The 57,292-nt window shown below is 63.0% G+C and carries 49 protein-coding genes and 1 pseudogene (1 of these 50 only partly in view); 23 read left to right on the forward strand and 27 right to left on the reverse strand.

Translation table 11 applies throughout. The features are described 5' to 3' along the window. Positions 1-110 precede the first annotated feature (110 nt). Entirely contained in the window at positions 111-2,081 is a 1,971-nt protein-coding gene (gene prpR, locus R2N16_RS18670; protein WP_316667365.1) for a propionate catabolism operon regulatory protein PrpR, read from the forward strand. A 71-nt stretch (positions 2,082-2,152) separates the two neighbouring features. On the opposite strand, the gene R2N16_RS18675 is transcribed toward prpR, so the two are convergent. From R2N16_RS18675 to R2N16_RS18685, 3 genes are all read right to left on the reverse strand, one after another. Further along, positions 2,153-2,467, reverse strand: a complete 315-nt coding sequence (locus tag R2N16_RS18675) for an AzlD domain-containing protein (protein WP_316667367.1) — start codon at positions 2,465-2,467, stop codon at positions 2,153-2,155. A gap of 14 nt (positions 2,468-2,481) precedes the next feature. Beyond that, on the reverse strand, positions 2,482-3,114 hold the full coding sequence (locus R2N16_RS18680) for an AzlC family ABC transporter permease (protein ID WP_316667369.1): 633 nt from the start codon (positions 3,112-3,114) through the stop codon (positions 2,482-2,484). A gap of 64 nt (positions 3,115-3,178) precedes the next feature. Further along, positions 3,179-3,727, reverse strand: coding sequence for a DUF2000 family protein (locus R2N16_RS18685; protein ID WP_316667371.1), 549 nt, complete (start codon positions 3,725-3,727; stop codon positions 3,179-3,181). A gap of 634 nt (positions 3,728-4,361) precedes the next feature. Between R2N16_RS18685 and R2N16_RS25535 the strand changes: the two are divergent. From R2N16_RS25535 to R2N16_RS18700, 3 genes and pseudogenes are all read left to right on the forward strand, one after another. Next, positions 4,362-4,457 (forward strand): annotated as a pseudogene (locus tag R2N16_RS25535) (helix-turn-helix domain-containing protein); the annotation flags it as partial. A gap of 78 nt (positions 4,458-4,535) precedes the next feature. Next, positions 4,536-5,270 carry an HD-GYP domain-containing protein gene (locus R2N16_RS18695; protein WP_316667373.1) on the forward strand — a complete coding sequence of 245 codons (735 nt, stop codon included), beginning with the start codon at positions 4,536-4,538 and terminating at the stop codon, positions 5,268-5,270. Positions 5,271-5,509: 239 nt separating this feature from the next. Further along, a complete protein-coding gene (locus R2N16_RS18700; RefSeq protein ID WP_316667374.1) occupies positions 5,510-6,856 on the forward strand; it encodes a GGDEF domain-containing protein in 1,347 nt (448 codons plus the stop codon). A 24-nt stretch (positions 6,857-6,880) separates the two neighbouring features. Here the strand turns inward: R2N16_RS18700 and R2N16_RS18705 are convergent, their stop codons facing one another. Beyond that, entirely contained in the window at positions 6,881-7,450 is a 570-nt protein-coding gene (locus R2N16_RS18705) for a cysteine hydrolase family protein (RefSeq protein ID WP_316667377.1), read from the reverse strand. A gap of 168 nt (positions 7,451-7,618) precedes the next feature. Here R2N16_RS18705 and R2N16_RS18710 point away from each other — a divergent pair, with 168 nt between their 5' ends. The 5 genes from R2N16_RS18710 (at position 7,619) to R2N16_RS18730 (ending at position 17,621) form a co-directional block, all read left to right on the forward strand. Next, entirely contained in the window at positions 7,619-8,929 is a 1,311-nt protein-coding gene (locus R2N16_RS18710) for a chloride channel protein (RefSeq protein ID WP_316667379.1), read from the forward strand. A gap of 890 nt (positions 8,930-9,819) precedes the next feature. Continuing rightward, positions 9,820-14,829: a YadA-like family protein gene (locus R2N16_RS18715; protein ID WP_316667381.1), complete on the forward strand. Its 5,010-nt coding sequence runs from the start codon at positions 9,820-9,822 to the stop codon at positions 14,827-14,829. 52 nt (positions 14,830-14,881) lie between these two features. After that, a complete protein-coding gene (locus R2N16_RS18720) occupies positions 14,882-15,271 on the forward strand; it encodes an outer membrane protein assembly factor BamE (RefSeq protein ID WP_316667383.1) in 390 nt (129 codons plus the stop codon). A gap of 27 nt (positions 15,272-15,298) precedes the next feature. Further along, positions 15,299-15,772, forward strand: coding sequence for a DUF4019 domain-containing protein (locus R2N16_RS18725; RefSeq protein ID WP_316667385.1), 474 nt, complete (start codon positions 15,299-15,301; stop codon positions 15,770-15,772). Positions 15,773-15,812: 40 nt separating this feature from the next. Next, positions 15,813-17,621 carry a hypothetical protein gene (locus R2N16_RS18730; RefSeq protein WP_316667387.1) on the forward strand — a complete coding sequence of 603 codons (1,809 nt, stop codon included), beginning with the start codon at positions 15,813-15,815 and terminating at the stop codon, positions 17,619-17,621. Positions 17,622-17,659: 38 nt separating this feature from the next. Here R2N16_RS18730 and R2N16_RS18735 read toward each other — a convergent pair whose 3' ends face one another. After that, complete coding sequence (locus tag R2N16_RS18735) at positions 17,660-18,139, reverse strand: VOC family protein (RefSeq protein WP_316667388.1); 480 nt, start codon at positions 18,137-18,139, stop codon at positions 17,660-17,662. Between the two features lie 323 nt (positions 18,140-18,462). On the opposite strand from R2N16_RS18735, the gene R2N16_RS18740 reads away from it, so the two are divergent. After that, positions 18,463-18,774 (forward strand): helix-turn-helix domain-containing protein, encoded by a 312-nt coding sequence (locus tag R2N16_RS18740; protein ID WP_316667390.1) that lies wholly within the window; start codon positions 18,463-18,465, stop codon positions 18,772-18,774. Positions 18,775-18,836: 62 nt separating this feature from the next. Here the strand turns inward: R2N16_RS18740 and R2N16_RS18745 are convergent, their stop codons facing one another. From R2N16_RS18745 to R2N16_RS18760, 4 genes are all read right to left on the reverse strand, one after another. After that, positions 18,837-19,622: a DUF2242 domain-containing protein gene (locus R2N16_RS18745; protein ID WP_316667392.1), complete on the reverse strand. Its 786-nt coding sequence runs from the start codon at positions 19,620-19,622 to the stop codon at positions 18,837-18,839. Positions 19,623-19,784: 162 nt separating this feature from the next. Further along, positions 19,785-21,200 carry a surface-adhesin E family protein gene (locus R2N16_RS18750; protein WP_316667394.1) on the reverse strand — a complete coding sequence of 472 codons (1,416 nt, stop codon included), beginning with the start codon at positions 21,198-21,200 and terminating at the stop codon, positions 19,785-19,787. Positions 21,201-21,751: 551 nt separating this feature from the next. After that, on the reverse strand, positions 21,752-22,492 hold the full coding sequence (locus R2N16_RS18755; protein ID WP_316667396.1) for a metallophosphoesterase family protein: 741 nt from the start codon (positions 22,490-22,492) through the stop codon (positions 21,752-21,754). Continuing rightward, positions 22,489-22,641: a hypothetical protein gene (locus R2N16_RS18760; protein ID WP_316667397.1), complete on the reverse strand. Its 153-nt coding sequence runs from the start codon at positions 22,639-22,641 to the stop codon at positions 22,489-22,491. Before R2N16_RS18760 ends, R2N16_RS18755 begins: the two co-directional genes overlap by 4 nt. Before the next feature lie 335 nt (positions 22,642-22,976). Here R2N16_RS18760 and R2N16_RS18765 point away from each other — a divergent pair, with 335 nt between their 5' ends. From R2N16_RS18765 to R2N16_RS18775, 3 genes are all read left to right on the forward strand, one after another. Continuing rightward, positions 22,977-23,948, forward strand: coding sequence for a restriction endonuclease (locus tag R2N16_RS18765; protein ID WP_316667399.1), 972 nt, complete (start codon positions 22,977-22,979; stop codon positions 23,946-23,948). 48 nt (positions 23,949-23,996) lie between these two features. After that, positions 23,997-27,197, forward strand: a complete 3,201-nt coding sequence (locus R2N16_RS18770; RefSeq protein ID WP_316667401.1) for a TrlF family AAA-like ATPase — start codon at positions 23,997-23,999, stop codon at positions 27,195-27,197. Between the two features lie 462 nt (positions 27,198-27,659). Further along, positions 27,660-27,938: a hypothetical protein gene (locus R2N16_RS18775; RefSeq protein ID WP_316667403.1), complete on the forward strand. Its 279-nt coding sequence runs from the start codon at positions 27,660-27,662 to the stop codon at positions 27,936-27,938. 651 nt (positions 27,939-28,589) lie between these two features. Here R2N16_RS18775 and R2N16_RS18780 read toward each other — a convergent pair. From R2N16_RS18780 to R2N16_RS18790, 3 genes are all read right to left on the reverse strand, one after another. Next, positions 28,590-29,258 (reverse strand): hypothetical protein, encoded by a 669-nt coding sequence (locus tag R2N16_RS18780; RefSeq protein ID WP_316667405.1) that lies wholly within the window; start codon positions 29,256-29,258, stop codon positions 28,590-28,592. Positions 29,259-29,342: 84 nt separating this feature from the next. Next, positions 29,343-30,110 (reverse strand): glycoside hydrolase family 25 protein, encoded by a 768-nt coding sequence (locus R2N16_RS18785; protein ID WP_316667407.1) that lies wholly within the window; start codon positions 30,108-30,110, stop codon positions 29,343-29,345. Positions 30,111-30,459: 349 nt separating this feature from the next. Further along, a complete protein-coding gene (locus R2N16_RS18790) occupies positions 30,460-30,855 on the reverse strand; it encodes a helix-turn-helix domain-containing protein (protein ID WP_316667409.1) in 396 nt (131 codons plus the stop codon). Between the two features lie 328 nt (positions 30,856-31,183). Between R2N16_RS18790 and R2N16_RS18795 the strand changes: the two genes are divergently transcribed. After that, positions 31,184-32,251: a helix-turn-helix domain-containing protein gene (locus R2N16_RS18795; protein ID WP_316667411.1), complete on the forward strand. Its 1,068-nt coding sequence runs from the start codon at positions 31,184-31,186 to the stop codon at positions 32,249-32,251. A gap of 199 nt (positions 32,252-32,450) precedes the next feature. Here the strand turns inward: R2N16_RS18795 and R2N16_RS18800 are convergent, their stop codons facing one another. Together R2N16_RS18800 and R2N16_RS18805 are read right to left on the reverse strand one after the other, a co-directional pair. Further along, on the reverse strand, positions 32,451-33,134 hold the full coding sequence (locus R2N16_RS18800; RefSeq protein WP_316667413.1) for an AvrPphF family type III effector: 684 nt from the start codon (positions 33,132-33,134) through the stop codon (positions 32,451-32,453). Between the two features lie 252 nt (positions 33,135-33,386). Next, positions 33,387-34,457 carry an FUSC family protein gene (locus R2N16_RS18805; RefSeq protein ID WP_316667415.1) on the reverse strand — a complete coding sequence of 357 codons (1,071 nt, stop codon included), beginning with the start codon at positions 34,455-34,457 and terminating at the stop codon, positions 33,387-33,389. A gap of 287 nt (positions 34,458-34,744) precedes the next feature. Between R2N16_RS18805 and R2N16_RS18810 the strand changes: the two genes are divergently transcribed. Then, the gene (locus R2N16_RS18810; protein ID WP_316667417.1) at positions 34,745-36,916 is read left to right on the forward strand and encodes a PTS sugar transporter subunit IIC/EAL domain-containing protein; all 2,172 of its coding nucleotides are present in this window, start codon (positions 34,745-34,747) and stop codon (positions 36,914-36,916) included. 17 nt (positions 36,917-36,933) lie between these two features. On the opposite strand, the gene R2N16_RS18815 is transcribed toward R2N16_RS18810, so the two are convergent. The 7 genes from R2N16_RS18815 to R2N16_RS18845 all read right to left on the reverse strand — a co-directional run bounded on the left by R2N16_RS18815 (position 36,934) and on the right by R2N16_RS18845 (position 43,445). Then, positions 36,934-37,563, reverse strand: a complete 630-nt coding sequence (locus R2N16_RS18815) for a hypothetical protein (RefSeq protein ID WP_316667419.1) — start codon at positions 37,561-37,563, stop codon at positions 36,934-36,936. 121 nt (positions 37,564-37,684) lie between these two features. Beyond that, on the reverse strand, positions 37,685-38,257 hold the full coding sequence (locus R2N16_RS18820; protein ID WP_316667421.1) for a hypothetical protein: 573 nt from the start codon (positions 38,255-38,257) through the stop codon (positions 37,685-37,687). Positions 38,258-38,509: 252 nt separating this feature from the next. Next, positions 38,510-39,337 carry a hypothetical protein gene (locus R2N16_RS18825; protein ID WP_316667423.1) on the reverse strand — a complete coding sequence of 276 codons (828 nt, stop codon included), beginning with the start codon at positions 39,335-39,337 and terminating at the stop codon, positions 38,510-38,512. A 134-nt stretch (positions 39,338-39,471) separates the two neighbouring features. Then, a complete protein-coding gene (locus R2N16_RS18830) occupies positions 39,472-39,933 on the reverse strand; it encodes an MEKHLA domain-containing protein (protein WP_316667425.1) in 462 nt (153 codons plus the stop codon). Positions 39,934-39,975: 42 nt separating this feature from the next. Then, positions 39,976-41,541, reverse strand: a complete 1,566-nt coding sequence (locus R2N16_RS18835) for a methyl-accepting chemotaxis protein (protein WP_316667427.1) — start codon at positions 41,539-41,541, stop codon at positions 39,976-39,978. A gap of 263 nt (positions 41,542-41,804) precedes the next feature. Beyond that, positions 41,805-42,956: an ABC transporter substrate-binding protein gene (locus R2N16_RS18840; protein WP_316667429.1), complete on the reverse strand. Its 1,152-nt coding sequence runs from the start codon at positions 42,954-42,956 to the stop codon at positions 41,805-41,807. A 138-nt stretch (positions 42,957-43,094) separates the two neighbouring features. Then, entirely contained in the window at positions 43,095-43,445 is a 351-nt protein-coding gene (locus R2N16_RS18845) for a hypothetical protein (protein ID WP_316667431.1), read from the reverse strand. Positions 43,446-43,994: 549 nt separating this feature from the next. Between R2N16_RS18845 and R2N16_RS18850 the strand changes: the two genes are divergently transcribed. The 3 genes from R2N16_RS18850 to R2N16_RS18860 all read left to right on the forward strand — a co-directional run bounded on the left by R2N16_RS18850 (position 43,995) and on the right by R2N16_RS18860 (position 47,166). Next, positions 43,995-45,254 (forward strand): glycosyl hydrolase family 28 protein, encoded by a 1,260-nt coding sequence (locus R2N16_RS18850; protein ID WP_316667433.1) that lies wholly within the window; start codon positions 43,995-43,997, stop codon positions 45,252-45,254. A 62-nt stretch (positions 45,255-45,316) separates the two neighbouring features. Continuing rightward, positions 45,317-46,078 (forward strand): hypothetical protein, encoded by a 762-nt coding sequence (locus tag R2N16_RS18855; protein ID WP_316667435.1) that lies wholly within the window; start codon positions 45,317-45,319, stop codon positions 46,076-46,078. A 170-nt stretch (positions 46,079-46,248) separates the two neighbouring features. Continuing rightward, a complete protein-coding gene (locus tag R2N16_RS18860; protein ID WP_316667437.1) occupies positions 46,249-47,166 on the forward strand; it encodes a DMT family transporter in 918 nt (305 codons plus the stop codon). A 16-nt stretch (positions 47,167-47,182) separates the two neighbouring features. Here the strand turns inward: R2N16_RS18860 and R2N16_RS18865 are convergent, their stop codons facing one another. Beyond that, entirely contained in the window at positions 47,183-48,091 is a 909-nt protein-coding gene (locus R2N16_RS18865; protein WP_316667439.1) for an MASE4 domain-containing protein, read from the reverse strand. Between the two features lie 305 nt (positions 48,092-48,396). On the opposite strand from R2N16_RS18865, the gene R2N16_RS18870 reads away from it, so the two are divergent. Then, the gene (locus tag R2N16_RS18870) at positions 48,397-49,221 is read left to right on the forward strand and encodes an enoyl-CoA hydratase (protein ID WP_316667441.1); all 825 of its coding nucleotides are present in this window, start codon (positions 48,397-48,399) and stop codon (positions 49,219-49,221) included. A 44-nt stretch (positions 49,222-49,265) separates the two neighbouring features. Here the strand turns inward: R2N16_RS18870 and R2N16_RS18875 are convergent, their stop codons facing one another. The 3 genes from R2N16_RS18875 to R2N16_RS18885 all read right to left on the reverse strand — a co-directional run bounded on the left by R2N16_RS18875 (position 49,266) and on the right by R2N16_RS18885 (position 52,303). Next, a complete protein-coding gene (locus R2N16_RS18875; protein ID WP_316667443.1) occupies positions 49,266-49,820 on the reverse strand; it encodes a thioredoxin family protein in 555 nt (184 codons plus the stop codon). 74 nt (positions 49,821-49,894) lie between these two features. Then, positions 49,895-50,311 carry an organic hydroperoxide resistance protein gene (locus R2N16_RS18880; RefSeq protein WP_316667445.1) on the reverse strand — a complete coding sequence of 139 codons (417 nt, stop codon included), beginning with the start codon at positions 50,309-50,311 and terminating at the stop codon, positions 49,895-49,897. Between the two features lie 222 nt (positions 50,312-50,533). Continuing rightward, on the reverse strand, positions 50,534-52,303 hold the full coding sequence (locus R2N16_RS18885) for a cytochrome c biogenesis protein DipZ (protein WP_316667447.1): 1,770 nt from the start codon (positions 52,301-52,303) through the stop codon (positions 50,534-50,536). Positions 52,304-52,510: 207 nt separating this feature from the next. Here R2N16_RS18885 and R2N16_RS18890 point away from each other — a divergent pair, with 207 nt between their 5' ends. From R2N16_RS18890 to R2N16_RS18900, 3 genes are all read left to right on the forward strand, one after another. After that, on the forward strand, positions 52,511-53,254 hold the full coding sequence (locus R2N16_RS18890; RefSeq protein WP_316667449.1) for a response regulator: 744 nt from the start codon (positions 52,511-52,513) through the stop codon (positions 53,252-53,254). Further along, positions 53,251-54,573: a sensor histidine kinase gene (locus tag R2N16_RS18895; RefSeq protein WP_316667451.1), complete on the forward strand. Its 1,323-nt coding sequence runs from the start codon at positions 53,251-53,253 to the stop codon at positions 54,571-54,573. Before R2N16_RS18890 ends, R2N16_RS18895 begins: the two co-directional genes overlap by 4 nt. A gap of 90 nt (positions 54,574-54,663) precedes the next feature. Then, positions 54,664-55,146 carry a winged helix-turn-helix transcriptional regulator gene (locus R2N16_RS18900; protein WP_316667453.1) on the forward strand — a complete coding sequence of 161 codons (483 nt, stop codon included), beginning with the start codon at positions 54,664-54,666 and terminating at the stop codon, positions 55,144-55,146. A 162-nt stretch (positions 55,147-55,308) separates the two neighbouring features. Here the strand turns inward: R2N16_RS18900 and R2N16_RS18905 are convergent, their stop codons facing one another. Together R2N16_RS18905 and R2N16_RS18910 are read right to left on the reverse strand one after the other, a co-directional pair. Beyond that, on the reverse strand, positions 55,309-55,467 hold the full coding sequence (locus R2N16_RS18905) for a hypothetical protein (RefSeq protein WP_316667455.1): 159 nt from the start codon (positions 55,465-55,467) through the stop codon (positions 55,309-55,311). A gap of 133 nt (positions 55,468-55,600) precedes the next feature. Then, positions 55,601-56,536 (reverse strand): GlxA family transcriptional regulator, encoded by a 936-nt coding sequence (locus tag R2N16_RS18910; protein ID WP_316667457.1) that lies wholly within the window; start codon positions 56,534-56,536, stop codon positions 55,601-55,603. A gap of 100 nt (positions 56,537-56,636) precedes the next feature. Here R2N16_RS18910 and R2N16_RS18915 point away from each other — a divergent pair, with 100 nt between their 5' ends. Next, positions 56,637-57,292 carry the 5' portion of a DJ-1/PfpI family protein gene (locus R2N16_RS18915; protein ID WP_316667459.1) on the forward strand. Its footprint extends 31 nt past the window's final position, so the window shows 656 of its 687 coding nt (coding positions 1-656); its start codon is at positions 56,637-56,639; its stop codon lies off the right edge, out of view.

Raw genomic sequence — 57,292 nt, forward strand, 5'->3', positions numbered from 1 at the left:
GTGACGTTGCCGCCCGGGTGCGCCTTATTTCATAATTGAAATCTGCAATTTCAATATGGAAACCCGCGGCGCATAATAGCCAGACCGCTGTTCTTGCGCCGCGCCGCACCATGAATCCCACTGCATCCGAACTGACCGAGCGCCCCCGCATCTGGGCCTGCGGCATCAGCCGCCTGAGCGATCTCTTCCTCGACATTGCCGCCGAGTACAACGACCGCGCCGAGCTGCGCGTCATCACACGCGGCTTTGAAGATATCGTGCGCGAGATCGAGGCCGCCGGTGCCGACGTGGGTAACCCCAGGCCCGACGTGGTGGTTGCGGGCGGGTCCAACGGCGCATATCTGAAGCCGCGCCTGTCGCTGCCGGTGGTGGTCATCAACCCGACGGGTTTTGACGTGATGCACGCGCTGGCCCGCGCCCGGCGTGATGCGGAATCGGTAGCGCTCGTCACCCACGGTGACACGCCGGAGGAGGTGCGCCGCTTTGTCGCCGCCTATGGCATGGACGTGGTGTTCGCCTCGTACACCTCGCGCCAAGGCGCGGAAAGCTGCGTGCTCGACCTGCGCGACCGCGGCGTGGGTGTGGTGGTCGGCCCCGGCCTGGTGACGGACCTGGCGACGCAGGCGGGCATGAATGCCGTGTTCCTGTACTCGCGTGATTCTGTGCGTGCCGCTTTCGACACCGCGCTGGAAGTCGTGCAGGCCACGCGCCGTGAAACGCTGCGCCGCCAGCGGCTGGACAACCTCCTGCAGCATCTGCGTGACGGTGTGGTCGCGCTGGATGCGCAAGGCCGGGTGGAAGCCATCAACACGCGGCTGGCCACTGCGTTGGGCATCGAGGCCAAGCAGGCCATCGGGCATCCGCTGCTCAGCATCGCGCCCAACCTTCTGGGCCTGCTGCCCGATGCCGACGGCGATACGCTGGGCACCGTGCGGGGCGTGAACTACGTCATCCACCGTGGCCCGCTGACGAGCACCGGCGCGGGCGCCGCAGAAGGCACCGTGTTCACCTTCCAGGAATCCCGCGCGGTGGAGCGGCTGGACCGCACCCTGCGCTCACGCCAGCGCCCGCAGCAGTTCAGCGCGCGCTACCGCCTGGAAGACCTGGTGGGTGAATCCTTGCCCATGGAGCGCGTGCGCACGCTGGTACGCCGCTATGCCAAATCCGACGCCACCGTGCTCGTGCTGGGTGAGTCCGGCACGGGCAAAGAGATGGTCGCGCAGGGCATGCATCAGCTCAGCGCGCGGCGCGACTTTCCGTTTGTCGCAATCAACTGCGGCGCGTTTCCCGAGGCGCTGCTGGAGAGCGAGCTGTTCGGCTACGAAGAGGGCGCTTTCACCGGTGCGCGCAAGGGCGGCAAGACCGGGCTGATTGAAGCCGCGCACCGTGGCACGCTGTTCCTCGATGAAATTGGAGAGATGCCGCTGCCGCTGCAAAGCCGCCTGCTGCGCGTGCTGCAGGAGCGCGAAGTGGTGCGTCTGGGTTCCACCGAGCCCACGCGCGTCGACATCCGCGTGGTGGCCGCCACGCACCGCGCGCTGACCGACGCGGTGGAAGCCGGCACCTTCCGCGCGGATCTGTACTACCGCCTCAACATCCTCAGCATTGCGCTGCCCCCGCTGCGCGAACGGCCCGACGACGTGATGCCCCTGGCCGCTGAACTGCTCGTGCAGGCCGCGCGCCGCGAACCGCGCCTGCTGCTGCGCATTGCCGATACCGAAGAGGCCACCCGCGTGCTGGCCGGCATTGCCGAGCCGCTACGGCGCTACGCCTGGGCCGGCAACGTGCGCGAACTGCAGAGCGTGGTCGAGCGGATTGCGGTGGAACTGGCTTACACCGAAGACGCCAGCGCCATCACGCAAGACGTGCTGCGGCTGATTGCACCGGAAGTGTTTGCCCACGGCACGCCCAGCAAACCGGCGGTATTGACGCTGCGCGAGCGCAGCCGGGGCGTGGAAGCGGCGGAAATACGCGCAGCGCTGGCCGCGCATGGCGGCGATCGCGATGCCGCGTGTGCGGCGCTCGGCATCAGCAAGACGACGCTGTGGCGGCGGTTGCAGGGGGCGGCATCGGTGCGGTAAGTCACTCGTTCCCGCGCCGCTCACCGGCACCGCCGCGACACGCCGGTCAACGTGGCGCCCCATGCAGACTGTCAAAGCAGGGAGCCAAGCAACGTCAGCCCGCCGATCCCGGCGACAACGCTAAGCAGCGCGTTTCGCCACATCAGATAGGTCAAGGCAACACCACAGAGCGCGATCAACTCGAGGCCGAGTTGGCTCGGCATCCCGCTACGTCCAAGCGCGTTTGCAACAAGCACGACCATCACGCAGAGCGGCAATTCCTGATTGAGTTGCGTAACTGTCCGGCTGCGTAGCACCGCGCGGTTGATCATCAACGGCGATGCCCTGAGAAGGATCGTCAGCGCGCTCATGATGCCGACACCGATCCATTGTTCAATGCTGCTCATTCCGTCTCGCTCCTTCAGGACGCTTCCAAAGCGTTACCGCGGACAAGTGCGCGCGCCAGCAACGTCGCCAGTCCGAATCCAAGGGCCGTGATCAACAGATAGTCCGTCGCCAGCCGCGTCGCTGCAAAGTAAGCCAGTACGCCGATCAGTGCCGGGGCCAGCCTTCTTTGCGATAGGTACTGTTCGATAGCGAGAATGGTGAACAGCGATGGCAGCGCAAAGTCCAGGTTGGGAATCCAATCCACAACCTGTTGTCCGAGCAGCACCCCAAGCACGGTTCCCGCGATCCAATAGCCGTGATGGATCAACGTCACTGCCAACGCGAACTGCTGCCGTTTATCTGCGGGAAGGGTGGTGAGAACGGAGTAGTTTTCGTCCGTCAGCGCTGCGACGATATAGGCCCGGCGCCAGCGCTGCGCAGGCAGGTGCTCAATCAACGGGATGGCGTAGAGGACATGGCGCAGGTTGATCAGCAGCGTTGTCATGGCGAATGTGCCGAGCCCCGTGGCGACGCCCAACAACGGCACCGCCGCAAACTGGAGTGCGCCGGCAAAGACAAAGACGCTCATTGCAACCACGACGGCGGGTGACAATCCCGCTTGCATGGCCAGTACGCCAAAAGCAAATCCGGTGGGCAAATAGCCCATCCCCACTGGGGTGGTCAGCCGGAGAAGAACGGCCGCGTCAGACGCCTTCGTGGCCGAGGGCCCTTCATTCCGTCGGTGCGACACGGGAGGTCTCCGATTCTTTGTACAGGGAGAACGACTTGATGAGCGGGCGAATCGCTTCTTCACGGCCAAATAGCGCTACGCAGATCAGCTTGTTCTGCTCGGGAGTGGCAGCCAGGGTTGCTGCCTGCTGATCCTCAGCGCTGGCGCCGATCATGGAGTCGATGAAGACGTTGTGCGGGATGTCCGTACCCCGCAGGGCGCACATCAACTTTTCGAGGGCGGATGAGCGTTTCGCTCGCAGCACGATGGCAGGAAACTCGCTGATGCGGCTTTCCGACGAAAAGGCCGGGCTGGGATAGGCCAACAGGTTCCATGCATCCCGATTGTTTGATCCAACGAGCCCCAGCACGGCGTGTGCGACGGCGTTGATGATCGTGGGGCCTGGAAACTCCGAGTTCACGACGATCACGGTCTTACTTGCGTTGTCTGCGTATGCCATCTTATTCAGCTGCGACGAGAAGTTGTTGATCAGCGGCTGTAGCCAGTGCTTTGCCTGTCGAGCTTGAACGGGTGGGCTGTGCGTATTCAAGCCAGCGGAACTGATGTTCGATCATGTTCGAGATGCCCCACAATTCCCGCTTGGCAAAGCTGGGCCGGACTCGTTCTTATATTCGCTGCCATTTTGTGCAAAAACGATTGAGGGAATTAACCCGGCGTAGATTTTATTGAGTGAGATGTGGGCAAAAAGACTATTGTGAAGCGTGATGAAGGTGAGTGGCCTGCAATTTGCGCAAAATTCCAACTAAGGCGATCCAACGTAGAAAGACAGGAGACCACCCGGCGGAGGCATCATTGCAATATCCACTGCCTTTGGAACGGAATATATTTTTTCTGATTCATCGAGTGGTTTCCCGGTGAGCCATGTGAGAATTGGTTGCAATAAACTCGGAAGCCTGTTCATTGATTCGCGAACGCCTTCTTGGAACATTCGGTCCCCCTCTATTAATGGCGTGATTCGATGTGGGAATCTGAGGGCGTGATAATAGTGCCTTGCCGGGAAAGCAGATTTTTGTTTGCAAAAATTCAATTATTTTATTGCTTGTTTTGCAGCGCTATTGGTTTTTCATGGTCCGATTATTTCGTCGCTGCGGCTATCCTGCTAAGCAGCAATAAGCGAGCAAGCGGATTGCTGCGGAGCCCATCGACATCCGCGACACGGTGACGCGAGCCATGCCGCCCACGATGGCGATCGCGATGCCGCGTGTGCGGCGCTCGGCATCAGCAAGACGACGCTGTGGCGGCGGTTGCAGATGGGGTAGATCAAAAATGACCGGCGTGGGTGGTTGCGGTCGACTGGCGCGATGACTATCGTGCAATCCTCCATCGAGCCTCACTGCGTGTCGACCGGCACGCTACCAAGAAGGTCAACACCAATGGCACAACAAAGCCGCCCCCATATCATTCTCGCCAGCCTGACGCTTGCAGGCGGGGCACGCTATCCGTCTGCCCTCGGCCACCTCATCCGCACGGCTGCTGTTGCGGCCTATCTGGCAAACGTTTTTGAGCTGGACGACGCCGAGCAGCGGCGCATCTACCTCGTGGCGCCCGTGCATGACGTCGGCAAGCTGGGCATTCCGGATGACGTCTTGCTCAAGCCCGCTTCGCTGACCGACGCGGAGCACGAGATCATGCAGCGGCACTCGGACATCGGTGCCGACCTGCTTGCGGGGACGCCCGACCCGACCCTGCAAATGGCAGCAAGCGTGGCGCGCCATCATCACGAGCATTTTGACGGCAGCGGGTATCCGGCCGGCCTTGCAGGTGAAGACGTCCCGCTGGCCGCACGCGTCGTGGCTGTCGCCGATGCGTTCGACGCCATGCTGGAGCCGCGCGTTTACCGTGCAGGGATGCCAGAAGATGACGCACTCGAGGCGCTTGCAGGCCAGAGCGGCCGGTACTTTGATCCCGCGCTGGTGGAATGCTTCCTGAAGAACGTGTCGGGGGTACGGCGTATTCGTGCCGCTGCCGAAAGCCTCGTGCAACAGTACGGCGACGTGTCGAGTGTCATCCGGTTCTACGGAGCGCGAGGCCAATCCCCTGCATTCCTGAGGTATATCCAGACGCTTGGATGACGGTGCGCGGCGGCGCAGCGCATGCATGCAGGCGACGCGTGCTGGACCGACGAAACACCTGGCGGGACCATCCTCCCAAACGGGATCACGCTCTTCGCGCGGATGCTTGCCGCGACACCCAATTTGGCGCGCGTCCACCCTGCTGCGCAATGCCCACACAACCCTTTGGACGGCTTTCCGGTCGGGCCGGAACCGTGGAAAATCGCGCTCCAACCCCGCTCGCCAACCTGTAGTTCGGAATGACAGAAAACAATCCCTCAGAGACCGCTCGGCACGCCCTCAAGCTGCTGGCCTCTCGCAGGTTGGCGCCCACGCCAGACAACTTCGCCTCCATCTACTACGAAATCGCCGGCAGCAAGCCAAATGGCGACGCCCAGGACGACGAACGGATGGCCCTGGTGCGGGAGTTGTGCGAGCAGCTCGCGCGCACGGTCGAATGCTGCCTGCCGGTGCTGGGCGAAGACGATGCCAGCATCGGCCCTGCGGCCTGGGCGCTGATCCGGGCTTGCCGCTCCGATTTCGAAAGCCTGGCCAATCTGAACGCCAAGCTCTCGACCTTCAACCACCGGCTGTCGCTCGCGGCGGAAGACCAGGGCGAGATCCGCCAGGCGCTGCTGGGCCTGCTGCAACTTGTGTTTGAGAACATCGCCGAGCTGTCATTGGACGACCGCTGGCTGCGCGGCCAGATCGAGGCCCTGATGAAGGCCAGCGAAGCCCCCGTGAGCCTGCGCCGCCTGGATGATCTGCGGCGTCGCCTCATGGAGGTGATCCAGAAGCAAAGCTCGCTGAAGACGAAGTCGATCGAAGCCCAGGAAGAGATGAAGCGGCTGCTTGCCGTCTTCATGGAGCGCCTGTCCGCCGCAGCTGAAACCTCGGGCGAGCATCACCGCCAGATGGAAGCCTGCGCCAAGAAGATCGAATCGGCCAACAGCATCGCCGAGATCGCGCCGGCCATTCAGGACGCGTTGTCGGCCACCCGCTGGATGTCGCTGGAATCGGCCCGCAACCGCGACGTGCTGTCGGCGATGAAGGTCAAAGCCGAAGAAGCCGCCGCCGAGGTGGCGCAACTGCGTAAGGCGCTCGACATGGCATCGGCGTCGGCGCGCCACGATCTGCTGACCGGCGCGCTCAACCGCAAGGGTCTGGAAGAAGCGCTGGAGCGCGAGGTGGCCCGTGCCGCGCGCCAGAACACCGCCCTGTCGATCGCGTTCCTGGACATCGACGACTTCAAGTCGATCAACGACACCCATGGCCACAGCTTTGGCGACGATGCGCTGTCGCACCTGGCCCAGGTGGCGCGCGAATCGATGCGCCCGCAAGACACGCTCGCCCGCTTTGGCGGCGAAGAATTCGTCATCCTGATGCCGGACACGCCCCTGGAAGAGGGCGTGCAGACCATCGTCCGCCTGCAGCGCGCGCTCACGCAGCGCTTCTTTGCGGCGGGCGACACCCGCTTGTTCATCACTTTCTCTGCCGGCGTGGCGGAAGTCGGCAAGGATGAACCGCCCATGGCGGCCGTGCATCGCGCCGACCGTGGCATGTATCAGGCCAAGCGCGCCGGCAAGAACAAGGTGGTCAGCGCCTGAAGCGTGCTGACAACCTTCTCGCGATTACCCCAGCAGCGATAACGCATCGGCCAGCGACAGCACCGTCGTGCGCGATTCAAACGCCGTGGCAAAAAGATGGTCGTGCACGACCTGGTCCGGGTCGTAGCAGCAGTCCTTCACGGTGAACAGGCGGTAGTCCGCATCGCTCGCGTGCGCAATGGATGACAGCATCACGCCCGTTGACGCCACACCCACCATGATCAAGGTATCGATGCCCTTGGCCGAGAGCCGCACCTGCAGATCGGTGCCGTAGAACACGCTGGCGCGGTGCGCGACGATGATCGATTCATCGGGCTGCCGGCCGAGTTCCGACGAGATGCGGTCTTCAACGAACAGCCCCAGTTGCTTGACGCCTTGCCCGTTCTTGTTCAGCGGGCTGACTTCCGGATAGCCGGGGCTGAAATGGAACTTCGCAAAATAGACGCTGACGCCCTTGGCCCGCGCAGCGTCGCACAGCTTGCGGGTGTTGGAGAGCAGCGTGGGCGCGACCGACGGAAACAACGCCATGATGTCGGTCTGGTAGTGCATGACCAACAACGCCGTCTGCTTGGGAACAAGCGCGAATGTCGACATAGGGCTACACGATCCGGAAGGGAGGGCGGTCGACTCTATCACGCGCATCTGTGTGAATGAATCGCCCCGGAAGACGCAGCACGCCATCAAGGCAGCACCCCGAAGCCGCCGCGTGTCGGGCCCTATAATCTCCGCTCCTCTGGTCCACGGCCCCACGCCCCAGCCTCCATGTTTTCTCCTCTCCACATCGCAGATCGATCAGCGCGTCGGGCCAGGAGGCTCTGGGCGAACTACGGCATCTTCTGGCTCGGTGCCGTTCTCGTGGGGCTGGTATCCGTCGCCTATGCAAAGCTCATCGATGTTGGTTTCGAGCTTTTTCGCAACATGGCCTCGCATGCGTTCTGGCTGCCGATCATCATCACGCCGGTGGGTGCGGCGCTTGCCATCTGGCTCACGCGCCGGTTCTTTCGCGGTGCCGAGGGCAGCGGCATTCCGCAGGTCATTGCGACGCTGGAGGACGGGCGACTGTCCAGCTCGCTGCTTTCGCTGCGCATCATGGTTGGCAAGATCGTGGTCTCGTTCCTGGGCATCCTCTGCGGCTTCACGATCGGCCGGGAGGGGCCGACGGTGCAGATTGGCGCATCGCTCATGTATGCCATGCGGCGGGGCTATCGTCGGAGCAGCAAGCACATCGAGCGACAACTCGCACTCGCAGGCGCCGCCGCCGGGCTTGCTGCCGCGTTCAACACGCCGCTGGCCGGCGTGGTGTTTGCCATTGAAGAACTGACGCGCAGTTTCGTGGCGCGCAACAGCGGCACGCTTATCACCGCCATCATTTTTTCCGGCGTGGTCGCGCTGGGCTTGCAAGGCAACTATCTGTACTTCGGGCGTATCCAGGCCATCGGGCAGTTTCATCTGGCGCTGGTGCCTGTGGTGATCGCCGCGAGTGTCATCTCGGGTGTGGCGGGCGGCGTGTTCTGCTGGCTGCTGCTCAACATACCCCGCTGGATGCCCGCGCGGCTGGTTGATCTTCGGCAAGCGCAGCCAGTGTGGTTTGCCTTCCTGTGCGGTATCGCCATTGCACTGATCGGGCTGGCTTCAGGCGGCATCACGTTCGGCAGCGGTTATGCAGAAGCGCGGGGCCTGCTGGAGACCCATCAAGCGCTCTCGCCGTTCTATGCGGTGCTCAAGTTTTGCGCGCTGATTGCGTCGTACCTGTCTGGCATTCCGGGCGGCATTTTTGCGCCGTCGCTGGCCATTGGCGCTGGGCTCGGCAACATCATGTCGCTTGCGACATCGGCGATACCGCTGCCCAGCCTTGCCGCACTCTGCATGGTGGGCTATCTGGCGGCGGTCACGCAGTCGCCCATCACATCGTTTGTGATCGTGATGGAGATGATTGACGGCCACGAGATGGTCTTGCCGCTCATGGCTGTGGCGTTGTTGTCCAGCCAGGTGTCCAAGGCGCTCACGCCGTCCTTCTATCACACGCTTGCGCATCGGTTTCGTGCAGCGGTGCCGCGCCCGGCGGCGCAGTGAGCGCGTTTGTTTAACGGCACAAGCGCACACTGACGGCGGAACGCTCGTCCCAATATCCCAATTCGTGCTCAATTAAAGAGCAGCACGCCTCGGCATGGGGCGCGCCGCACTTTTTTTGGTCTTTGCGCAAAAATTTTCTTTGAAATGTCATCGCTGATATTAACCCCTGTGGGGGCATGGATTTATTAATCGATAGCTGGCGAATATTTCTTTTCGTTAACATTCGTCCGCGGCAGGTATGTCTAAATCAATTGGTGCACCAAAACGCGCATCATCAGCGGCTTCAATTGTAAAAACATCGAACTTCGTAGTACTAAATATCTAGACACAATATCCAAGTTCGACTATTTTTCTCCAGACTTTAAAGTTTTTCCCTCTGCGCTTATCTCAGCCCCTACACATCTAGACGGGTGTGTGTACGAGTTAGCGCTCCTTCGTCAATAAGAAAGCCGCATCTACCGGGGGTACGGTAGCCATGAGCAGGACGCGCTACACGGTCAGGGCAAACGTTTGGGCAATCACAAGGTACCGGCGACGTGTCGATCCACGCCCAGCCCGCACAATTCATGTCGCTATCAAGTGGCCTTTCGATCCGCCCTGAATTCCCGCGCCCTTCGCGGCGCAAAGCCGTCGACCGCTGAACATTAGGCTCGGCAGGCCAGCATCCAAATCACGTTGTATTGAACGCTCCCAATCGGAGCGGAGAGTTGCTGCGTCCTCTTAAAGCCGTGTGGTCATCGGCCATTGCATTCTGGCAGTTCCAATCAATCGGGAACCCGCTGTCTTTGCGGGCGCCATGGGCGCGTTCGTCCTTATGGTTTGCGCCGCGCTATGGATAACCCATTTTTCCTGTTTTTTCTTAAGCTCACGGCGAGCGCGATGGAATCAATATGAACAAATCATATAAAACGATTTGGAATGAGGCGCTGGGCGCTTGGGTGGCCGCATCGGAACTCGATCGGGCGAAAGGGAAGGGCGGCACGGTCGTGCGGCGCGCTTGCGTGAACACGGCCGGCGGTGCGGTGACCTTGGTTGCGGCCGCTGTGGCGCTCTTGGGCTCCGTTGTCCCTGGGCAGGCATATGCGCAGGTGAACTGCTCTACGGCACCGTACAACTTCTACAGCGGCAGTTCGACGTGCGTCGGTTTCATGTCGACAGCGACGCAAGGCGGGTCCACGGCGGTCGGCTATGGCGCCAACAGCACAGGGCTTAACGCAGTGGCAGTCGGCTTTCAATCCATTGCCTCCGGGATCAATTCCATCAATGTGGGTGCGCGCACGGCGCCGGGTACGGGTGCGACTGCCCAGTCGGCGATCGGTATCGGAACGGACGTCACTGCCAGCGGCACGGGGGGCATTGGTATCGGCGTCCAAAGTGCCGCCAGCGGCAACGTGTCGACTGCCGTCGGCTCACAGGCCAAGGCAACGGGGGACAACACCGTTGCAATGGGCGCAAGCTCCAGCGCGTCTGCGTCAGGCGCGGTAGCCGTGGGCAGCGGGGCCGTCGGTACGCAAGTCAATGGGTTAGCCGTGGGCTCGGGAGCGGCGGCCACGGGCGCCAATGCCATGTATTTGGGCGCGCGCACCGCTGCGGGCACCGGTTCGAGCGGGACGGCGTCCATTGCGCTTGGCACCGACGTCACCTCCAACGCCGACTACGCCACCGCCATTGGTTTTAAGACGGTGGGCAGTGGAGTCGCGGCCGTTTCGATGGGTTATCTCGCCACCTCCTCCGGCACGCATGGGGTTGCAGTCGGCTTTCAGTCGGTTGCCACCGGCCTCAATGCTGTATATCTGGGTGCGCGGTCCGTTGCCGGCACGGGCGCGACCGCTGATGGGGCAGTCGCGCTCGGTACGGATGTGACAGCTTCCGGCCCGTCTTCGCTGGCGGCGGGAACCCTTGCGTCTGCCACGGCCCTGAATGGCGTGGCATTGGGGGCCGGAGCCGCTGCAAGCGGCACGACTGCTCTTGCCATGATGAATGGCGCCAACGCCAGTGGCGCACAGTCCATTGCGATTGGCGCGACGGCCAAAGCTTCAGCCGTAGACGCCATCTCCATCGGCAACGCTTCGCAGGCGCTCGCTGCGTCCACGATTGCATTGGGCGACACCAACACGGTGGCCGCCGCCGCTGGCACCGGCTCAATTGCCGGCGGCCACAACTCGCGCGTGAGCGCCGGCACGGGCGCCGTCGCGCTGGGTGAAGGCCAGACCGCAAGCGGCAACGGCGCGGTTGCCATCGGCGATCCGAACACCGCCACCGGCAATGGCGCGGTGGCCATGGGCGCCAACAACACGGCAAACGGTGATGGCGCGGTCGCCATCGGCAATAGCAACAACGCGCAGGGCACGGGCTCGCTGGCAATGGGCAATACCTCGTCTGCGGCGGCCGCTGGCGCCGTCGCGCTGGGGTCTTCGGCCACCGCCACCAACGCCAATGACGTTGCACTGGGCTCCGGCTCGGTAACGGCCGCGGCCAACCCGACCGCGAGTGCAGTCATCGCCGGCACCACGCGCAGCTTCGCGGGTACGAACCCGACCAGCGTCGTGAGCGTGGGCGCGCTCGGCGCAGAACGTCAGATCACCAACGTGGCCGCAGGGCGCCTGAGCAATTCGAGCACCGATGCTGTCAACGGCTCGCAGCTCTTTGCAACGAACCAAGCCATCGATGGTGTCTCGACCACGGTCAACAACATCCAGAACGGCGCGGGCATCAAGTACTTCCACGCCAACTCCACGGCGGCAGACAGCCAGGCCACCGGCACGGACAGCGTGGCCGTCGGGCCGCTCGCAGTCGCCAGTGGGGCGAACAGCGTGGCAACCGGCAATGGCGCGCAGGCACAAGCAGCCAACGCGTTGGCGCTGGGCGCGACTGCACGGGCAACCAATGCCGGTGACGTGGCACTCGGCTCCGGTTCCGTCACCGCCGCAGCCAACCCGACAGCGAGTGCGGTGGTGGCCGGCACCACGCGCAGCTTCGCGGGTACGAACCCGACCAGCGTCGTGAGCGTGGGCGCGCTCGGCGCAGAACGTCAGATCACCAACGTGGCCGCGGGGCGCCTGAGCAATTCGAGCACCGATGCCGTCAACGGCTCGCAGTTGTTCGCGACCAATCAGGCGGTGGACGGCATCTCCACCACGGTCAACAACATCCAGAACGGCGCGGGCATCAAGTACTTCCACGCCAACTCGACGGCGGCGGATAGCCAGGCCACCGGCACGGACAGCGTGGCCGTCGGGCCGCTCGCAGTCGCCAGTGGGGCGAACAGCGTGGCAACCGGCAATGGCGCGCAGGCACAAGCAGCCAACGCGTTGGCGCTGGGCGCGACTGCACGGGCAACCAATGCCGGTGACGTGGCACTCGGCTCCGGCTCGGTAACGGCCGCAGCCAACCCGACAGCGAGTGCGGTGGTGGCCGGTGCCACGCGCAGCTTCGCGGGAACCAACCCGACCAGCGTGGTGAGCGTGGGCGCGCTCGGCGCGGAACGTCAGATCACCAACGTGGCCGCAGGGCGCCTGAGCAATTCGAGCACCGATGCCGTCAACGGCTCGCAGTTGTTCGCGACCAATCAGGCGGTGGACGGCATCTCCACCACGGTCAATAACATCCAGAACGGCGCGGGCATCAAGTACTTCCACGCCAACTCCACGGCGGCAGACAGCCAGGCCACCGGCACGGACAGTGTGGCCGTGGGGCCGCTCGCAATAGCCAGCGGCACGAACAGCGTGGCCACGGGCAACGGTGCCCAGGCCGGCGGAGCGAATGCACTCGCGCTCGGCAGTAATGCGCGGGCCACGGCTGCCAACTCCGTCGCGCTTGGCGCAAACGCCACCACCACTGCCAACCTGGGCGCAGCCGCATACAACCCAGGCACGGCAGCGCTGGCGGGCACTTCCCCGGTGGGCGAGGTCTCGGTGGGCTCGGCCGGCAATGAGCGCCGCGTGACGAATGTCGCCGCGGGTTCGGCAGCAACGGACGCCGTGAACGTGAGCCAGTTGCAGTCGGTGCAAACGGAACTCACGCAGACGAAGAACGACGCACTCCTGTGGGACCCCACCGCCAACGGCGGCACGGGCGCCTTCAGCGCCAATCATGGCGGTACGGGGCCGAACATCATCACCAACGTTGCGCCCGGCGCGTTGAACGCCACCAGCACGGATGCGGTGAATGGCTCGCAGCTCTTCGCGACCAACCAGAACGTGACGAACCTCGGCAACACCATCAACAACATCCAGAGCGGCGCCGGCATCAAGTACTTCCACGCCAATTCGACCGCGGCTGACAGCCAGGCAACCGGCACGGACAGCGTGGCCATCGGGCCGCTCGCGGTTGCTGCTGGCGCCACCAGCCTCGCAGCCGGCAACGGTGCACAGGCACAAACGGCCAACGCGCTCGCACTCGGTTCGCTGTCGACGGTGTCGGTGGCAGGCGGCGTGGCCATCGGCTCGGGCGCCATCTCCGATCGAGCCATTGCCTCGGGTACGGGTTCGATTCCCGCAGGTAGCCAGGCCGTTCCGTTCAACACGTCGGATGGGACGCTGCTGGGCGCCGTCTCGTTCGGCAGCGCTGCGGGCAATACGTATCGCCAGTTGACCAACGTGGCCGACGGCACGGGCCAGCACGATGCCGTAACGATCCGCCAGTTGACCGGCGCGCTGCAATCGTTCGCGGTGACGCCCACGCTTTACTTCCATGCCAACTCCACGGCGGCCGATTCGCTCGCGGTCGGTTCGCAGTCGGTGGCCGTTGGGCCGACGACGGTGGTGAACGGTGACAACGGTGTGGGCATGGGCAACGGTGCGATCGTCCAGCAGACCGCGCCGGGCGGCATTGCCATCGGCCAGGCATCGACCTCCGGCCAGGCCGATGCCATTGCATTGGGCAGCGGGTCGACCGCAAACGGGGCGCAGTCCATCGCGCAAGGCGCCAACGCAAACGCCGCGTTGGCAGGCGGCATCGCCATTGGCTCGGGCGCAAAGAGCAACGCCGTCGACGCAGTGGCCCTGGGCTCAGGCGCTTCCGCCACGTTTGCCAACAGCGTTGCGCTGGGCGCCGGTTCGCTCACTTCGGTGGGCGCATTGACCAACTACATGGCGTTCGGGCTGACGGCGCCGCAGACGTCGTCGGGTGAGCTGAACGTCGGCAACCGCCAGATCACAGGCGTGGCTGCCGGCCGCCTGGGTACGGATGCAGTCAACGTGTCGCAGTTGCAGGCCGTCCAGCAGCAGTTGACGACGTACATCAGCAACAACGGCGGAACGTTCACCTCCACCTCGCCCAACGGCACCACCAACAACACGCCTCCGACCACGCCGGGCCCGAACTCTTCGGTGGGCGGCACGGGCGCAGTGGCGTCGGGCAGCAACAGCACGGCGCTGGGCAACAGCTCGCAGGCAACCGCCAACAACTCCACCGCCGTGGGTACCGGCGCAGTCGCCACGGGCAGCGGGTCAACGGCCATTGGCGCAGGCAGCAATGACGGCGGCCGCACGGACGTCGTATCGGTGGGCTCCTCCACCTTGTCGCGGCAGGTCATCAACGTGGCGGCCGGCACGGCACCCACCGATGCCGTCAACGTGTCACAGCTGAACAACGCCGTGACGCAAGCCAACAACTACACCGACAACCAAGTGGCGGGCCTGCGCAACAGCATCGACTCCTACCGGCGCGATGCCGACGGCGGCACCGCCATGGCCATGGCCATGGCGGGCCTGCCGCAACCGACCGGCCCCGGCAAGAGCATGGTGGCGGTGGCTGGCAGTGTGTACAACGGCCAATCGGGGCAAGCGCTCGGTATCTCTACGGTGTCGGAAAACAACCGCTGGATCTACAAGGCCGCCGTATCCACCAACACGCGCGGCACGTATGGCGCCGTGGTCGGTGCCGGTTATCAGTGGTGAGGCCAGCCGCAGCACCGCAACCACCGCAACGTGACTCTTTCGGATTCCTGATATGAACATGCGCTCATTCTCAGCCTGCATTGCAACGCTCTCGTGCATCTGCACCCTTGCAGCATGCGCGGGCCCCGGCCCCACCGATACATCGTTCCCCAAACTGGACACGGCGATGACGCCCGAGGGTTCGTTCCCCAACGTTGACCACCTGCGCATGGTCGAGCCCGGCATGACCAAAGGCCAGGTCTATGAACTGATCGGCGTGCCGCACTTTCATGAGAGCGTGTTTCGCGTGCGCGTGTGGAACTACCTGTTCCACTTCCGCAGCGCAGACAAGCCCGTTGCCTGTCAGTACCAGATTCAGTTTGACGACGACAACCGCGTGACTAAGACGCGATGGGCCGACCCGCAGTGCGAGACCTTTGCTCCGGCCAAGCCCGCACAGTAACCAGACAGATCGGAAGGAGAGTGGTTGATGAAACGTTTTAACGGCGCATTCAAGGTGGTTGCGGCGTGCGCCCTTGCCGCCGCTTCCGTGCTGGCACACGGTGCGGAAGCGGGCGACTCCGCAGACGAGTTGCTCGGCAACGCCGCGCTTGCGCTCAAGCGCATCGACGCGGGCGACTACACCGCGCTCTGGCAGCAGACCGCGCCTTTCGTGCGTGGGGTCTACACACCGGAACGCTTCGCCAGCGGGCTCACCCAGGCACGCAAGTCGGTGGGGGCTGTCAGCCAGCGCGGCTGGGCCTCCGTCACGCGGCTCACCTATACGCACGTCAAGGACGTCCCTGATGGCCTGTATGCGAACGTCGATTACGCAACGCGGCTGACCGATGGCCGCGTCGTCTACGAAAAGGTGAGCCTACAACTGGGTGCAGACGGGCATTGGTACTTCACCGGGTATGATCCGCGCCAGAACCAGGGGGCTGTGACACAGGCACAGAAGTGACCACGTTGCCCCACCAAACCAGCGCGGCGGAAAGAGTCCAATGACCGATTTGGATGCAACGGCAACGAGAGTCCAACGGTGTTTCGAAACGGGTGACCTGATCGAAGCATCGGGAAGCATTGCCGAGTGGCTGGCGCTGGCCCCCGGCAGTGCAGACGCGGCAACTGCGCAGGCGCACTTGCTGCGGCTGTGCGGGCGCTACCGCGAAGCACAGGAATGGATCGACCGTGCATTTGCGCGGGCGCCTGCGCATGGCCCGGCCTACGTTGAAGCCGCGCGCCTGGCGGCGCAGTTGGGCGACCTGGACAGCGCGCTCGACGGCTTCGCGCAAGCACATTGCGCCACGCCAGGCGCAGTGGACTGGTGGGCCGACTGGGTGGCCGTTGCGCAGCAGGCGCAGCGCACGGACATCGGCATTGAGGTCGCGGCGCTGTGGTGCGAAGCGCAACCCGCGGCCGCCCATGCGTGGTTCATGCTCGGCCTCATGCAGCAACATGCGGGCGCGTACGACGCAGCGCTGCCGGCGTACGCGCGTGCAATGGCGCTCGATGCCGACTTCCCGATGCTGCGCAGCAACCTCGCCGCGCTGCATTCGAGCCGTGGTGAACTGGCACCGGCCTTGCGCCTGGGCCAGGAGGCCATCCGGGCGGAGCCCAACAACCACCTCGCCTGGACGAACCTCACCAACACGTGGCTGCTGCTGCGTGAACCGGCCAATGCCTTGATCGCCGCACGGCGTGCTGCCACGCTCGCGCCTGCATACGGGCTGGCGCAACTCGCGCTCAGCAACGCCGCGCGCGAATCGCAGTTGTGGGATGAGGCGTTCGACGCCATCGTGCGGGGCGCGCAGGTGTCTGGCGCCGACCCGCAGATCCAGTTCTCGATTGCGATGTTGCAACTGATGCGCGGCGATTTCCATAACGGCTGGATCAACTTCGAAGCGCGCTGGCACGGCTCACCGGAGCTGAAGCATTCGCCCGAGTTTTGCGCAGAGCGCCGTTGGCGCGGCGAACCGCTCACCGGCAAGACATTGCTCATCTGGGGCGAGCAAGGGCATGGCGATGCATTGCAGTTCATCCGCTTCGTGCCCATGGTCGCCAAGCTGGTACGCGATGCGGGCGGGGCCGTGGTCTGCTGCACGTTCCCGCCGCTGGTGGACCTCTTCAAACGCAGCCTTGCCCCGCATGGCGTGACCATCCTGCCCAGCGATATTCCCGAGCTGCCGGGGTTCGACTACCAGATCCCGCTTGCCAGCCTGCCGCTTGCACTCGGCATAACGCTGGAGACGCTGCCGGCGCCTTCATCGTATCTATCGCCCGCACAGGAGAAGGCCGGCCACTGGCGAGCCCGGTTGCAGACCAACGCCGCGCTCAAGGTTGGCTTGGCCTGGACGGGAAGCCGCACGCATCAACGCAACCCGCTGCGCGCTGTGCCGCCGGTGCTGCTGGCCCGCGCGCTTGCCGGGCACATCGGCATTGAGTTCCACAGCCTCCAGAAAGACGCCCCCGAAGACGTCGCGCAACTGAAAGCCGCCGGCCTGCACGTTGTCGACCACACGGCCGAATTCCAGAGCTTTGACGACACGGCTGCGCTCATCAGCAATCTGGATCTGGTCATCACCGTCTGCACGTCGATTGCGCACCTGGCTGGCGCGCTTGGCAAGCCGACGTGGCTGCTGCTCGACGTCAATCCGCATTGGGTGTGGATGACGGAGCGCCAGGACAGCCCGTGGTACCCCACCGTCAGGCTGTACCGGCAACACGCCTATCGGGATTGGAGTGCGCCGCTGCAGGCGTTGGCAGTGGACGTTGGGCGGATGATTCCCGCCGACATGGCATCGGCACGCTGATCGGCGCGCAGGTTCCTCTTCCCGTCAGCAAACCACCTTTACCCCCGCCGCGCCGCCTCAATGGTGGCAATGTCGATCTTGCCCATCGTCATCATCGCGTCGAATGCACGCTTGGCCGCCGCGCGGTCCGGGTCAGTAAATGCCGCGGTGAGCGCGCGCGGCGTGATCTGCCACGACAGCCCCCACTTATCTTTGCACCAGCCGCACGCGCTTTCCTGGCCGCCGTTGCTGACGATGGCGTTCCACAGCCGATCGGTCTCAGCCTGGTCGTCGGTCGCAATCTGGAACGAGAACGCCTCGCTATGCTTGAACTGCGGGCCGCCGTTCAACCCCAGGCACGGGATGCCCGCCACCGTGAACTCCACCGTCAGCACATCGCCCTCCTTGCCGGCCGGGTACTCGCCCGGCGCGCGGTGCACGGCCGTGACCTTGCTGTCAGGGAAGGTTTGCGCGTAGAAGTTGGCCGCGTCGAGCGCGTCGCGGTCGTACCACAGACAGATCGTGTTCTTGCTGACCATGCGTGTCTCCTGAAGGGGCGGGCGCCGGCATGTGCGGTCGGGGCATCCCACAGCAGTGTTCTTGCCCCTTGCCCCGTTGAGTGATGTGGATGCCATTGCCGACGCTGGCACTCTCTCACACTCCTACCGCGGCGACAGGTACTGGTTCTCGTAGGGTGACGTGCTTGTCATGCCGGCTCGGCTCTCTATGACTACTGGAATGCTGGCGGGCAGTTTTGGATGTTCGCCGTCTAAGACAAGGACGAAGTGAACGACCTTTCCAGCGATGAGCGCAACGTGCTCGCGCAACTGCTGGAACGAGAAGTCAAGGCACGGAGCGGGCGATGAAACGAAACCTGTTTGCAGAATTGAAAGAGGGCATGGACGCGCTTGCCGCAGAACGCGAAGGCAAGACGACCCTCCGCAAGGTCAAGGCGCGAGCGCCTGAGCCGGTGGACGTGAGCGCCGAAGAGATCAAGGCTGTCCGCGCGGCAGCACATGCGTCGCAGGCTGTCATGGCGCGGCGCTTGCGCGTCAATGTGCGGACGTATCAGAACTGGGAGCAAGGCACCGCCAAACCGAATACACAAGCGGCGGTGCTCATCAAGTTGGTGAAAAAACACCCAGAAACACTGCAGATGCTCGAAGCGCTCTAATACGGCGCCCCAATAAAGAAGCCGCCTCGAAGGCGGCTTTCTTTTTTGCGTTGAGGACCCGCTCAGCTCGCGCCGCCCGTTGTTGAGCTGGCAGGTTCGGATGCGGGTGCCGTGCTCGGAGCAGGTGCCGCAGGCGCAGCAGCCGGTGCCGAAGCCGGTGCCGCCACCGGCACAGGCGGCGCGGCAGGCGTGGGCACCACGGGCGTCGTCATCTTCATCGGCTCGCCCTGCGGGGTGGGCGCGGGCTCGGGCAGCGGGGCCACGTGTTCCTTTTCCGCCGCCTTCGCGACCTTGTGGTCACGGCGGGCGGGGTCGACCTTCAGGAAGTGGTCCACCAGGTTGAAGTAGCGTTCGTAGAACACCCCCGCCGGAATCGTCTCGCTTGCCACCTTCACCATCGAATCGTCACCCGAGCCGATGGGCAGCGACACCGAGCCCAGGATGCTCAACCCCACACTGGCCGACGTGCTCGTCTTCTTGAGCGTGTAGCGGTCTTGCACCGCGTTCACGTAGGCCGTGCTGGACGTGCCGTCTGCATTGGCCTCTGCGCACACCACGTGGAACGAGATCACCACATGCGAATCGTTGCTCGGCTGGAAATTCTTGCTGCCGTCAATCGTGTCTGCGCGCGGCGAACTCGACACATACCCCTGGCTCAGCAGTGCCCGGCGCGCCGCCTCGCACGTCGCGTCAGATTTGGCGTGGAAGGTGCGCGCGTAGGGGCTTGCCGCCGCATCGAACTGCTCCTGTTGATAGAGCGGCGTGGGCGCAGAGCTGCACGCCGCCAGAGTGGCAGCGATGCTGGTAGCAGCGCACAAAACAGACAACGGACGGAAGCGGTAGGGCATGGCGTAGGGCAAAAGGGCTCGGCCGGATGGTGGAGCGGCCCGGCGGCGCCACTGCAGGCACGGCGCAAGTTTTGTGCGCGGCAGGCGGTGGCGGCGTGGGCGGGTGGCCGGGCGACATTATAAGTTTGTCGGGTGACGAGGGGGCGTCGCGAGGCGACCGCTTCAACGCTCAACAGACAGGCTCTGGATGCTGTAGTCGGTAGCCGGGAGTTCCTTGGGCACCGTGTGCATCGTCAAAAAGTAGCCTAGCTCCTCAACGTAGTACCCCTCGCTTGCACCTTGCGAGGAGTGATTGCATTTAAGCGCCCATGCGCGGCCTGCCAATGCGGGGTGGATGGTGTTTGCTGCCACGGGCTCGCCGATGGTGCAGGTCGTCTTGGATTTGATGGGCGCGCCGGTTCCGCTGCTCTCCGAGGAAAAGACGATCTCTGTATTGGGCCGCCATGCAGGAGCATCTAGCGTCAAACCAGTCGTGACGAACGTGCTTGTTGCTCCCGGGGCGCCGATGGTCAATTTAGAACTGAGTTCCACCAAGCCGGCCATTTCGTGGTCCATCGTAACGTTCTGCCGATAGATCGAATGTATGTGCGTCCGCCCGTCCTTCTTCGGCTGGATTAGGTGAACAACGGCCGGGTTGGTGTTGGATGTTTTTGCGTCTTTTCCGATCACCGTCAGTTTTGCGCTTCGTGCGGCATCGGCTACCGGCAGGATGGCCTGTAGTTTTTTAACCTCCGCAAGAACCTCGGCTGGAATGGCGCTGGCAGCTTCAACAGGCGCGGTGTTCAAAGGTGCCTTCGGCCGGATCGTTTGGCCGCCAATTCCAGAGAACGTTTCTGCATTGAGCGGCTTGCCGCACGCAATTGGTTTGATGGCACGCGCGTAGTCGTCTCCAGCGTCGAGAGGCTCATCTGCGCTCGTGTTCTCCACCATCGCGTCTGTTACGGCTTCGTCTGGGGTGAAGTCGTACCCGAACAAGACCCGGTACTTTTCTGTGCTGCAGTTGACTTGAACATGCAGGCGCTTGGAGTCGTATGGGGCGTGATAAGGGGGATCGACGTCGATTTCTGGATAGTCGCGGCGTGTCCAAAACGAAGTGGTCGCTCCTGATCGTTTGATGCTTGCGACATCAACTTGGATCAAGTCATTGGACGCAGTGCGTGCCACATTGACCAAACGCTCGTTCGGCAAGTCCAAGTGGCAGGCCCAGTCCAGAAGGGGGCGCTCAAATCCTGTGTCCGCTACCGGCTTGAAACGCGAAGGTGCGTAGCGATCAAATGATTCGTCACCATACGAGCGAGACGTGTATTGCTCGCGTACCGTGACATCACTCCACGGCCGTCGCATCTGTTGGCTAGCGCAATCAAACTCCACCGGTCCCACGGTTTCTAACAAATACGTTTTTTGCTGTGATCGCCAACGATTCATGAGGTAGACGCGGTTCCCAATCCGATGAGCGGATTCGACTAGATATGACAACGTTGGTACTGCGGCGATGGGTTCCCAAGAGGCAGCTTTTGCATGAAGGCAAGCAAAGGTACAAAGGAAGAAAACAACCGGGTTGGCAAGGCGTTTGGACATATAAATTGGTCTTGATGAGCCCGAATTTCTTCGAATGAATAGCAGTGGGCGGCTTGTCAGCCATCCCGGTAATCGATGGCGAGCACAGAGCTACGCCTTAGGTGCTGGCCGTTCCAACAACGGATTGAGAATCTGCTGCACCTCTGCGACACCAACAATCCGAGGGCCTTCTGCGACCTGAATCGTGCGACCAATCCACATCGTATGTGGATGCGCTTCGGGCGCCAGAAGCCAAACTTCGGCCTCGCACGGCTCATCTGTCTTTGCGACTTCAGCATTGACAAACTCGTGATGGGCGCTGGACCAATAGTCCGGTCGAATGCCGTAGATGGGGCGATACCCGGAACGCACCACCCTGGCGCTGCCCTCCGCGGTACGTGCGGTTAGGTGGAACTTAACGACGATGTCTGGCGGATGCGGGGGGCAGCTCATTTGTTGTGCTAATCGAACGCCACGTCATGGATTACAAGTTCGTTCTTCCCATATTGCAAACAGCGCGAGAGCGCCGAATACGAGTAGGAGTTTTTTGTAGAGACGCATATCGAGTTTCCTTAGTCCTTCACCCTGCCCGTACGCAACGCAACCGCCCAATCCGGCCGGCCCCGCTGCTCCGCAATCGCCGCTGCATCGTCCCACGCGTATTCGACCGCGCGGCACTCCGCGGACCACTCACCTTCCTGTTCAGTCACGATGGCATAGCGCGCATGCGGGCTGCCGGTTTCAATCGTGTGGGGAAAAGGATAGGCATCGCTATAGGCCTGCAGGCCGACGCTGCCCGGGTTGACGATAAAGCGGCCGTCCGCCAGCTTCATCGCGCGTGGCATATGGGTGTGCCCACATAGCACGAGCTTTGCGTCGGCATCTTCTGCGCGGTAGAGCACTTCATCGTGCGTCGCCGCGCGGCATCCTCTCTCAGAAAGCGATTCCAGAAAGTAGGTCTGGTCGTGCTGGGCAGACCCGTGAACGAGGAGGACATCGTCTTCGATGTACCGAAGCACGGGCAGGCTGGCAAACCACGCGAGCTGGTCTGGCCTCAACTGCTCAAATGCGTATTGCTCCGACGCGCCCATGCGTGACGGGTCGCCAGCAAGTACCTGCCTTTCATGATTGCCGCGAATGGTCGGCAGGTTCAGCGCCATCAAACGATCGACGGTTTCGCGCGGCTGTAGCGGGCCGGATGCGATATCGCCCAGGTTCACGATCAGATCGATGCCCTGGGTTTGAATGTCTTCCAGTACGGCGTCCAGCGCGGCCAGGTTGCCGTGAATATCGGAGAGGGCGGCGATTCTCATGGGGATGTTTTGCGTTGCGTCGTGACATAAGCCACGAGTCCCAGCACAAACGCACCGGCCACCCACGCGGCCTTGGTGCGGCGCATCGTGTAGTGCAGCTGATACGCGGCAACCATGTCCTGCTCTGTGGTTTGGAAGCTGAGGGCCATAACGGTGTGCGAAATAGGTGCCGCATCGTACCTGAGAGTTTTTGCGTGGGTAAGCGGCAAACGCCACGCACGTGCGAGCCATGCGGCCAACGCTGCCCGCGACATGCTGAATTGTTAATTCAGATTTTCACCAAACATAATTCCCCCGCCCAGACTCGATCTTTATCAACCGCCGCTCAAAAATCCCCCCGTTAACCCCACCAACGGGGGCAGCGCAATCCCGATGCATCGCCTATGCTGTTTCCCAATTAAAAACCGGCGCCCTGATTTGAAGCGGATTATCAGAGAAAGCGCCTAGTCCTAAATATCTAAAAGCATTAGGCCGGGGGCAGTGAATGGGGCGGAGGAGAAAGCAACAAGCATCCACCAGCGACGTGCTGTTGGCGCTGCCATGGTGGATGCTGGCGATTGGCTCGGGGGCCAGTTACCTGATTTTTCACAACATCCTCCCGGCGGCGTTTGCGGCCAACCCGCTGTTGGGCGGCGTCGGGATGCTGGCGCGCGGGCTGGCCTGGATGCCCGCGCTGCTGCTCGCCTTCTTTGCCGTGCTGTCGTACCTGCGCGAGCACAGCCAGCGGGCCGACGCCCGGCTCGGCCCCCCGCGCGCGGAACCGACTGGGCGAGCCCGCCCGCCAAAGGCGCCGCCCCAGCCCGCCCGCAACGCTGCGGGCAGCAACACGCCCAACCCGCCTAATCCCACTCGCAACACCACCCCGCCCCCGCAAGCCCCCACGCCGGCACAACCCGCCACGCCCCAGCGCTGGACGCTGGAGGCCATCCAGTCGCTTGAGTGGAAGCGGTTCGAGCTGCTGTGCGTGCAGTACTACGAACAGATGGGGTTTGCCGTGAAGACGGTGCCGCACGGCGCAGACGGCGGCATTGACGCCACGCTGTACAAGGCCGGCCAGAGCGCGCCCGTGGCGGTGGTCCAGTGCAAGGCGTGGTCCAAGCCCGTGAAGGTGGAACAGGTGCGGGCGCTGGGCGGCTCCATGCTGGCGCACAAGGTCAAGCGGGGCGTGTTCTGGTCTTTGTCCGGTTATGTCGGCAACCCGGTGCAGGAGTTTTCAGAGCTTGCCGGTATCCAGCTATTGGACGGGCCAGCGGTGCTTGAGCGCATCCGCGCGCTGGCCGAAGACAAGCAGGCCGCGCTGCTGGCAAAGGTGTTTGAGGGGGATTACTGGACGCCTTCGTGCCCGGCTTGCGGGGTGAAGCTGGTGGCGCGGAATGGGAAGAGTGGGGCGTTTTGGGGGTGCAGTAATTATCGGACGGGGTGTCGGTATACGTTGCAGATGGCGAGTGCCAGTTGAGCATAGCCGCGGACGTTTGACGGTTCTCCCCCCCGAACTGACTCGCCTATGTCCTCGCACTACCGAGGCGGACAAAAGGCAAACCATTTGGATGACAGTGCATCGGCCGGCCAGGGCGGCCGGTTAGCAATCAAGAAACTAGACCGAATCGGCATTCAGGAGCAGAACGTGCCCAACACGAGAATTGGATCGACCTGGAGCAAGTGGGATCTACACGTCCACACACCAGAGTCGATTGTCCACAACTACCCGGGCAACCCCGACGCTGCTTGGGAAGCGTTCTTTACGGATATCGAAGCACTGCCACCAGAGTTCAAAGTCATCGGTATCAATGATTACCTTTTTGTGGATGGCTATGAGCGCGTGCTTAAGGCGAAACGCGAGCAAGGGCGGCTCACCAACATCGACCTGATTCTTCCAGTTGTTGAATTGCGGTTGGATAAGTTCGGGGGAGTCGTCAAAGGCGACAAGGCTGGCTATGCTCAATCGAACTGGAGCAGGATCAACCTGCATGTGATCTTCGATCAAGTTGAGCCTGATCTCATACGCCAACAGTTTCTACCTGCGATCTCGCGGACCTACAACCTCGTTCCAGGGTCGCCCGGTCAGGGTAGTTGGGGTGGCGTGATTAATCGTGAGAATCTGGAAAGACTGGGGCGAGCGGTTATCGAATCGGTGCCTGCTGAAAATCGAGGTGATTTCGGTTCTCCTTTGAAGGAAGGTTTCAACAATCTAAACGTCAGTTTCGAATCCGTTAAGGATGCGTTAAATAACCAGCATTTAGTTAAAAAGCACTTGATAGCTATCGGTAAGACTGAGTGGGAAGATCTAAAGTGGGACGATCACACTATCGCAGAGAAGAAAACGCTAATAAATGACGCACATCTGGTTTTCACTGCGGCAGAAAACCCTGAAAACTATGCAAAAGGGCGTAAGAAACTGCTCAAGTCGAATGTCAACGCGAAGCTACTGGACTGCTCCGACGCACACGATCTAAGTCGCTCCAAAGAGAAGGATAGAATTGGAAACTGTTTCACTTGGATCAAGGCTGACACAACATTTCAGGGATTATTGCAAGCTGTCGATGAATTCGAGGATAGAGTCTTTGTTGGCGATATCCCACAGAAGCATCAGTTGGTCGATCGGAACCGTACTAAATTTATCCGGTCGGTAAAAGTGGCCAAAAAATCAGGAGCCTCATTAGCGGCCCAATGGTTTGACGTTGATCTTCCTTTAAATCCAGATTTGGTTGCCATCATTGGCAACAAGGGAAGTGGCAAGAGTGCGCTGGTCGACGTCATTGCGTTGGCGGGTAACACAAAAAACCACAGCAGTTTCTCGTTTCTGAACAATAACAGGTTCCGTAATCCACGCATGCGGCTCGCCCAGAATTTTGAGGGCACTCTATCTTGGTATGACAATGGGGAGACCGCGCGGGAGTTAGATAAAGATCCTGATCCCAGCAGTGTTGAGAGAGTCAAATACTTACCTCAGCGTTATTTGGAGGATCTGTGCAATGAACTAGGCGAAGGTGGATCTTCTACCTTTGATTCGGAGCTTCGTAAGATCATTTACTCGCATGTTCCGGAAGAGGATCGCCTGGGGCAGTCATCGATGGACGAGCTTCTGAATTTCAAGGTTTCGGAGATTAACCAATCGAGGCAGTCAGTTCTTCGCGAAATGTCGAAAGTAAATTCCGACATCATTCAAGCCGAAACGCGGTTGGCCCCTGAGTTCGAGCGCAGTCTTGAAGAGCAGTTGGCGGCCAAGAAAGCCGAGTTTGTGGCATTGGATGCAGCCAAACCACAGGAAATTGAAGATCCCAACGCGTCGGCACAAGCGCAGGCAGAGTCCAGAGAAGCAGCAGAGCAAATCGACAAGTTAGAGCGAGAGTTCCAAGAACTGGCGAAGGAGGACGCGAGGCTCAGGGACCAGAAGGCTCAGGCGGCCAAGCAACTGGCTTTAGCTAAGCGGATCGGTCAGGCGATCGCGAATCAAAAGAAGCAACACGAGTTGTTTCTCGGAGAGTTGAACGAACTCTTGGCGGAACTAGATCCAAAAATTGCTGCGGAGACTTTGCTCGAATTGCGAGTCGATACTGTCCCAGTCGAAATCATTGCTTCTGCGGCCGCCGCGGAGATGGGCAGGGTGGACAGCGCACTGCTAAGCGTGGAGCCCGGGAGCCTACTCAAGCGGCGCGATGAGGTGACAAAGGAAATTTTGGCTACCAAGGGTAAGTTAGACGAGAGGCAGAGACAGTTCGTCCGCTACAAGGAGGAGCTGTTGAAATGGGAGAAAGCGAAAGAGGAAATTGCTGGTGCTCGTGACAAGTCTGGAAGCATCGCGTGGATCGAGGCGGAAATCGAGTCCTTGAAGGTCCTTCCTGGACGGCTTATCGAACTCAAAGAGAAGCGCGCCAACTTGGCCAAGGAAGTTCATAGGCATATCGCAGATATGGTTAACGAGTACCGTAGGCTCTATGAACCCGTGCAGTCGTTCGTCAAATCCGCAGAACAGATGGAAATGAGCTTGCCTTTGGACTTTGAGGTGACGATCGACGAGACGGGTTTCCAAGATCAGTTCCTCAACCGTCTCAACAGGCAAGCAAGAGGCTCTTTCGCCGGTATCGATGAGAGCAACCAGAAAGTCCGGGCAATGCTGCAAGAGGCAGATTTTTCAACGCCTGACGCCGCCGTTGCCTTCGCGGAGCGAATTGACGACATGCTCCACTACGATCGTCGAGAGGGTGTCGGCAGGGAAACGAGATTAGCTGACCAGCTTCGTAAAGGCGTGGAGTCGCAGGAGATTCTTGCTTATCTGTATGGGCTTGAATATCTAGTACCTCGCTATTCCCTAACCTATGACGGGCAGGAGATTGGTCAGTTATCGCCCGGCGAGCGTGGATTGTTGCTATTGGTTTTCTATCTCTTGGTGGATAAGGAGGATATCCCCATTGTGATCGACCAGCCAGAAGAGAATCTTGATAATCAAACTATCTATCGTGTTTTGGTTAAGTGTATAAAAAAAGCCAAAGAACGTAGACAAGTTATTATGGTCACGCACAATCCTAACTTGGCCGTCGTCTGTGACGCAGAGCAAATTATTCATGCAAATTGCGATAAGGCCGCGCAGAGTTTTAAATATGTTGCGGGTTCAATTGAAAACCCGGATATCAAAGCAAAGGTTGTGCAAATTCTTGAAGGGACGGAGCCTGCATTCAAGAACCGCCAATCCAAATATCGGCTGTAAAGGCGCGGATTGGGAGCGCTTTGGTGGGTTATGTATTTTCATGGATCGCACCCCGTCGCGCCCATCCCTTGCAATGGCTTGAGAGGGATCTCATCACATCCAACTTGTGCCAAAACCGCCATACCCGCTAAACTCCCCCCGCTGCGGCAACAACCGCAGCCGGGACTGCAATCCCGAATTCAACTATTCCCGTGAGTGCCGTTATAGCCCTCGCGTGCCGTCGTTCGTCCTCATGGGCGGGCCCGGCAGGGAGGGCTTCGGCCCTGCCGGTTTTGGAATAGTTGATCGGTATTGCAGACCTTGTCGTGTGCCCGCCCACCCTCACCGGTGGGTGGCTCCTCACTCAACCAGAGGGCAAGACAATGGATCAACCGAACCAAGCCATACCCATCCCACGCGGGCATCCCCCGCAATCTGTCATCTCACCTGCATCACGCAGAGTCCTCCGCCCGGAGGTGCCCGATGAGCCTTGATAACAACATCTTGTATTTGCAAGGCGCCCTGAGCGGGCGAGATTTTCTGCGGCGCACGCAGTTGAACATGAAGCTGCATCGGCGGTTCGAGCCGAAGACGCTGCGCTGGGAATATCAGCTCCATATCAAAGACAAGCCCGCCGAATACCAGGCCGGGTTTCTGGATGCGATTGGGGCGTACATGCTCAGCTCGCTAGACGGCGTGCAGATTGACTTGTACCGGTGGGAAGTCCTGCACGTGCTGGAACGCGCGAATCAGCAGAAATAAGAAAAACAGCAGCAAACGCGACCCCGAGACGGGCGGGGGACGCCAGCCAGGGCGCAACGCCCAACCCTTTACGTGCCGAGCCCAGCGGGCCCAAGCACGACGCTTAAAGGCCCGACCGCAACGGTCCGTGGCCCATACGCCGAGCCCCAACACCCAAACGCCGCTCTCAGACATTCAACATGTCGAGCGCAAACACGCGCGCGCCGAGTCCAGAGGCTCGACTGCCGCGCTAACACTGTCGAATGCCGGGCTTAGAGGGTGAAGCGCCGCGGTCCGAGGTCCAATCAGTCGGAGCGAACACCGAGCGCAGAGCCGGGAAAGTGGAGTTCAGAACTCGAAACGCCAGCCTCGGAGGGTGAAACGCCAGCCTCAGAGGGTGAAACGCCAGCCTCGGAGGGTGAAACGCCAGCCTCAGAGGGTGAAACGCCAGCCTCAGAGGGTGAAACGCCAGCCTCAGAGAGTGAAACGCCAGCCTCGTAGGGTGGAACGCCAGCCTCGGAGGGTGAAACGCCAGCCTCAGAGGGCGGAACGTCAGCCCCGGAGGGTGGAACGCGAGCCTCGGAGGGTGGAACGTCAGCCTCGGAGGGTGGAACGTCAGCCTCGGAGGGTGGAACGTCGAACTCGTCGCCGCATTGCCCACGTGTCGCAACCTTACGCACACGGCGATAACAACACCGGATCGATGGTGGTGTCCTTATCCGTGATCAGCCCTTTCAATGCGCCCATGTATGAGAAGTACTGGGCAGCGGCACTGTCATCCAGTTTGGCTGGCACGGGCAGCAGGGCGGCAATCTTGGGGTTGACGAGCCCATGTGCTGACAAGCTCAGGTTGCCCTTGAACTTGCTGGCATTGCCGCTGGCCGAGAGAAAGCCAAACAGGTTGGCTAGCGAGATCGCTCCGCTACTGGAGTGGTAGTTGATGTCCAGCCGGATTGAGATGCCGTACTTGTTATTGCCATCGCTGCGGTACTGCTTGAACGAGTAGATCGTCAAGAAATCCTTGTCCTCGGCGCTGGCGCTGTTGGTCAGCACCGTCAGTGTGCCGTCTGCCTTGACTTCGTATGTGGTGAGCGTGGCTTCAAACTCGTTGAGTTGGTCGCCGTTGATCAGCAGGTCTTTGGTGGTTGATGTTGCCGTCAGGTTTTGCGCTTTGGGCACGAACAAGGCTTTGGCTTCCTCCACCTTGATGGATTTGTTCTGCAGCGCCGCTTGCGTCGTGCACTGCTGTGCGGCCGATGCGCCAGCGGCCCAGGTCAGTGCGGGTGCGCTTGCCAGCAACAGCGCGCCAGCCCCGGCATGGAACTTATGCATGGTGTTCATGGTGCGACCCCTCCCTATGTTTTGAGTGCGTATGGGTCCTGCGTAAGACGTGATGCCGCCATACAGGCGCGTGGTGTATCGCGCTCAGTTTTGCGCTTCGACTGTGGGTGAGCGGAACGGCCAGCGGGCCTTCAGCTCTTCCGGGCTGCCGTAGAAGACGTTGATGTCCATGTAGCGATCAGTGCCCGGCACGTTGTACAGGCACTTGCCGGTTTGCTTGCAGTTCTGCTCGCTGGAAAACTGCCAGAGCGCATAGGTGGTCCAGACCCCTTTGGGGAAGTCGGTGACCGTGCTGAGGTAGCGCGCATACCAGAGCGGTGTTTTGGAGAAGACCGTCGCCTTGCCGCTCGCCTGCTCTGTGATGATGCGGGTGGTGTTGTGGTTGGTGTAGAAGACCGGATAGCGGCCCGTCTGCCGCGCGATGTAGTCGATGAAGGCCTTGGCATCGGCAAGCGACATGTCGTGCGATGAGGTGCCTTCAATGTCCAGCGCAATCACCTCGGTGTCGGCCGGCCGCGTGACATCGAGATAGAACTTGGCCTGCGCGATGGGGTCGCCCGGTCTGCCGAGGTGATACGAGCCCCAGAGATAGCCGCGCTTCAGCGCTTCGGTTTTGCGCTCCTGGTACTTCGCGTCGGTCTCCATCCCTTGGGTTGCGCGGTGGATGATCGCCACGACGCGCTTGTCCTTGGCAATTTCGTCCCAGTTGAGTTTGTCATTCCCTTCATATGGGTCAATGACAATTGCCCGGTTGCCGTCGTCCCAGGGCTTCGTAAATTCGTCGTTCTGTGCATGGCCCGCAAGCGGGGCAAGCGTGCACGCGCACAAGAGCGCCAATTTCCCGAGTGTCATGCCCCGTCCCCTATCCCGAAGGTCTGCGGCTTGGGCGCCGCTTTTATGAGACTGGTGCACGGGTCTTCCGTCCGAAATCCCCAGAAAGAGGGGGTAGCCGAAAGGAGGTGGACTGGACTTTGATCAGCCTGCCTTACTCCATGGCGTGGCTTTTGGGCTTTTTTGTAGCCCACGCATCGGCGGGAGGCCAAGGCACATCGCCCAACCCTTCACGTGCCGAACCCAGCGGCCAAAGCACGATGCTCAAAGGCTTGAGCGCAAAAGCCAGGGACCGCCTAGCCGCGCTGTGCCCTAGACCAGAACGCATCGGACGCGTAATGTCGCGCCGTACGGGCGTCGCTTGGCTCACTTAGCGGCCACGTTGGTAAAGCGTGGCCAGCTCTGTGCGGTTTCGTGCACCCATCCGCGAGAGCAGTTGGCGCATGTGGGTTTTGACGGTCTCGACGCTGATATGCAGCCGTTGCGCAATCTCAGAGTTTGAGCGGCCGCAGGCCACCTCTTGAAGAATGTCGCATTGGCGGCGGGTAAGGGGCTTGGGCTCCAGCGTGGCGGGCGATGTGTTGGCCCCCATGGCGCTGGCCGGCACAGGCGGTTTCAATGCGCCGCTCAGCATCTGCTGTACGTCTTCCAGGGCCATCGGCTGCAACTTGGGCTGCGAAGGCAGCCAGGTGGAGTCGTTGAGTAGCGAAGTGTCCAGGAAGATGACGGCCAGCGATGAGGGAAGAACGTCCCAGCGCGCAACCATGGCGGTCGATGGAAGGCCGGGACGGCATGGATCCGGCGGACTGGTCGACGATCGTGTTCGCGCTGGCATGCGGGTTCCCCTTCGAACGGCTATAGGCGATGTGAGTTATGGCGGCGGGGGTGACGGCTCGCGGCCGCGGCAAGCAGTCCTCCCCAGGCGCACTATCGCAAAAGCGGGTGGCATACAACCATCGCTATGGATAGCGATGGGCAGCGCGGTGGGGGTGCGCTACGCGTTTGTGCCCATCAAAGGTGCACCGGCTATAGGGTCCGGCCGTTAAGCCGATATACCTCTTGTATTGATATGCGTGCCTGGATCACCACGATGGATGCTCAGCTTCAACACCGGTGGCCAGCAGGCCAAGCGATCGATGGACCTCTCCACCGCTGAATTGCGAGCATTGCTCGATATCACCGGGCATCTTCATGAGCCCTCAAGCCACAGCGTTCTTGAACGGCCTGAACTGGCCGAGAAGCTGGGGACGCTGCTGCATGTGGATCTCATGGCGCAGCTCCTGCGGTGTCCCGAGGGTGTGCATCAGCCACAGCCAAGCGCGTTGTGGGGCCGAGACCAGAGCATGCGTGCCGAGTATCGCCAGTACTTCCACGCGGTCGATTCGATCGACGAGCTGCTGAAAGGCAGCTTTGAACCCGTCGTGATCGAGCGGAAGCTCTGCCGCTCGGAATGGGGCCAGTCGGAGTACTTCACGGATTTTCTCTGTCGGCACAAGGCGTATCCGGGCATCAGCCTGCGCTTGCCCGACCCCAATGGGATGCTGCTGGACTATCGATTCAGTACCAGCGACCCAAAAAAGCGTTTCGGCGATCGAGAGACATTGCTGCTGAGCCTGCTGAAGCCGCATCTGTTGAATGCCCACCAGCTTCGCATCCTCCAGGAAGTGGAGCAGGTTGGCACCGATGCCGAGACGCACGTGCCGACCTTTGTGCTGGACGGCACGTTAGCGCCCCGGCCGAACGCGAAGGCGCGCGCCATCATGGTTGGGCTCAGTTGTGAGGAGCGCGACGCGCTCTATCAGCAGTTGGCGGAGGCAGCCAACGGATCCCGCGGCGGCCAGTGGAACGGATTCGGGTTTTGCGTGGAGCGCCCAGTTGCCCATGGCGGCCCTGGGCGGGGGTGCCGGGTTCACCTCATCGCACGGGTCGTGGGCTCATCTGCGTGGTTTCAGCAGCAGTTTGGCGTGACCGTGCGCGAAGGGGAGGTCTGCCACCTGATGCTCAATGGCATGTCAGACAAACAGATCGCACTGGCCCTGAACATCAGTTACTGGACGGTGCGTACCCACGTGGGGCACATCATGAGGAAGATTGGCGTGGACTCACGCTGCGCGATCGGACTCGCCGCGCTCAAAGCTAAAGCTGACGCAGCGCCGAAGTAATGGACGCGCGCGGCCATGTGTGCCGCGCCGGCAACGGTTGAGTTGGCGGAATTTCAACCATTCTCAAATTGCTTTCTTGATGAGAAGCCGACCTGGTGACCTTGCCCCACTTGAGGGGCAAGCGATTGGCCGAAGACGGGCTAGCTGGTGCTGTGCTTCAGCTTTATATGTCGAAAACCAAGTGGCGTCGCTAAGCCGGTCAACCCTCGTCTGAAGACGCAATGGATTCCGGGTCGATAATCTTGACCGGCACTGCCGTCCCCTTTGGCAGGGTGACGATCAAGGGAATCGACCTCTCGTCGTCTGAACGTATCGCGTCGAAGAAGACATCGCCACCGCCGGCTCCACGGAGGTCGCCTAGTGTCATCTCGACTAAAGCATGACCATGCTGTGCATACTGCAGAGCGCCTTGTGCTGCAACGCTGCCCCACATCACATTCAAAGTGGGATGCGCCAGATCCTTGGCCGGGATTTCGGCTGGTTTGTAGGGCTGTACCGGGTGCGCAATGTTGTACAGGTATTCAGTTTGCTCGACACCAGAGCGGTAATGGCGGTTTGGCTCCACCGCCTGGTGATGCAGGACCGAGGCCATGGACTTGGGGTTGCCGCGAATACTGCCTTGACTTACCCGTTTGGACTCCGTCACGCGATAGAAACGCGAATTATCGGTAAGGCCGAGCGCGCGCACCGGATCATATGTTTCAAGCAGCGCCGTCTTTACGGATGCGTCTACGGAATGAATGGATGGGTAGTGTCGGCCGCCAACCTTGACGCTTTCGGACTGTGATGCCGTACTCGTTCCCGGCAATGTGGCACGACGGCGATTGGATAGGGAAGATGTCCCCCCGGTAGCAGCACTATCGCGCTGCGGCAGATCTTGCAACCCGTGGCTTCGATCCCGTGCATGGCTTGAATTCGTTGAACCCTGCGAAGTCGGGGCCGTGCTAGTTCGAGTGGCAGAGTAGTCGACGTAACTATGCTGCGTTGCAGGTTTGGAGACAAAGCATCCCATGTTGGTCTTTCCATTACTTTTGCAAAGGCAAATATCGTAGAAGACCAAGGGAACCCTGCTGGTGTTTGGCAGAAAGATTGGGGGGCGAAACGAAATCGTTCATGGCGACACAGCCCTCCCGCTTCACCCAATATTCCACTGCGGCGCAATCGCCAGCAGTTGCCGCCTCAGGTTCTCGATCTCGTTGGCGAAACCCTGCGCCAGCGCGCTTTCCACGGTGGTCGTGCCGGGCGCGTCGTTCACCTCGGCGGTATCGGCCGCGTGGGGTCGTGCCAGGCGCGCTAGCGTCCCAAACCGCAGCGCGCGCGACATGCCGATCAGCGCATCGCGCAGGCGCCGGTCTGCCACACCCGGCGACACATCAGCGCTCGGGCCATCCAGCGGCCTCCGCGCGGCATTGAGCAGTTCGAGCGTGCTGATGCAGATGCGCAGGCTGCGCTGGATGTTCTCCAGCCGCTCCAGCGGCACGTCAATCTCTTTGGACACCGACGGCATGAGCGAGCGCAACTGCACCAGCAGCGTATTGAGCTTGCCGAGGTGCTTGCTGCGCTCGTCAGACGCTGCGCCCGCCTGGCCGAGGCGCGCATATGCGCGGGCGCATTCCCGCAGTGCATCGGCCAGCCGGTAGCGCCACGAGTACGTGGCATACAGCGGCAGCGCAAACGAGAACAGCAGCGCAATCGCAATCCCCACCAGCACGTTGAGCGTGCGCCAGGCGCCGTCGAGGAGATTGTTGTCGCCATGCCCCACCACGATGACCAGCGTGATGGCGGCCAGCAGCGCGATATAGCCGCCCTTGCCGATGGCGTGGTACGCGCAGATGCCGCATGCAATGGCGGTGAGCGCGTAGGTGAGCGGCAGGTGCCCGAGCCAGGTCTGCTGAACGATGATCAACAGGCCCGCCACCGCGCCGATGAGCGTGCCCCAGGCGCGCTCTGCCGCGCGCTTGCGGATGTTGCCGTGGTGCTGCAGGCCGGCAATGACGATCAGCAGCGAGATGGTGGCCCACTCTCCATGCGGCCAGCCGAAGCCCGACGTGACGGCAATGGACAGCAGCACCCCCAGGCCGACGCGCGTGGCGTGGATGTACCGCGCATGCCGATAACGCCGGTGCGGGTCGCGTACAAGCCGGAGTACGGAAAGAAGCGGAGCAGGTAGTTTCACAGTGCGGGGCGCACGAATGGAAATCGACATAAGCAAGATCGTTGCAGATTCTGGGGCGCGCAGTACCTAGGATGGGCGCCACCGTGGTGCCGCCGCCTTATTGTGGTGCGCGCACGTTGCAAGGGCGCGTCAAAACTTCGGGTTTCCCCTAGGTATTGCACAAAGCTTGCCATGTCCGGTGAGCAATTTTGCGTATTGCGCAAACTGGCGGCGCTTCAGCGTGCGCAAGATCGTGTCGATTACGATGCATACGCCCAGAGGCAACGCTTTGTGCTGCCCGGGCCTTTGCCGATCCACCTCGAACACGATCGAGCCCTATGACAACGCAGGCGCTATCGCCCTGGTTCCGGTTATTGAGCGCCGCGGAGCGCATCGACCGTGCACCGTATTTCATTGCCATTCGGCGTGGGCTGGCGCTGTCTTTGCCGCTCATCATGGTGGGCGCGCTGGCGCTGCTCTTGCGCTACCCGCCCACCGCCGGCATGCGCCACCTGCTGGTGAATGCCTTTGGCGCGCGGTTGGACCTCTTTTGCGAAAGCGTGTTGGCCGGCACGTTCGGCATCGGCTCGCTGGTCGCGCTCTATGGGTTTGCCGATGTGCTGGCGCAGTTGCACAACCAGCGCGCGGGGCATCGCGTGGTCAACCCCGCCGTGGCGGCGGTGGTGGTGGTGTCGTGCTTCTTTACGCTCATCGCGCCGGATGCGGATTCGTCGCTGATGGCGTCGCTCTCGCTGGGGCAGGGGCTGTTTGGCGCGTTGCTGGTCGCGTCGCTGGGCGGCAGCCTGTTTCTGAAGCTGTGCAGCATCCGCCGTTTACGCATTCCGTCCCATCACTTGAGCAACGATCTTCTGGTGGGCGATGTGCTGGAGATCATGCCGGCCGGCATGCTGACGATCTTGACGTTTGCTGCGCTCAAGGTGGCCATGGTCTGGGCGGGCGGGTCGCACCTTGTGGCGGCAGTCAACACACTGCTTGCGTTGCCGTTTTCGGATGTCTCCAACAGCCTGTTGTTCGGTCTCGGCTACGAAACCGCGGCGCAGGTGCTCTGGCTGTTCGGCATCCATGGGCCGAACGCGCTGTACACCGTCCACCAACACATACTGGAGCCCGCTGCGCAGGCCAATGCGGCGGCGGTGGCCAGTGGTGGTCATCCGCAGTACATCTTCACCTACCACTTCTTTGCGGTGTTCGCGCGCATGGGCGGGTCGGGCGGCACGCTCAGCCTGATCCTGGCGCTGCTGATGGCCCGGCGCACGCAGCGCGGGCGCAAGATGGCGCTGGTGGTGATGCTGCCGGCACTGTTCAACGTCAATGAGCCGTTGCTCTTCGGGCTGCCGCTCGTGCTCAACCCGGTGTATGCGATTCCGTTCCTGCTCGCCCCGTTGGCGCAGATCCTGATTGCCTATGCGGCCACCGTTGCCGACCTGATGCCCAAGATCAGCTACAGCGTGGCGTGGACCACGCCGGCGCTGTTCAGCGGCTACGCGGCCACGGGCTCGGTATCGGGTGCGGTGGTTCAGCTCATTGGCCTGGCGGCGGGCGCGGCCATTTACCTTCCGTTTGTCCGCATGGCGGATGTCCTGTCCGCCCGGCGTAGCCAGGACGTCCTGGCGTCTTTGCTGCAGATTGCCGAGTCGCCCGAGGTGAGCCTGAAGGGCCGGCGGTGTCTGGACCTGCCCGGCGACGAGGGCCGCATGGCGGTGGCGCTGGCCAGCGACCTGGAAGATGCCATCAAGAAAGAAGGGCAGATCTTTCTGGAATTCCAGCCGCAGGTGGATTGCACCACTGGGCGCGTGTTCGGTGCCGAGGCGCTGCTGCGCTGGCAGCATCCGGTGCTGGGGCGCGTGGCGCCGCCGATTGTCGTGGCGCTGGCCGACAACATTGGCCAGATCGACCAGTTGGGCCTACGCATCCTGTCGCTTGCGTGTCACCAGCGCGCCGCCTGGCGCGAGGTATTGCCGGATGATTTCGTGGTTGCCGTCAATCTCTCGCCACGGCAGTTGCTGGACGGGGCGTTCCATCGGCACGTGATCGACATCCTGCGCCGCGAAGGGCTGTCGCCGACGCTGCTCGAACTGGAGATCACGGAATCCACGATGCTGCTCCCCGACGTCAACGCCATCGGCAACCTGAAGCGGTTGCGGGAGGCCGGCGTGAAAGTCGCGCTCGATGATTTCGGGATGGGCCATACATCGCTGCACTACCTGCGCGAGCTGCCGCTGGACACCGTGAAGATCGACCGCTCTCTGGCCGACGTGAGCGCGGGCAGCGTCAACGAACATATCGTGCGCAGCATTGCCAGCCTGAGCCGGACGCTGAACCTGTCGACGGTGGTGGAAGGTGTGGAGACCGAACAGCAGCTCGAGCGCCTGTCGGCCCTGGGGTGCGACCGGTTCCAGGGGTATTTCTTCAGCCGCCCGCTGGCACCGCACGTCTGCCAGCAATTTGTGCTGGATGCCAACCTGCGGCCGTTGGCACATGCGCTTTGAAGGCGCTGGCGCGCGGCTTACCGGTACTTGCCCACAAAGTTCTCGCAACGGCGGACCCGGCCAACCTTCGCAGCCCATCGATAGACGGATTCCACCAGGCTCTTGCTGACCGTGACCGGTTGACCATTGATCTGCCCGAGCACTTCCGATTGGTTCGGGTAGGGCTTCTCGAACAGCAGCTTCATCTCGCTGCCGCCGGCCAGCGCAAGGTAGACCGCTTCGCGCGGCTCGAACTGGAGCGAGAACGAGTTGCTGCGCACGCTGGCGCCTTCCACGGACTCGGCAAAGTTGGCGATGAGCGCGGCGTCTTCGGTGCTGTATTCGCAGCCGGCGTCTTTCAGGTGCGCTTCGTCCACGGCCTTGAGCGACGCCAGGGCGGGGTCCATCAAGTACAGCGTGATCGCACGCGCCTTGCGCATCCGCGCGCTCAGGCCTTCGGCTGCCCAATAGCTTTGTTCAACCTTCACAACGGGCTCCATCTTGGCGATGGGCTCGGGGGCGGGGGTTTCCGCTTGGCGGGCTTCCGCGCTGGGTGCGTCCGCCTGAAGCGTGCCTGCCTGAACGACTTGCGCCTGGAGCGCTTCGGTTGGAGGTGCGTCTGTCAGGGGCGCTTCCGTGGTGATTTGTCCGAAGGCCGCTTGGCTCATGCTGCAAGCGCAGGCCAAGACCAGAGAGAGGATCTTTTTCGACAACGCCTACCCCTTTGAAACGTATGTTGTTGTGTTGTGCATGCTAAGCCGGCGATATGACGCAACGGGCTGCCGATGCCTATTGCGATGAGCGCGGTGCGGGCGGTGCCGGCCATCGCCGCGTGGCTCCGGGCGCTTCGCTCACCTGCTGCGGTGGTGTCTTTGTAAACACGTAGTGGTGATACCGCCCGCTGCGGTCGGCAATGTCAAAAAGATAGCTGCCTTCCGGAACCACCATCGTCGCAAACGACGCCGGTATGGTGCCGGAGTTCACCGGGTCTGGGTTGGCCTGTCGCATCAGAGAGAAGAAGTTGACCTCGCCGGTCAACGCATCGCACTGCATGGCCGTGTAGCGGTGGTTCTCGGCATACCACCCTCGGCAGTCGGAACCGGCCAGCGTGATTGCACCGGTGGCGGGGCCCATCAGTTGCAGGCTGAGCTGGCTTGAGCCGTCTTGCTTGCTGACGATGGCTTGCGTATAGCCCCGACCATCGTCGTTGCGGCTGTCTGTGACGGTGTAGGTGCCGACCAGTTCATTGGCGGCCCGCCGCAACGCAAGCGCCTGCTGTTCGGGCGTGCGCGGGTCTTGATAGCTCACGCACGCCGTGAGAGACGTGATGGCGCAGAGCATTGCGATGGTGCGAGCAGGCATGGTGGGGCGGGTTCCGTGGCAGGCGGATTCTACGCTGAGCGTTGCATGCCAAGTGCCAGGGTCCGAGGTCCAGAACGTCGAGCCCAGACCCAGGGCCGCCGAAAGCTGCGCTGGACGGATGCCGGCCATCGGGTGGATGTTCTTCTGGGCCTTCTGGTCTTTCCGGTTGCGGGGCGGGCAATGAAAAACCCGCCTCGGGGCGGGTTCTGCTCCATTGGCGGGGCGGTGGCGCGGGCGTCAAGACGGCTTGGTTCAGGGCGAGTTGCTTTCAAACGGGTTCGATACGGTCCTATCGCCCCGCAGCACATCTTTGATCCATGCCGGTTCGGTTGGCTGCACGAAACCCATGGGCGGATAGCCGACGAGCTTGCCTTGGTTTTCCCACTTCTCCATCTTGTCGATGAACTGCTTGGGGTAGTCCTTTGCCCGGCAGGCAATGTTGCTCCATGGGTCACAGATAAAGGTGTCCGGATGCCACGTCTTCATGTTGGCGTGTAGCTGGTGGGGGACCAGGCCAACGACGGCAACGCAGTGGGCAACGTCCGTGTCATCGCCGCCGAGTTCCAGAATCTTTGCGGGCAGCTTGTAGTCCTGCCACAGGTGGTGCACTGCCAAATGCGTCAGCTCCTGGCACTGGTGCGCCTTGCCTTCCTGGGCAGCGAGCAGCGCGTTGGGCTGGCTGCGTATCCGGTTGACTTCATCCGTTGCGCTCAGTTGCCGGAGGTGTTCTGCCTCGGTATCGCCCTTCACCTTGTTGCCCGACTTCAGATTGGGCTTGTAGTAAGTCTTACGCACGTGGGTCAGCACGGCTGCCACGGCCGTTTGCGTCTGCGATGAGCCGTCATGCTGGGCAGACGGAAGGACCGCGGTGCGCCGCGTTTGCAGCGACGACGTGCCGGCGCCCGACGTGGCCGCCCGGTTGCGGCTCATGTTGCCCAGTTGGCTCAGTTGCCCGCCAGCCTGGCGGGCGTGGCGCGCTTGCGCGTGACCGCTGTGCTGAGTTGATGGCGCCGTCGCGGGCTGGGTGTCGCGCGCGCGGTTGATCGAGGTGCTGGCCGGCTTCGAAATGCAGAGCCCCATGTTGGTCTCCAAGGGGAATTCAACGAAGCCGACAGTGTTGCGTGGGGTGCGCGTAGCGCAAATGCGCCTGTGCGAAGCGAGGGCTGTGCGTGCGAAGTTCAGCGGCGTGCCTGCGCGCGCTCTAGCCCCGCAAATCACACGTCATACCAGTGGTGGAAGGTCGCAGCTTGTCCGTGGTACACGCCCTCGCTGTCGATCAGGTTCCACACGGTGCCGCCTTCAATCCAGAACCGCCTTCCGGAGCGCGAGATGCGCACGCCCCGATAACCGGTGGCGAACCCGCGCGTGCGTACCGACTCCAGCAATTGCGCACGTTCCTCCCGGTTCGGTTGCTCTGCCGAAAAACGCGACCGTAACGCCGTGATGCCATTCCAATCGTATTCAAAGCAGCGCTGCGCGGCCCGGTTCGCATAGATGAAGCAGGGGTCTGGGTCGGTGTTGTGCGCCAGCATGCAGAAGGGCGCGTCTTCGTAAAGCCACCGGGCCGCATCGGCGGGCGCGATACCGTTGTCGATCAGCGGCGTGCCAACGAGCCGCTGGTGGCTGTCGGCCAGCAGGTTGAAGAACTGCGGGTCCAGGCTTAGGGATACCGTCATCGCGATGTATCGGTGGGCTTCAAGAAAGAGGCGGTGACTTTATCAGCCTGCCCCCGCCAGCTTGAACACCGACACGACGTCTTTCAGCTTGTCTGCCTGTTCCTCCAGCGATTGCGCAGCCGCAGCAGCTTCTTCCACCAGCGCGGCGTTCTGCTGCGTCACCTCGTCCATCTGATGAATCGCGGTGTGGACTTGCTCGATGCCGCGCGTCTGCTCGTCCGACGCTGCGGTGATCTCGCCCACGATGTCGGACACGCGTTTGATCGCGTCTTTCACCTGCCCGATGGTGGAGCCGACGGCCAGGGCTTGCGTTGCGCCGTCCTGAATCATCGAGACCGATGCTCCGATCAATGCCTTGATCTCCTTGGCGGCGGACGCAGAGCGCTGCGCAAGGCTGCGCACCTCGCTGGCCACCACGGCAAAACCCCGGCCTTGCTCGCCGGCACGTGCGGCTTCCACAGCGGCATTGAGCGCGAGGATGTTGGTCTGGAACGCGATGCCCTCGATCACGCCGGTGATCTCCGAGATCTTGGTCGAGCTGCCGCTGATTTTTTCAATGGTGCTGACCATGCCTTGCATGGCGTTGTTGCCGGCGTCTGCTTTTTCTGTGGCGAGTGCGGCGAGTGTATTGGCCTGGCGCGCGTTGTCTGCGTTCTGCTTCACGGTTTGCGTCAACTGCGTCATGCTCGACGCGGTTTCCTCAAGCGAGGCGGCCTGCTGCTCCGTGCGCGAGGACAGATCCACGTTGCCGCTGGCAATCTCGCGCGATGCCACAGACACCGATTCCGTGCTCGTGCGAATTGACCCGACCACCGCTGCAAGGCTGCCCTGCATTTGCGCGACCGCATGCAGGATGCTCTGCCGGTCGGCCGCGCGCGTGTCGACACGTGTCTGCAAGTCGCCACCGGCAATTTGCGCAACCACACGCGCAACCTGCACGGGTTCGCCCCCGATCTGCCGCACGATCGATCGGGCAACTGCCAGGCCTAGCGCAAGCGCGATACCCACGCCCACCGCCGCGCAACCCACAATCCAGCGCGTGACCCCGGCAACGAGTGCGACGCCCGCTTCGGCGCGTGCTTTGGCCGAGGCATCGCGCAGGTTGGAGAATTCGATCAGGATCTTGCGGATCTTCACGTGCAGGCCATCCGTGTTGGCTTGCATCTCGGCAAGCGCAGCGGGCTGGTCGCCTTGGCGCGCCAGGTTTTCCACCTTCTGCACGGAAGCAAGATAAACCGGCCAGGTGGCATCAAAATCCGCCAGCAATTGCTTTTGCCGATCGTCAAACGGGTGCGCACGTTCGTAGTCGAACGCGGCGATGACGGCGGCCTCGCCGCCCTTGTTGAATGCCAGCGTGTCTTCGCGGCCCTTCGGGTCGGTCTTCACGACGTAGTCGTACAGCCGCCGATAGTGCGCAGCCGCTTGCCACGCGGCGGTGCCAATCTGCCGGATGGGCACGACTTCGCTCTCGTACATCGTCGTCTGCATGGTGGCGAGTTCACGCACCTTGACGGTACCGACCACCCCAACAACCACCGTGGTGGCTGCGCAGAGCAGCAACAAGCCCATGAGCTTGTGGCCCAACTTGAGACTGGCGAACCATTGCATTGCGGGACTTCCTCTTGTGTTGTATCTGTTCTGATATATCAATCCCGCTGCGCGCCGGCCTGCCGAGATTGTCTCCACTGTGAGGTAACGGCGGTGGCGCGCGGGTTCTTTAGCGCGCGCTGGTGGCAGTGTGGGGGTAACTCTTCTGAGGGAGGCGATCGGCCTACAACGCCCGTCACCTAAAACAACGTGCCCGCCGCCGGATTGAACGTCTCCGGCGGCGGGCGGGCGTCAAGCCGTTGAACTCACAAGCCGCGCATGGCTCAGCCGACCAGGTGGCCGTTGCTGCCAATCATGGTTACGTCGACGTAGTCGAGCCCGGCGTGGTTGTTGCGGTCGTAATGGACGCGCACGCCGCCGAAGTCGCGTGTGCCAAAGCCTTCCAGCGCCTGGATGAAGGCTTCGCGCGTGGGGTTGCTGCCGCAGGCTCGCAGGCCGTCCACGATGACGCGCGCGGTGAGAAAGCCTTCCACCGCTTCGTAGGTCTGGTTGTTGTGGTCGCCAAACTTGTCATTGGCCTCGCGAAATGCGCGCACCAGCGGCTGGGTCCGCACGTTGGGGCCGGGCATGACCTGCGTGACAGCCACGCCATGGGCCAGCGGGCCGGCTTTCTCAAACACGGTCTTGGGCGTGGTGACCGACAGAATCCACGGTTGCGGCAGTGGCACGGGGCCGTGCTTGGCCTGATAGCGCATCAGCATGTCGGCCACGGAGGTGGGCGACGTGAACAGCAGCGTGGTCTGCGGGTTGGCCGCGGCAATCTTGTCGACCACCATGTCGATGTCGTCGCCCTTGGCGTTGTGCGGGATGAGCGCGACGATCTGCGCGCCGAACTTGCTGGCGGCGGCCTTGGCGGCGTCGGCATTGCCCGAGCCGAAGGGGTTGTCCTGGTAGACCACGGCGACGCGCTTGAGCCCGATGGTGGTGGCGTGCTGCACCATCTTCGTGACTTCGTCGGCGTAGCTGGCGCGCGTATGGAACAGCGGTGCGTTGGGTTTGCGCGCGGCGGTGGCGCCTGTCATGGCGCCCACCATCGGCAGGCGGTATTGCTCCAGCAGCGGCAGCGTGGCGATGGTGTTGCCGGTGCCGCCCATGCACACCAGCCCGAACACGCCTTCCTGCACCAGCGTCTTGACGTTGGCGACGGCCTTGTCGGGCAGGTAGTTGTCTTCCAGCCGCTTGACGACCAGCTTGCGGCCCGCCACGCCGCCCTGGGCATTGACTTGCTCGAAGCCGGCCAGCAGGCCGTTGGTGTAGTTCCTGTACAGCCCGCCCCATACGCTGTCGAACCCGACCGTCTGCCCAAAGACGATCTTGTCTGCAAACACGCCGGCTTCCGCCGCGCGCGCCATGGGTGACAGCATCATTGCGCCGCCCAGTGCGACTGAACTCCGTACGAATTGCCTCCGGTCCATACCTGTCTCCGCCCCTTGTTTTATTGGTGGTGTGGCAGGAGTGTCGAAAAGGTGAGCGCCGGCCGAAATGGCGGATAACCCTGAGCCGAGGGTTTTTGGGGAACGAGGATGAGGCTGGGGAGGCCGCAGCGTCGCGCGCTAATGAGGGGCGACGAGGGGGGCGCCGCACGGCAGCACAAACGCTGCGCCGTCGTGCCCGGCCAACTCAAAGTACACGCTCCCAGGGGGCAGCAGATCGATGATGCGGAACGCGCCCCCCGCGTTGAAGACGATGGTGTGAGACACCAGCGACACCACCACCGACCCATCTGCATGGCGCGGGTTGGCTGGGTCGGACAGTGCCGGTAGCGTCCAGCCGCTCAGGCCAGCGCGCGCCATGGCTGCGAGGATGTCGGCATGGGCGTCTTCGGCACAGGCGGGCGCGGGCGCGATCTTGCTGAGTTCTTTGCGCAAGCGATGCAGGCGCTGCCGCGTTTCCGGCGTCCGCAAGGGTTTGGCTAGTGTGGGGGCGGGCTGACGTGCGGCGGAGGGTTTGGGTAGGTGCATCAGGCCGGGACCGGCCACCCGGGGTGCGCAGGCGGGTGACGGCGCAACGCGTGCCGGGAGCCCTGTGTGCTGCCCGCCGGGCGGGCTGTCATGCCGTGGCGGGATACCGTTCGCGCTGCTGATCTTCGACATCGGGAGTGGATTGCACTGAGTGGCGGCGAGGGGTGACGGTCATGCACGTGGTGTTGCGCATGACCGTCGGGCCCGGCGCGGCCGCTTGTAGCGACTTGCCGAGAGGGCGGCATCTTAGGCAACCGCCGCCGCCGCGTCACCCTGCAGGCGGGCGATACGGCTTTGCGTCTTCGCAATTGCGGACAGATCTTCGGTGGCGAAGCGCAAAGCGAACGGGGTCTTGGTTGAATCCTCAATTTTCCTCATTGATATACCAATGAATATGCTCTGATATATCTTGAGCTGAGGGTGCGGTCTGCCCAGGTGGCACCGCCACGCTGCCGTTGCGGTGCCGAACACCAAGACAGGAGTGAGACATCGATGAACATGCAAACCAAGGTCGGGTTGATCCTGGCCGCATCCTTGTTGGCCGCGGGTTCCGCTGGCTCTGCCGGGGCGCAGACATTGGCCACGGGCGATAGCCGTACCGTCACGCAGCCGACGTATCCGGGCATCTGCAAGACGATCAACGCGCGGTATTCAAGCACGCAGCGCGCGTCGCCGCCGTCGTCCTCTGCCGACGACACCAGCGTCATTCAACAGGCATTGACCGACTGCAAGGACACGGGCAAGAGCGTGGTACTGGCCGCGTCAGGCTCGAATGACGCGTTTTACACGGGCAGCCTGTCCATCAGCGGGGCGGGCCTCGTCATCAATTCCGGCGTGACGCTGTTCGGCAACGACAGTTACAGCAGCGCCGCCAACCTGCTGTCGTTTACGGGCACCAATGCATCGCTCATGGGCCCGGGCACGGTGGATGGCCGTGGCGACATCATCAGCGGCACGCCGCGCCTGGTGCAGGCGAGCAACATCACCAACTTCATTGTCTACAACGTGACGCTGGCGCAGGCCGCGCACCCGAACCTGTATGTGGAAGGCGGCAACGGCTTTACCGCCTGGGGCGTGTCCATCCGCACGCCGGCCACGCGCAAGAACGCAGACGGCATCGACATCGACAGCCTGACCAACGCCACCGTCACGCAATCCGATATCGAGGCCGGCGACGACGGCATTGCCGTCAAGACCAACTCGGGCGACATCTCCAACGTGACGGTGTCGAACACGCGGCTGCACGGCACGCATGGTCTGTCAGTGGGCAGCATCGACAAGAACACCGTGTCGAACATCCTGTTCACGAACAACTACGTGTACGGCAATGACCTGAGCGGTACACAGTCCACCAACAACAACGGCATCAACGTCAAGACGGGCCCATGCTCGCTCACGGTCAAGCAGGTGAGCTACGTCAACACCTGCATGACCGGTGTGAAGCATCTGATCGTGATGGACACCAACTACAACGCGTGCACCACGGGGGGCAGCCCGTCGCTGTCGAACATCGTGGTCAACGGTGCGTATTCCACGCAATCGGTGTCGGGCGCTTACAGCAAGATCGACGGGCGCAACGCGAGCTTCCCGGTCAACGCGTACCTGGCCAACGTCAGCCTGGATGCCACGGCGCAAAGCGGTGACCAGTACGCCAACGTCGGCCTCTACAAGTCGAACGTTGTGCCTTCGGGCACTGGCGTGACCACGTCGAGCTTCACGATGTCGGGCAGTGTGCCGAGCTGTTCGTTCTGATCGGAGGCACATACCTCGCCATGCAGCGGTGCCGTACGCCCTGCATGGCGCGGGCATCTCTGATGAGAACCCGACCTGAAACCTTGTGGAACGGGCAAGGCCCGTATCTGTGGGCCGCCGCGGCGGTTGCCGCGGTTGCGGGCTTGGCGATCGGTGTGCTCAGCGCACGGTTGCCTGAACCGGAAAACGCTGCTGCGGCTCAGCCGCGCACATCAAGCGCCGCCGTCATACCTGCCGCGTCCCACAGCGCGCCGGTCACAACGTGGCCCAGCGCGGGCAACGCTGCTGCGCTCACCATCACAGCGCAGCAGACGCTGGTCGTGGATACCGCGTTGCTCAACGTGTTCAACACCTTCCTGCTCAAGCCCGGCGATGACCGCGCCGAGCGGTTGAAGGCCTATCTCAAAAGCAGACTCCCGGCCACCGCTTGGGCGGAAGCCGTGCAGTTGGCCGAGCGCTATCAGACGTACATGCAGGCTCACGACGACCTGCTTGCCGCTCAGCATCTGAACCGCGACATGCAGGCGTCTACTGTTGATATCGAACGCATCGCCATCTGGCGCGAACAGCGCGACCGCGTGCGGCAACGCCTGTTGGGCGAGCGCGTCGTGCAGGCCTGGTATCAGAACGACGATGCGCAGTTGGACCAGGTCGTGCAGGAGTGGCGGCAACGCGTGGCGGATGCGCAGGGCGTGGCCTTGCAGGGTGAGCGGTACCCGGTGCCGCATTGGAGCAATCCTGCGGAGGAGGAGAAGCACCGGCAGTACATGGTGGGGGTGTTGCAAGGGGTGGTGACTCGTTATGCGATGCGGCGTGCCCAGTAGGCGCTCGCGTCAAAAATCGAGAGTGCGATTGCGCCGTCCACGCCCTCCGTCACATCCCCACCCACACTTCGCTCCACACCAAACCGTTTTCCGCGCAATCAACACCCATCCCCGCTACGATCCTCCGGTATCGCGTTGCGGCCCCGCGCCGCCAAACAGGAGGGCACTCCGTGCCGACCGCCGACACGCCCCCATCCAGCCTTGCCACCGATCTGGCCCTGCTCCTCACGCTGTCGACCCTGTGGGGCGCGTCTTATACCTTCATCCGGATCGGCGTGGAGACCATTCCGCCACTCACTTTCATTGCCGCCAGAACGTTGATTGCTGCGACGCTGCTGTGGCTGTGGATGCGTAGTCGCAACATCCGCATGCCGCGAGACAGGCGGGTCTGGATGCGCTTCGGTGCGCAGGCGCTGCTCAATAGCGTCGTGCCGTTCACGCTCATCGCGTGGGCCGAGCGCTCGGTTGGGGCGAGTCTGGCGACCATCTTGAATTCGACATCGCCCGTCATGGTGTTTGTGGCAACGACGCTCATCACGCGGCACGAGCCGGTGTCGCTGCGCAAACTGGTCGGCGTGATGGCGGGGTTTGCCGGCACGTGTCTTGTGATTGGCCCGAGCGCGCTCGATGGGTTGGGCGGTCAGCTTGTTCCGCAACTGGCCATCGTGGCGGCGACGGCGTGCTATGCAGGTGCCGCCCTCTACGGCCGCTCGTTCAAGGGGCTGCACCCTGCGGCGCCTGCTACCGGCTCGTTGCTGATGGGGGCCTTGGTGCTGACGCCAGCCAGTCTGCTCGTTGATCACCCTTGGGCTGTGCAGCCCTCTGCGCGTTCGTTGACGGCGTTGGTGGCGCTGGCGGCTTTCTCTACGGCGCTGGCGTTTGCCATCTACTTCCGGCTCATCCAGACGCTCGGCGCGATCGGTACGACCGCGCAGGCGTATTTGCGCGTGCCGATCGGGGTCGTGATCGGCGTGGTGTTTCTGGGGGAGTCGTTGCCGTCTTCGGCGTGGATCGGGTTGGGGTGTGTAGTGATGGGGGTGGCGGCGATGTCGATGCCGGTGCGGGCGGCTCAGGTGCGGCGGGTGTAACGGCGAGGCTCTTCAGTCAGCCCTCCCGATCCCTCATATTGCTCGGCGCCAGCCGCTTGAGTTCCGCTCGCGCCGCTGCCAACCGGGAATGCAGCACCGTGTTCTCGATCAACAACAGCAGCAGCACAAAGCTCGCCCCCATTAGCCCGAACAGGCGGCCGACATAGAAGCCGAGGTCATACCGCCCGCCGTTGAATACGGCGCTGAGCGCGACATCGCAGATCCAGACGCACAGCACCACCATCAGCCAGATATCCAGCGTCAGGTGTGGGCGGCTGCGCCAGAGCACGACCAGCGCGACCGCGCAAAAGCACCACGTGCCGCCAGCCACGATCCCCATGATGGGCGTGTAGCGGTTGGCGGCCATGATGGTGGGCAGCAGGTGTTCGCCGGCAGTGGCCAGCGCCACGCAGGCGGCGGACGCGCCCAGCACGGCAGCCACGGTGCCCAGCGCCGCTTGCCGTGTCAGCGTGTGGGCTGGGAAGCGGTCGGGCTCGCGCTCTTCGCGCCCCTTGAGCACGGCGTAAGCGATGACAAACAGCGGAAAGCCCGCGTGCCAGAACATGTAGATCCACGCGGTGCTCTGCGGCCCCGCGCCCAGCAGGCCGCCTGATGCGAACAGCCCCGGAAACGACAGCAGATGCCCCACCGCCGTGGCGGCCGTGAACAGGTAGCCGCTGGCGAGCGCCAGCATCGCGCGCGACCGCGTGATGGCGAACTGCCCGAAGAGCAGCACGGCGGTAATCAGGTCATTGAGGATGAGGGCCGATTCGTAAATCGGCACGAACGACGGAAGTTGTGCCAACTGCACCTTGGCGAACGGCAGGGCGGACAGCAGCACCACGAGCGACAGCAAGGCGACTGCCTGCGCCATCCAGTACGTCCGGCGTCCTGGCGAGAGGCTCAGCAATAAGCCTCGCTGCATGTCCAGCGTTTCCGACATCACGTTGGCCCCCTTGCGGTGACTGTGTCACTCGTTCGCTTGTGGTGTGACTTGCTGTGTGACTTGCCGTGCGACCGCGCCCCGCGTTTTCTCTGCCGGCGGCCGACGTCTTATAGACGGGTGATAGTCAGCGGCCTGCCGAATGTCAACGCGGCGAAGGGGTAGAACTTTCAGGTCTGGGGCTGCTGAATGCCAGCCGGCGGCGACCGGCAACGCCTGCGTGCAGCGCACGCCCGGCGGGGATAGACTGGTGCCGACCCAGGGCACCACCCTGCAAAGGAGTGCGCATGCAACCTCATCCCACCGCCGCCACGACCACCGCCACCACCGCTACCGCCACCGAGGCGCCCGTCCTGCGCGATGACCGCGACGGCGTCGTCACCCTGCGGCTGAATCGGCCCCTGCAGTTCAATGCGTTGTCTGAAGCCATGCTTGATGCGCTGCAGCGCGCGTTGGACGACATTGCGCGTGATGCGACGGTGCGCTGCGTGGTGCTGGGCGCCGAGGGCAAGGCCTTCTGCGCCGGACATGACCTGCGTGAAATGCGCGGCACGCCTGAGCTTGCGTATTACCAGGCGCTGTTTGCGCGGTGCAGTGTGGTGATGCAGGCAATACAGGCGCTGCCGGTGCCGGTCATCGCGCGCGTGCACGGCGTGGCAACGGCGGCGGGTTGTCAGTTGGTCGGGAGTTGCGATCTGGCCATCGCTTCAGACGCAGCGCGGTTTGCCGTGTCGGGCATCAACGTTGGCCTGTTCTGCTCGACGCCAGCGGTGGCGTTGTCGCGCAATGTGCTCGCAAAGCGCGCGTTCGACATGCTGGTGACGGGCCGCTTTATCGATGCGGCCACGGCGGCCGACTGGGGCCTCGTCAACGAAGCCGTGCCCGCTGAGCAACTGGATGACGCTGTGGCTCGCAAGGTGGCGGACATCGTCTCTAAGAGCCCCACCGCCATCCGCTACGGTAAGGCGATGTTCTATCGGCAACGGCAGATGCCGCTTGCCGATGCCTATGCTTACGCGGGCGATGTCATGGCCCGCAACATGATGGAAGAAGATGCCGGCGAGGGCATCGACGCCTTCCTGGAAAAACGCCCCGCCCGCTGGCGCCCGTAAGCGCCCGTAAGCGCAATCAGGGCGGGCTTTCTCGCGCTGGCCCATCACGCAGGCTGCTGCGGCTTGCGCTCTGCCAGCAGCTTCTGGATGGCGGCTTCCGTCTCTGCGTAGCGGCCTTCGCCAAAGTGCTGATAGACGATGCGGCCGTCGGCATCAATCAGGTACAGCGCCGGCCAGAACTGGTTGTGGAACGCGGACCACGTTGCATAGCTGTTGTCCTGCGCGACCGGGTAGCGCACGTCCAGCCGCTTGAGTGCGGCCTGTACGTTGGGGGTCGATTTTTCGAACGCGTATTCCGGCGTATGCACGCCCACCACGACCAGGCCCTGATCCTTGTACTTGTCGTACCACTGCTTCACGTGCGGCAGCGTGTTGAGGCAGTTGATGCAGGAGTACGTCCAGAAATCCACCAGCACGACCTTGCCGCGCAGGTCTTTCATGGACAGCGGCGGCGAGTTCAGCCACTGCGTGATGCCCGTGAACTCGGGCGCAGCCGCGCCCGTGGCGGCGGTCTGGCTGAAGGCGGGTGCGCCGGTCCCAACAAAGTAGACGGCGCCGATGGCGAGTGCCGCAAGGGCGGCGCGGAGGGTCGTGCGCATGATGTGCAATCCGTGAAAAGTTGAGGGCGAAGGCCCACCAGCCGCTGTCAGCGCGCGGCGGGCCGTGCGGTGCGTCAGACCAGGTTCAGCTCGACCTGGATGTTGCCGCGCGTGGCCTTTGAGTACGGGCAGATCTGGTGCGCGGCTTCCACCATGGCTTGCGCCACTTCGCGGTCCAGGCCGGGCAGGCTCACGTTCAGGCGTGCTTGCAGGAAGAAGGCGTTGTCGGTGGTGCCCAGGTCGACTTCGGTGTTCAAGGACAGATCGGCCGGCAGCTTGATCTTCATCTGGCTGGCCGCACGGCCCATTGCGCCGATAAAGCAGGCCGACCAGCCGGCGGCGAACAGTTGCTCGGGGTTCGTACCGCGGCCGCTGCTGCCCGGAGGCGACAGCTTCAGGCTCAGGCGGTCGTCATCGCTATGTGCCTGGCCATCGCGGCCGCCGGTGACGTTGACCTTGGCGGTGTACAGAACGTTTTCGATACGGGTCATGGTGATCTCCTTTTGATGCAGGGGAAAGAGGGGGGGATTTGCGTCCAGGCTGCAGCGGCTTGGTGTTCGCTTGCTGCCGGGGCCACGAGACGCATTAAAGAGGGCCGACGTATCCCCGAAGTAGCGTGGAAAGGGCCGTTCTGTCTGGGCATGTGTCGGGGGAGCGGCTGGATACAAACGCGTACAAAAAGGCCGCGCGCAGTGTGGGTGTCCGTAGCGGCATCAGCCGAAGGTGAAGGCATAGGCACGTGCGCCGGCATCGAGAAAACGGATCTCGAAGGTGTGCTCGCGCACCGTGCCGGCTTGCCGGACGAGCTGGTAGAGGCGCGTCTGCGTAATGGCACCGTTGCCGTGGGCATCGGTATCAGCGCCGTGGCTGTCGCCAGGGGCCTTGCCGTCGATCTTGACGGTGAAGCGCACCGCGCGGCCATCGGCGGCAGGCCCGAGCACGAGGTGCAGATCCCGCGCGTGGAAGCGGTAGACGATGCCGCCGTCGGCGCGGTCGAGCGTGGCGTGCTCCGCGTCGATGGTCCATTGGCCCGACAAGCCCCATGCGTTCAGGCCGAGCGTGCCGACGCTGTAGGCGTGTGACGTGCCGACCCGCGCACCGCCCGGTGATGCGAAGCCGGTGGCTTGCGCGTAACCCACGTACGTCTCCGGCGAGCTGATGTTGTCCAGGTCCGGCGCGGCTTGCGCCCCGGGCGCATCGGGCGCGACGATGCCGCCCGCCACCTGCGTGTTGCCGGCTTCGGCCAGCAAGGCCTGGATGACGCGTTCTGAGGTGGCGTAATCGCCCTCGCCAAACTGGTGGTGCCGGATGTTGCCCTGGGCGTCGGCAAAGTAGGCGGCCGGCCAGGAGCTGTTGTGGAAGGCGTTCCAGATGCGGTAGTTGCTGTCGATGGCCACCGGAAAGTTGACGCGCAAGCCGCTGACGGCGCGGGCGACATTGTCAGGAGCCTTTTCGAAGGCGAATTCCGGCGTGTGCACGCCCACTACCGTCAGGCCCTGGTCCTTGTACTTGTCGGCCCATGCGCGCAGGTAGGGCAGTGTGCGGAGGCAGTTGATGCACGAGTACGTCCAGAAATAGACCAGCGTGACCTTGCCGCGCAGGTGGTCGGCCGTGAGCGGCGCGGAGTTGAGCCACTGCACCGCGCCGTCGAACGAGGCCAGGCGGCCTTCCACGGGCAAGCCGCTGGGCTTGGCCAGGGGTGCGGCGTTGGCTTCGGAGACCACGTTGAGGCTGGCCTGCGGCGCAGGGCGGTTCACGCCCAGCCCGCTGACCAGGGCTTGCTCAAGCTGCGTGGTGCCGCCGGACGACAGGCGCGCCAGCAGGCCGGTATCTGCCCCGAGCCCGATGAGGGCCACGCCGCCCAGCACGCTCGCGCCCATGACGCGACGCGCCCATTCGCCCAGGCCCATGGAGCGCTTCATGGCGGTGAACACCCGGCCGCCCAGCCCCAGCGCTGCCGCCAGCGATGTGGCCGCGCCCGCCGCGTAGGCTGCCAGCGCCAGCGCGCTGGACACGCTCGCCCCGTTGAGCGCCACGCCGGTCAGCACCAAACCGAGAATCGGGCCTGCGCACGGCGCCCACAGCATCCCCGTGGCCACACCCAGCAACAGCGAGCCCGCCACCGAAGGGTCTACCGACCCACCGCCCGTAGCCGCTTTCCCCGCCAGCCGGTTGCCCAGCGCCACCGCCGGCCGCGCCATCTGATCGGCCAGCCTGGGCCACAGCAACGACAGCCCGAACACCCCGAGCAGCGCGAGCGCTGCAAGGCGGCCGACTTCATTGGCGCGCACCGCCCATGCGCCGCCGGCTGAGAGCAACGTGGCGAAGCCGGCAAAGGTGAGGGCCATGCCGGCGAGCATCGGCAGCTTGCCGCGCAAAAAGGGCTGCCCGGTACGGCTCAGCACAAACGGCAGAACGGGCAGGATGCACGGACTCAGGATGGTCAGCGCGCCGCCCAGGTAGGCGAGTATCAGCAGGCTCATGATCGACATGCCTCCGCAAGGGGTGGGGATGCCTCCATCAGACGCCGCGCGCGTAGCTGGCATGTATCGCCGTGGGGGCGACTTTGTATCGGACTGTACAAACGCGCCGGCCAGATGCATTCCGATACAACACGGGTTCGCTGCGTCACACGCAGAGGCGCAAAATGGCGCCTTCCTTCCACCTTCCATCGTGCCGAGGTAACCCCAATGGACGCCCACGTCGACCACATCCTGATCGTCGATGATGACCGCGAGATTCGCGAACTCGTTTCGACCTATCTCACCAAGAACGGGCTGCGTGTGACCGCTTCGCCCGATGGGCGTCACATGCGTGCGTTTCTGGAGGCCAATACCGTCGACCTGATCGTGCTCGACCTGATGCTTCCCGGCGACGACGGCCTGGTGCTGTGCCGCGAGCTGCGCGCCGGCAAACACAAGGCCACGCCTGTGCTGATGCTCACCGCACGCGACGACGAAACCGACCGCATCATCGGCCTGGAAATGGGCGCGGACGATTACGTCGCCAAGCCATTTGCCGCGCGCGAGTTGCTCGCCCGCATCAAGGCCGTGCTGCGCCGCACGCGCATGCTGCCGCCCAACCTGCAGATTTCCGAAGCGGGCCAGATGCTGGCATTCGGCGAATGGCGGCTCGATACCACCGCGCGTCACCTGATCGATGCCGAGGGCACCATCGTCGCCCTGAGCGGCGCGGAATACCGGCTGCTGCGCGTGTTTGTCGACCACCCGATGCGCGTGTTCAACCGCGATCAACTGCTCAACCTCACACAGGGCCGCGAGGCCGAGATGTTCGAGCGATCCGTCGACCTGCTGGTCAGCCGCCTGCGCCAGCGCCTGAATGACGATGCACGCGACCCGGCGTACATCAAGACCGTGCGCAGCGAGGGCTACGTTTTTGCCAAGCCGGTGGAGATCAAGGAGGCGCGCCAATGAGCACAGGCGCCTGGGCATGGCCCCGCACGCTGGGCTCGCGCCTGTTCGTGATCCTGCTGGCCGGGTTGGTGGTGGCGTATGCGCTGTCGTTTGCCGTGCTGTTTTCCGAGCGCTACATGAGCGCGCGCGAGGTCATGCTGGGCACACTCGAAACCGATGTGTCCACGGCCATCGCCATCCTCGATCGCCTGCCTGCGGATGAGCGCCCGCAGTGGCTGCCGCGCCTGAACCGCGGCAACTATCAGTACATCCTGGGGGCAGGGTCGCCGGGCGTCCCCGAGATGACCCAGCGTGGCAAGGACATCGCCGCGCGCATCAGCGAGGCCAGCGGCGGCCGCTTTCCCGTGACGGTCGAGTCGATTCCCGGTGACGGCAAGCAACTGCAGGCGCACCTCACGCTGAGCGACGGCAGCACGCTCACCATTGACGTGCACCCGCGCATGACGCCCATCGCGCAGTGGTTGCCGTATGTGCTGGTGGTGCAATTGCTGTTGCTGATCGTGTGCTGCTGGTTTGCAGTGCGATTGTCGATCCGCCCGCTGGTGGCGTTGGCCGATGCCGCCGATGCACTCAACCCCAACGCGCAGACGCCGCCGCTGGACGAGACCGGCCCGACCGAGCTGGCGCGCGCCGCACGCGCCTTCAACGCCATGCGCCAGCGCATTGCCCGCTTTGTCGAAGAGCGCGTGCAGATTCTGGCCGCCATCTCGCATGACTTGCAGACGCCCATCACGCGCATGAAGCTGCGCGCCGAAATGGCGGAAGACTCCGAAGAAAAGCGCAAGCTGGTGAGCGATTTGGCCGAGATTGAAACGCTCGTGCGCGAGGGCCTGGCCTACGCGCGTAGCGCGCATGGCGATGGCGAGACGCCGTCGCGCATCGATGTCGGCTCGTTTGTCGAAAGCCTGGTGTACGACTACCAGGACACCGGCAAGCCCGTGACGCTGGAGCAGCACGCCACCGGCGCCATCGTCACGCGCCCGCACGCGTTGCGTCGCGTGCTGACCAACCTGACCGACAACGCCATCAAGTTTGGCGGCGCGGCGGAAGTGGGCGTGCGCCGCGACGGCGATGCCGTGGTGATCGAGGTGCGCGACCGTGGGCCGGGTATTCCGGAAGACAAGCTCGATGCGGTATTGCAGCCGTTTGTCCGGTTGGAGAATTCGCGCAGCCGCGAGACGGGCGGCACCGGGCTGGGGCTGGCGATTGCGCAGCAACTGGCTGTGGCCGCAGGCGGTGGGCTCACCTTGCGCAACCGCGAGGGCGGTGGTCTGGTGGCAGAGGTGAGGCTCGGTCAGGCGGCCCTGCCAAGTGGGTAGTTGCAAAACGGCGCCGTTGCGTGATCGCAGTCGGGGTTTTATATTGCAACCACATGGAATGCGAGGGCGCGCACGGTATGCGCGATACAGATGGTCAAACGTACGAGCCACGCGGATTCTCTTTGCGGCGTCGCCAGACCGCTGGACGCCATTGGCGACGGGTGGTCGTTGCTGATCGTGCGCGATGCGTTCGACGGCCTGCGCCGATTTGGTGAGTTTCAGCGCAGTCTCGGGCTGTCGAAGAACATCCTGGCGGTGCGGTTGCGCAACCTCGTTGCGCACGACATTCTCGAGACGGTGCCGGCGTCCGACGGCAGTGCGTACCAGGACTACGTGCTGACCGAGAAAGGGCGCGCGCTGTTCCCGTTGCTGGTGGCGTTGCGGCAGTGGGGCGATGCGTTCTGCTTTGCGCCGGATGAGGCGCACGTTGTGCTCGTCGACAAGGCAACGGGCAAGCCGGTGCAGCGGCTTGAACTCCGCGCCCAGGACGGGCGCGCGCTGGCGCCGGAGGATACGATGGTCGTCTACCCGGCCGTCACGGAGACACCGCGCCGGCGCGCGAAAGCCGGCTGAACGCGTTTTGCGTTCCAACCGCGTGCGTGCTCAGACGCGAGCCGCCGTCTCGTCCTGGTGCGTTTGGGGGCGAAGAGCACCGCACTGCGCCGGCAATGTCTTCTACCAGGCGCCGCGGCCATTCGATCAGGGATGTGCAGTGGCCGTTGCGCGCCACGCGCGTCACTGATGCGGCGCGCTCCCCTGGGCTTGCACGTGCACGAGGCTGGTTTGCGGCGCCAGCAGGCCCAGCGGCTCGTCAGTCAGATCGCGGGCAAGCGAATAGGCTGTGATCACAGCTAGCGTGACCCCCACGATGGCCAGCATTTCCCGAGTGTCCATACGCGTGTCCTCCTTGGTTCCTCGCGTCCGTTGTTTTGGCGCCGTCTTGTTGGTGTCGGGCGGCGTCGAGGTCCGGTCGCAAAGTTCGGGCCCAAGGAAAGCGAATGGCGGAGCGGCGCGGGTTCAGGCGGCGTTATCGTGCGCGTAGTGAAGACGGCGGCACGCCCAGCAGGCGCTGAAAGCTGCGGCGCATGCGTTCGGTATCGCCAAAACCGCACTCGGTGGCCACGCGCTGCATGGAAACCGCACCGCTTTCCAGCGCCGCGCGTGCCGCCTCCACACGCAGTTTTTCCACGGCCTTAGCGGGCGTGAGTCCCGTTTCGACCTGGAACGCGCGTGCGAAATGGCGCGGGCTCATGCAGGCGTGCTCGGCCAGGTCGCCCACGCGGTGCGGTGCGCTCAGGTGGCGGCGCACGTGGTCGAGCAGCGGCTTGAAGCGGCCGCGTGCCGAATCCATCTCATTCAGCGCTGAAAACTGCGACTGCCCACCGGGCCGCCGGTAGTACACGACAAGCTGCCGCGCCACCGCACGTGCCAGGCGCTCGCCCAGGTCTTCGGCAATGAGGGCAAGCGCCAAGTCGATGCCGGCGCTGATGCCGGCGCTCGTCCAGATCGGGCCGTCGTTCACGTAGATGTGGTCGGGTTCGAGCTGCACCTGCGGGAACGCGCGCGCGAACTGCTCGCTGCGGCTCCAGTGGGTGGTGGCACGCCGGCCGTTCAACAAGCCCGTGGCAGCCAATAGCAGGCTACCCGAACACACGCTTGCCACACGCGCGCCGCGTGCCGCGCAGCGCAGCACAAAGCGGCGCGTGCGCGCATCGGCCATGGCGGCATCCACGCCGTCGCCGCCGGCAATGAGCAGCGTGTCGACCTGGTTGGCCGGGGGCAGGGCGTCGGCATCCCAGCGCGCACCGGAAGAGCTGCGCACGAGGCCGGCCTGGGCCGCAACCGTGCGCAGCCCGTAGTGATCGTCCCGATACCGGCTGGCCACCTCAAACGCTGCCACCGGCCCGGCAGCGTCGAGCAGTTGGAAGTCCGGAAAGATCAGCACAGCGATGCGGTGGGCCATGGCAGAAAAAGTGGGAGACTGGTCATTGCTGCCAACACGATAGAGCGCGATCCTGTGAAGCGTCAACCCACCACCGCATCACGCTCAGGAGAGCCGAACCATGACGACTTCACCGTTCATCGTTGTCTTTGCGTTGTACAACCGCGTCACCCAACTGGATTTCACCGGCCCGTACGAAGTGTTCTGGCGGCTGCCCGGCGCGCAATGTGTGGTGGCGTCCACAGGCGGTGGGGAGATTCATGCCGATGGCGGTCTCACCATCTCGAACGTGCAGCGATTGGCCGATATTCCGCATGCCGACCTGATCTGCGTGCCCGGCGGCTTTGGCGTGATCGAAGCCATGGAAGATGCCGCGTTCGTACGCGAAGTGCGGCGTCTGGCCGACGGCGCGCGCTATGTCACCTCGGTCTGCAGCGGCTCCCTGGTGCTGGGCGCGGCAGGGTTGCTGCGCGGCAAGCGTGCGGCCTGCCACTGGGCGTGGCGCAACCTGCTGCCCGCGTTTGGCGCCACGGTGGACGAAGCCCGCGTGGTGCGTGACGGCAACCTCATCAGTGGCGGCGGCGTGACGGCCGGCATCGACATGGCGCTCACCGTCATGGCCGACATTGCTGGTGCCGAACATGCGCAGGCTGTGCAGCTCGGTATTGAGTACGCTCCGGCGCCGCCGTTCGATTGCGGCCGCCCCGAGCGCGCATCGCCGGAGATTCTCAAGGCGGTGACGTCGCGGCTGGATCATTTGCGCGCGGATCGCCATGA

It is taken from the genome of Ralstonia psammae (assembly GCF_958405935.1).
Lineage (GTDB): Bacteria > Pseudomonadota > Gammaproteobacteria > Burkholderiales > Burkholderiaceae > Ralstonia > Ralstonia psammae.

Excerpts from the sequence above, each read along its gene's own strand:
- R2N16_RS18895 (WP_316667451.1), top strand. The coding sequence starts at position 53,251 with ATGAGCACAGGCGCCTGGGCATGGCCCCGCACGCTGGGCTCGCGCCTG.
- R2N16_RS18745 (WP_316667392.1), bottom strand. The coding sequence starts at position 19,622 with ATGCCCTACCGCTTCCGTCCGTTGTCTGTTTTGTGCGCTGCTACCAGC.
- R2N16_RS18870 (WP_316667441.1), top strand. The coding sequence starts at position 48,397 with ATGCAACCTCATCCCACCGCCGCCACGACCACCGCCACCACCGCTACC.
- R2N16_RS18810 (WP_316667417.1), top strand. The coding sequence starts at position 34,745 with ATGACAACGCAGGCGCTATCGCCCTGGTTCCGGTTATTGAGCGCCGCG.
- R2N16_RS18760 (WP_316667397.1), bottom strand. The coding sequence starts at position 22,641 with ATGGCCCTCAGCTTCCAAACCACAGAGCAGGACATGGTTGCCGCGTAT.
- prpR (WP_316667365.1), top strand. The coding sequence starts at position 111 with ATGAATCCCACTGCATCCGAACTGACCGAGCGCCCCCGCATCTGGGCC.
- R2N16_RS18855 (WP_316667435.1), top strand. The coding sequence starts at position 45,317 with ATGAGAACCCGACCTGAAACCTTGTGGAACGGGCAAGGCCCGTATCTG.
- R2N16_RS18720 (WP_316667383.1), top strand. The coding sequence starts at position 14,882 with ATGAACATGCGCTCATTCTCAGCCTGCATTGCAACGCTCTCGTGCATC.
- R2N16_RS18715 (WP_316667381.1), top strand. The coding sequence starts at position 9,820 with ATGAACAAATCATATAAAACGATTTGGAATGAGGCGCTGGGCGCTTGG.
- R2N16_RS18770 (WP_316667401.1), top strand. The coding sequence starts at position 23,997 with ATGTCCTCGCACTACCGAGGCGGACAAAAGGCAAACCATTTGGATGAC.
- R2N16_RS18680 (WP_316667369.1), bottom strand. The coding sequence starts at position 3,114 with ATGGGCTATTTGCCCACCGGATTTGCTTTTGGCGTACTGGCCATGCAA.
- R2N16_RS18825 (WP_316667423.1), bottom strand. The coding sequence starts at position 39,337 with ATGGGGCTCTGCATTTCGAAGCCGGCCAGCACCTCGATCAACCGCGCG.
- R2N16_RS18675 (WP_316667367.1), bottom strand. The coding sequence starts at position 2,467 with ATGAGCAGCATTGAACAATGGATCGGTGTCGGCATCATGAGCGCGCTG.
- R2N16_RS18905 (WP_316667455.1), bottom strand. The coding sequence starts at position 55,467 with ATGGACACTCGGGAAATGCTGGCCATCGTGGGGGTCACGCTAGCTGTG.
- R2N16_RS18885 (WP_316667447.1), bottom strand. The coding sequence starts at position 52,303 with ATGAGCCTGCTGATACTCGCCTACCTGGGCGGCGCGCTGACCATCCTG.
- R2N16_RS18780 (WP_316667405.1), bottom strand. The coding sequence starts at position 29,258 with ATGAACACCATGCATAAGTTCCATGCCGGGGCTGGCGCGCTGTTGCTG.
- R2N16_RS18775 (WP_316667403.1), top strand. The coding sequence starts at position 27,660 with ATGAGCCTTGATAACAACATCTTGTATTTGCAAGGCGCCCTGAGCGGG.
- R2N16_RS18835 (WP_316667427.1), bottom strand. The coding sequence starts at position 41,541 with ATGCAATGGTTCGCCAGTCTCAAGTTGGGCCACAAGCTCATGGGCTTG.
- R2N16_RS18705 (WP_316667377.1), bottom strand. The coding sequence starts at position 7,450 with ATGTCGACATTCGCGCTTGTTCCCAAGCAGACGGCGTTGTTGGTCATG.
- R2N16_RS18730 (WP_316667387.1), top strand. The coding sequence starts at position 15,813 with ATGACCGATTTGGATGCAACGGCAACGAGAGTCCAACGGTGTTTCGAA.
- R2N16_RS18805 (WP_316667415.1), bottom strand. The coding sequence starts at position 34,457 with ATGTCGATTTCCATTCGTGCGCCCCGCACTGTGAAACTACCTGCTCCG.
- R2N16_RS18875 (WP_316667443.1), bottom strand. The coding sequence starts at position 49,820 with ATGCGCACGACCCTCCGCGCCGCCCTTGCGGCACTCGCCATCGGCGCC.
- R2N16_RS18820 (WP_316667421.1), bottom strand. The coding sequence starts at position 38,257 with ATGCCTGCTCGCACCATCGCAATGCTCTGCGCCATCACGTCTCTCACG.
- R2N16_RS18795 (WP_316667411.1), top strand. The coding sequence starts at position 31,184 with ATGCTCAGCTTCAACACCGGTGGCCAGCAGGCCAAGCGATCGATGGAC.
- R2N16_RS18900 (WP_316667453.1), top strand. The coding sequence starts at position 54,664 with ATGGTCAAACGTACGAGCCACGCGGATTCTCTTTGCGGCGTCGCCAGA.
- R2N16_RS18710 (WP_316667379.1), top strand. The coding sequence starts at position 7,619 with ATGTTTTCTCCTCTCCACATCGCAGATCGATCAGCGCGTCGGGCCAGG.
- R2N16_RS18785 (WP_316667407.1), bottom strand. The coding sequence starts at position 30,110 with ATGACACTCGGGAAATTGGCGCTCTTGTGCGCGTGCACGCTTGCCCCG.
- R2N16_RS18910 (WP_316667457.1), bottom strand. The coding sequence starts at position 56,536 with ATGGCCCACCGCATCGCTGTGCTGATCTTTCCGGACTTCCAACTGCTC.
- R2N16_RS18880 (WP_316667445.1), bottom strand. The coding sequence starts at position 50,311 with ATGACCCGTATCGAAAACGTTCTGTACACCGCCAAGGTCAACGTCACC.
- R2N16_RS18830 (WP_316667425.1), bottom strand. The coding sequence starts at position 39,933 with ATGACGGTATCCCTAAGCCTGGACCCGCAGTTCTTCAACCTGCTGGCC.
- R2N16_RS18840 (WP_316667429.1), bottom strand. The coding sequence starts at position 42,956 with ATGGACCGGAGGCAATTCGTACGGAGTTCAGTCGCACTGGGCGGCGCA.
- R2N16_RS18765 (WP_316667399.1), top strand. The coding sequence starts at position 22,977 with ATGGGGCGGAGGAGAAAGCAACAAGCATCCACCAGCGACGTGCTGTTG.
- R2N16_RS18725 (WP_316667385.1), top strand. The coding sequence starts at position 15,299 with ATGAAACGTTTTAACGGCGCATTCAAGGTGGTTGCGGCGTGCGCCCTT.
- R2N16_RS18700 (WP_316667374.1), top strand. The coding sequence starts at position 5,510 with ATGACAGAAAACAATCCCTCAGAGACCGCTCGGCACGCCCTCAAGCTG.
- R2N16_RS18850 (WP_316667433.1), top strand. The coding sequence starts at position 43,995 with ATGAACATGCAAACCAAGGTCGGGTTGATCCTGGCCGCATCCTTGTTG.
- R2N16_RS18815 (WP_316667419.1), bottom strand. The coding sequence starts at position 37,563 with ATGAGCCAAGCGGCCTTCGGACAAATCACCACGGAAGCGCCCCTGACA.
- R2N16_RS18735 (WP_316667388.1), bottom strand. The coding sequence starts at position 18,139 with ATGGTCAGCAAGAACACGATCTGTCTGTGGTACGACCGCGACGCGCTC.
- R2N16_RS18755 (WP_316667396.1), bottom strand. The coding sequence starts at position 22,492 with ATGAGAATCGCCGCCCTCTCCGATATTCACGGCAACCTGGCCGCGCTG.
- R2N16_RS18865 (WP_316667439.1), bottom strand. The coding sequence starts at position 48,091 with ATGCAGCGAGGCTTATTGCTGAGCCTCTCGCCAGGACGCCGGACGTAC.
- R2N16_RS18890 (WP_316667449.1), top strand. The coding sequence starts at position 52,511 with ATGGACGCCCACGTCGACCACATCCTGATCGTCGATGATGACCGCGAG.
- R2N16_RS18790 (WP_316667409.1), bottom strand. The coding sequence starts at position 30,855 with ATGGTTGCGCGCTGGGACGTTCTTCCCTCATCGCTGGCCGTCATCTTC.
- R2N16_RS18750 (WP_316667394.1), bottom strand. The coding sequence starts at position 21,200 with ATGTCCAAACGCCTTGCCAACCCGGTTGTTTTCTTCCTTTGTACCTTT.
- R2N16_RS18740 (WP_316667390.1), top strand. The coding sequence starts at position 18,463 with ATGAAACGAAACCTGTTTGCAGAATTGAAAGAGGGCATGGACGCGCTT.